At 72.1% G+C, this 49,955-nt stretch carries 50 protein-coding genes; 21 read left to right on the plus strand and 29 right to left on the minus strand.

Annotated elements, in window-relative coordinates; translation table 11 throughout:
- From ACYVPE_RS23640 to ACYVPE_RS23650, 3 genes are all read right to left on the minus strand, one after another.
- The coding region (locus ACYVPE_RS23640) for an NADH-quinone oxidoreductase subunit C (protein WP_461035696.1) at positions 1 to 673 on the minus strand (673 nt) is incomplete at its 3' end.
- On the minus strand, positions 670 to 1,290 hold the full coding sequence (locus ACYVPE_RS23645; RefSeq protein ID WP_461035697.1) for an NADH-quinone oxidoreductase subunit B: 621 nt from the start codon (positions 1,288 to 1,290) through the stop codon (positions 670 to 672). The genes ACYVPE_RS23645 and ACYVPE_RS23640, both read right to left, overlap by 4 nt.
- A complete protein-coding gene (locus ACYVPE_RS23650) occupies positions 1,281 to 1,652 on the minus strand; it encodes an NADH-quinone oxidoreductase subunit A (protein WP_461035698.1) in 372 nt (123 codons plus the stop codon). The genes ACYVPE_RS23645 and ACYVPE_RS23650 overlap by 10 nt, the downstream gene beginning before the upstream one ends.
- Positions 1,653 to 1,857: 205 nt before the next feature.
- Here ACYVPE_RS23650 and ACYVPE_RS23655 point away from each other — a divergent pair, with 205 nt between their 5' ends.
- The 7 genes from ACYVPE_RS23655 (at position 1,858) to ACYVPE_RS23685 (ending at position 10,364) form a co-directional block, all read left to right on the plus strand.
- Positions 1,858 to 3,135: a sensor histidine kinase gene (locus ACYVPE_RS23655; RefSeq protein ID WP_461035699.1), complete on the plus strand. Its 1,278-nt coding sequence runs from the start codon at positions 1,858 to 1,860 to the stop codon at positions 3,133 to 3,135.
- A gap of 16 nt (positions 3,136 to 3,151) precedes the next feature.
- Complete coding sequence (locus ACYVPE_RS23660) at positions 3,152 to 4,459, plus strand: sensor histidine kinase (protein WP_461035700.1); 1,308 nt, start codon at positions 3,152 to 3,154, stop codon at positions 4,457 to 4,459.
- 82 nt (positions 4,460 to 4,541) lie between these two features.
- Positions 4,542 to 5,201: a response regulator transcription factor gene (locus ACYVPE_RS23665; RefSeq protein WP_461035701.1), complete on the plus strand. Its 660-nt coding sequence runs from the start codon at positions 4,542 to 4,544 to the stop codon at positions 5,199 to 5,201.
- A gap of 202 nt (positions 5,202 to 5,403) precedes the next feature.
- Positions 5,404 to 7,299: a 2-oxoacid:acceptor oxidoreductase subunit alpha gene (locus tag ACYVPE_RS23670; RefSeq protein WP_461035702.1), complete on the plus strand. Its 1,896-nt coding sequence runs from the start codon at positions 5,404 to 5,406 to the stop codon at positions 7,297 to 7,299.
- Entirely contained in the window at positions 7,289 to 8,395 is a 1,107-nt protein-coding gene (locus ACYVPE_RS23675) for a 2-oxoacid:ferredoxin oxidoreductase subunit beta (RefSeq protein ID WP_461035703.1), read from the plus strand. The genes ACYVPE_RS23670 and ACYVPE_RS23675 overlap by 11 nt, the downstream gene beginning before the upstream one ends.
- Positions 8,396 to 8,503: 108 nt before the next feature.
- Entirely contained in the window at positions 8,504 to 9,460 is a 957-nt protein-coding gene (gene rarD, locus ACYVPE_RS23680; RefSeq protein WP_461035704.1) for an EamA family transporter RarD, read from the plus strand.
- Entirely contained in the window at positions 9,453 to 10,364 is a 912-nt protein-coding gene (locus tag ACYVPE_RS23685; RefSeq protein WP_461035705.1) for a phosphotransferase family protein, read from the plus strand. Before rarD ends, ACYVPE_RS23685 begins: the two co-directional genes overlap by 8 nt.
- 15 nt (positions 10,365 to 10,379) lie before the next feature.
- Here ACYVPE_RS23685 and ACYVPE_RS23690 read toward each other — a convergent pair whose 3' ends face one another.
- Positions 10,380 to 11,303, minus strand: coding sequence for a LolA family protein (locus ACYVPE_RS23690; protein WP_461035706.1), 924 nt, complete (start codon positions 11,301 to 11,303; stop codon positions 10,380 to 10,382).
- Positions 11,304 to 11,528: 225 nt separating this feature from the next.
- Positions 11,529 to 12,539: a polyprenyl synthetase family protein gene (locus ACYVPE_RS23695; RefSeq protein ID WP_461035707.1), complete on the minus strand. Its 1,011-nt coding sequence runs from the start codon at positions 12,537 to 12,539 to the stop codon at positions 11,529 to 11,531.
- A gap of 260 nt (positions 12,540 to 12,799) precedes the next feature.
- On the opposite strand from ACYVPE_RS23695, the gene ACYVPE_RS23700 reads away from it, so the two are divergent.
- Together ACYVPE_RS23700 and ACYVPE_RS23705 are read left to right on the plus strand one after the other, a co-directional pair.
- The gene (locus ACYVPE_RS23700) at positions 12,800 to 13,381 is read left to right on the plus strand and encodes a hypothetical protein (protein WP_461035708.1); all 582 of its coding nucleotides are present in this window, start codon (positions 12,800 to 12,802) and stop codon (positions 13,379 to 13,381) included.
- Between the two features lie 203 nt (positions 13,382 to 13,584).
- Complete coding sequence (locus ACYVPE_RS23705; protein WP_461035709.1) at positions 13,585 to 14,202, plus strand: hypothetical protein; 618 nt, start codon at positions 13,585 to 13,587, stop codon at positions 14,200 to 14,202.
- A 92-nt stretch (positions 14,203 to 14,294) separates the two neighbouring features.
- Here the strand turns inward: ACYVPE_RS23705 and nuoN are convergent, their stop codons facing one another.
- The 14 genes from nuoN to ACYVPE_RS23775 form a co-directional block, all read right to left on the minus strand.
- Entirely contained in the window at positions 14,295 to 15,902 is a 1,608-nt protein-coding gene (nuoN, locus tag ACYVPE_RS23710) for an NADH-quinone oxidoreductase subunit NuoN (RefSeq protein ID WP_461035710.1), read from the minus strand.
- 24 nt (positions 15,903 to 15,926) lie between these two features.
- Positions 15,927 to 17,582, minus strand: coding sequence for an NADH-quinone oxidoreductase subunit M (locus ACYVPE_RS23715; RefSeq protein ID WP_461035711.1), 1,656 nt, complete (start codon positions 17,580 to 17,582; stop codon positions 15,927 to 15,929).
- Position 17,583: 1 nt separating this feature from the next.
- The gene (gene nuoL / locus ACYVPE_RS23720) at positions 17,584 to 19,479 is read right to left on the minus strand and encodes an NADH-quinone oxidoreductase subunit L (protein ID WP_461035712.1); all 1,896 of its coding nucleotides are present in this window, start codon (positions 19,477 to 19,479) and stop codon (positions 17,584 to 17,586) included.
- Positions 19,480 to 19,492: 13 nt separating this feature from the next.
- Positions 19,493 to 19,792, minus strand: coding sequence for an NADH-quinone oxidoreductase subunit NuoK (nuoK, locus tag ACYVPE_RS23725; protein ID WP_132817182.1), 300 nt, complete (start codon positions 19,790 to 19,792; stop codon positions 19,493 to 19,495).
- The gene (locus ACYVPE_RS23730) at positions 19,789 to 20,763 is read right to left on the minus strand and encodes an NADH-quinone oxidoreductase subunit J (protein ID WP_461035713.1); all 975 of its coding nucleotides are present in this window, start codon (positions 20,761 to 20,763) and stop codon (positions 19,789 to 19,791) included. The genes nuoK and ACYVPE_RS23730 overlap by 4 nt, the downstream gene beginning before the upstream one ends.
- Positions 20,760 to 21,365, minus strand: coding sequence for an NADH-quinone oxidoreductase subunit NuoI (nuoI, locus tag ACYVPE_RS23735; RefSeq protein ID WP_461035714.1), 606 nt, complete (start codon positions 21,363 to 21,365; stop codon positions 20,760 to 20,762). Before nuoI ends, ACYVPE_RS23730 begins: the two co-directional genes overlap by 4 nt.
- On the minus strand, positions 21,358 to 22,722 hold the full coding sequence (nuoH, locus tag ACYVPE_RS23740; RefSeq protein ID WP_461035740.1) for an NADH-quinone oxidoreductase subunit NuoH: 1,365 nt from the start codon (positions 22,720 to 22,722) through the stop codon (positions 21,358 to 21,360). Before nuoH ends, nuoI begins: the two co-directional genes overlap by 8 nt.
- A 29-nt stretch (positions 22,723 to 22,751) precedes the next feature.
- Positions 22,752 to 25,289 carry an NADH-quinone oxidoreductase subunit G gene (locus ACYVPE_RS23745; protein ID WP_461035715.1) on the minus strand — a complete coding sequence of 846 codons (2,538 nt, stop codon included), beginning with the start codon at positions 25,287 to 25,289 and terminating at the stop codon, positions 22,752 to 22,754.
- Positions 25,286 to 26,650 (minus strand): NADH-quinone oxidoreductase subunit NuoF, encoded by a 1,365-nt coding sequence (gene nuoF, locus ACYVPE_RS23750; RefSeq protein ID WP_461035716.1) that lies wholly within the window; start codon positions 26,648 to 26,650, stop codon positions 25,286 to 25,288. The genes ACYVPE_RS23745 and nuoF overlap by 4 nt, the downstream gene beginning before the upstream one ends.
- Positions 26,650 to 27,402 carry an NADH-quinone oxidoreductase subunit NuoE gene (gene nuoE / locus ACYVPE_RS23755; RefSeq protein ID WP_461035717.1) on the minus strand — a complete coding sequence of 251 codons (753 nt, stop codon included), beginning with the start codon at positions 27,400 to 27,402 and terminating at the stop codon, positions 26,650 to 26,652. The genes nuoF and nuoE overlap by 1 nt, the downstream gene beginning before the upstream one ends.
- Positions 27,399 to 28,748 carry an NADH-quinone oxidoreductase subunit D gene (locus tag ACYVPE_RS23760; protein WP_461035718.1) on the minus strand — a complete coding sequence of 450 codons (1,350 nt, stop codon included), beginning with the start codon at positions 28,746 to 28,748 and terminating at the stop codon, positions 27,399 to 27,401. The genes nuoE and ACYVPE_RS23760 overlap by 4 nt, the downstream gene beginning before the upstream one ends.
- Complete coding sequence (locus ACYVPE_RS23765; protein ID WP_461035719.1) at positions 28,748 to 29,476, minus strand: NADH-quinone oxidoreductase subunit C; 729 nt, start codon at positions 29,474 to 29,476, stop codon at positions 28,748 to 28,750. The genes ACYVPE_RS23760 and ACYVPE_RS23765 overlap by 1 nt, the downstream gene beginning before the upstream one ends.
- A 415-nt stretch (positions 29,477 to 29,891) precedes the next feature.
- The gene (locus ACYVPE_RS23770) at positions 29,892 to 30,446 is read right to left on the minus strand and encodes a NuoB/complex I 20 kDa subunit family protein (RefSeq protein WP_132817368.1); all 555 of its coding nucleotides are present in this window, start codon (positions 30,444 to 30,446) and stop codon (positions 29,892 to 29,894) included.
- A 16-nt stretch (positions 30,447 to 30,462) separates the two neighbouring features.
- On the minus strand, positions 30,463 to 30,822 hold the full coding sequence (locus ACYVPE_RS23775) for an NADH-quinone oxidoreductase subunit A (protein ID WP_132817367.1): 360 nt from the start codon (positions 30,820 to 30,822) through the stop codon (positions 30,463 to 30,465).
- Positions 30,823 to 31,146: 324 nt separating this feature from the next.
- On the opposite strand from ACYVPE_RS23775, the gene ACYVPE_RS23780 reads away from it, so the two are divergent.
- The 5 genes from ACYVPE_RS23780 (at position 31,147) to ACYVPE_RS23800 (ending at position 35,068) form a co-directional block, all read left to right on the plus strand.
- Complete coding sequence (locus ACYVPE_RS23780; RefSeq protein ID WP_461035720.1) at positions 31,147 to 31,938, plus strand: sulfite exporter TauE/SafE family protein; 792 nt, start codon at positions 31,147 to 31,149, stop codon at positions 31,936 to 31,938.
- Between the two features lie 276 nt (positions 31,939 to 32,214).
- On the plus strand, positions 32,215 to 33,054 hold the full coding sequence (locus tag ACYVPE_RS23785; RefSeq protein WP_461035721.1) for a C40 family peptidase: 840 nt from the start codon (positions 32,215 to 32,217) through the stop codon (positions 33,052 to 33,054).
- 218 nt (positions 33,055 to 33,272) lie between these two features.
- Positions 33,273 to 33,827: a SigE family RNA polymerase sigma factor gene (locus ACYVPE_RS23790; protein WP_461035722.1), complete on the plus strand. Its 555-nt coding sequence runs from the start codon at positions 33,273 to 33,275 to the stop codon at positions 33,825 to 33,827.
- Positions 33,820 to 34,404, plus strand: coding sequence for a hypothetical protein (locus ACYVPE_RS23795; RefSeq protein WP_461035723.1), 585 nt, complete (start codon positions 33,820 to 33,822; stop codon positions 34,402 to 34,404). Before ACYVPE_RS23790 ends, ACYVPE_RS23795 begins: the two co-directional genes overlap by 8 nt.
- A gap of 121 nt (positions 34,405 to 34,525) precedes the next feature.
- Positions 34,526 to 35,068, plus strand: a complete 543-nt coding sequence (locus ACYVPE_RS23800) for a hypothetical protein (protein ID WP_461035724.1) — start codon at positions 34,526 to 34,528, stop codon at positions 35,066 to 35,068.
- Positions 35,069 to 35,146: 78 nt separating this feature from the next.
- On the opposite strand, the gene ACYVPE_RS23805 is transcribed toward ACYVPE_RS23800, so the two are convergent.
- Entirely contained in the window at positions 35,147 to 36,352 is a 1,206-nt protein-coding gene (locus ACYVPE_RS23805; RefSeq protein WP_461035725.1) for an MFS transporter, read from the minus strand.
- The gene (locus ACYVPE_RS23810) at positions 36,349 to 36,825 is read right to left on the minus strand and encodes a MarR family winged helix-turn-helix transcriptional regulator (protein ID WP_461035726.1); all 477 of its coding nucleotides are present in this window, start codon (positions 36,823 to 36,825) and stop codon (positions 36,349 to 36,351) included. Before ACYVPE_RS23810 ends, ACYVPE_RS23805 begins: the two co-directional genes overlap by 4 nt.
- 158 nt (positions 36,826 to 36,983) lie before the next feature.
- On the opposite strand from ACYVPE_RS23810, the gene ACYVPE_RS23815 reads away from it, so the two are divergent.
- Entirely contained in the window at positions 36,984 to 37,445 is a 462-nt protein-coding gene (locus ACYVPE_RS23815) for a carboxymuconolactone decarboxylase family protein (RefSeq protein WP_461035727.1), read from the plus strand.
- Between the two features lie 32 nt (positions 37,446 to 37,477).
- Here ACYVPE_RS23815 and ACYVPE_RS23820 read toward each other — a convergent pair whose 3' ends face one another.
- A complete protein-coding gene (locus tag ACYVPE_RS23820) occupies positions 37,478 to 38,860 on the minus strand; it encodes a geranylgeranyl reductase family protein (RefSeq protein ID WP_461035741.1) in 1,383 nt (460 codons plus the stop codon).
- Positions 38,853 to 39,563: a demethylmenaquinone methyltransferase gene (locus ACYVPE_RS23825; RefSeq protein ID WP_461035728.1), complete on the minus strand. Its 711-nt coding sequence runs from the start codon at positions 39,561 to 39,563 to the stop codon at positions 38,853 to 38,855. The genes ACYVPE_RS23820 and ACYVPE_RS23825 overlap by 8 nt, the downstream gene beginning before the upstream one ends.
- Before the next feature lie 95 nt (positions 39,564 to 39,658).
- On the opposite strand from ACYVPE_RS23825, the gene ACYVPE_RS23830 reads away from it, so the two are divergent.
- A complete protein-coding gene (locus tag ACYVPE_RS23830; RefSeq protein ID WP_461035729.1) occupies positions 39,659 to 40,030 on the plus strand; it encodes a hypothetical protein in 372 nt (123 codons plus the stop codon).
- Positions 40,031 to 40,057: 27 nt separating this feature from the next.
- Here ACYVPE_RS23830 and ACYVPE_RS23835 read toward each other — a convergent pair whose 3' ends face one another.
- Both ACYVPE_RS23835 and ACYVPE_RS23840 read right to left on the minus strand, forming a co-directional pair.
- Positions 40,058 to 40,231: a hypothetical protein gene (locus tag ACYVPE_RS23835; RefSeq protein WP_461035730.1), complete on the minus strand. Its 174-nt coding sequence runs from the start codon at positions 40,229 to 40,231 to the stop codon at positions 40,058 to 40,060.
- A gap of 80 nt (positions 40,232 to 40,311) precedes the next feature.
- Complete coding sequence (locus ACYVPE_RS23840; RefSeq protein ID WP_461035731.1) at positions 40,312 to 40,947, minus strand: TetR/AcrR family transcriptional regulator; 636 nt, start codon at positions 40,945 to 40,947, stop codon at positions 40,312 to 40,314.
- Between the two features lie 51 nt (positions 40,948 to 40,998).
- Between ACYVPE_RS23840 and ACYVPE_RS23845 the strand changes: the two genes are divergently transcribed.
- Together ACYVPE_RS23845 and ACYVPE_RS23850 are read left to right on the plus strand one after the other, a co-directional pair.
- A complete protein-coding gene (locus ACYVPE_RS23845; RefSeq protein ID WP_461035732.1) occupies positions 40,999 to 41,853 on the plus strand; it encodes an SDR family NAD(P)-dependent oxidoreductase in 855 nt (284 codons plus the stop codon).
- A gap of 37 nt (positions 41,854 to 41,890) precedes the next feature.
- Positions 41,891 to 42,319 (plus strand): RDD family protein, encoded by a 429-nt coding sequence (locus ACYVPE_RS23850; protein WP_461035733.1) that lies wholly within the window; start codon positions 41,891 to 41,893, stop codon positions 42,317 to 42,319.
- Between the two features lie 90 nt (positions 42,320 to 42,409).
- Here ACYVPE_RS23850 and ACYVPE_RS23855 read toward each other — a convergent pair whose 3' ends face one another.
- Entirely contained in the window at positions 42,410 to 42,616 is a 207-nt protein-coding gene (locus ACYVPE_RS23855) for a cold-shock protein (RefSeq protein WP_132817355.1), read from the minus strand.
- Between the two features lie 235 nt (positions 42,617 to 42,851).
- Here ACYVPE_RS23855 and ACYVPE_RS23860 point away from each other — a divergent pair, with 235 nt between their 5' ends.
- The 3 genes from ACYVPE_RS23860 to mqnC all read left to right on the plus strand — a co-directional run bounded on the left by ACYVPE_RS23860 (position 42,852) and on the right by mqnC (position 46,503).
- A complete protein-coding gene (locus ACYVPE_RS23860; protein ID WP_461035734.1) occupies positions 42,852 to 43,703 on the plus strand; it encodes a menaquinone biosynthetic enzyme MqnA/MqnD family protein in 852 nt (283 codons plus the stop codon).
- A gap of 22 nt (positions 43,704 to 43,725) precedes the next feature.
- The gene (locus ACYVPE_RS23865) at positions 43,726 to 45,246 is read left to right on the plus strand and encodes a serine/threonine-protein kinase (protein ID WP_461035735.1); all 1,521 of its coding nucleotides are present in this window, start codon (positions 43,726 to 43,728) and stop codon (positions 45,244 to 45,246) included.
- Between the two features lie 63 nt (positions 45,247 to 45,309).
- On the plus strand, positions 45,310 to 46,503 hold the full coding sequence (gene mqnC, locus ACYVPE_RS23870; RefSeq protein WP_461035736.1) for a cyclic dehypoxanthinyl futalosine synthase: 1,194 nt from the start codon (positions 45,310 to 45,312) through the stop codon (positions 46,501 to 46,503).
- A gap of 3 nt (positions 46,504 to 46,506) precedes the next feature.
- Here mqnC and ACYVPE_RS23875 read toward each other — a convergent pair whose 3' ends face one another.
- From ACYVPE_RS23875 to ACYVPE_RS23885, 3 genes are read right to left on the minus strand one after another with little or no spacing between them, the layout of a single operon-like run.
- Positions 46,507 to 47,853, minus strand: a complete 1,347-nt coding sequence (locus tag ACYVPE_RS23875) for an ABC transporter substrate-binding protein (RefSeq protein WP_461035737.1) — start codon at positions 47,851 to 47,853, stop codon at positions 46,507 to 46,509.
- Positions 47,854 to 47,888: 35 nt separating this feature from the next.
- The gene (locus tag ACYVPE_RS23880; RefSeq protein ID WP_461035738.1) at positions 47,889 to 48,767 is read right to left on the minus strand and encodes a carbohydrate ABC transporter permease; all 879 of its coding nucleotides are present in this window, start codon (positions 48,765 to 48,767) and stop codon (positions 47,889 to 47,891) included.
- Positions 48,764 to 49,714, minus strand: coding sequence for a carbohydrate ABC transporter permease (locus tag ACYVPE_RS23885; RefSeq protein ID WP_461035739.1), 951 nt, complete (start codon positions 49,712 to 49,714; stop codon positions 48,764 to 48,766). Before ACYVPE_RS23885 ends, ACYVPE_RS23880 begins: the two co-directional genes overlap by 4 nt.
- Positions 49,715 to 49,955 lie beyond the last annotated feature (241 nt).

Consider the following 49,955-nt stretch of genomic DNA (forward strand, 5'->3'; position numbering starts at 1 on the left):
CGTGGCTGCGCCGGTGCCGGCGGGGCCCGGCCGGGCCCTCGGCCGCCTCGCCCGAGGAGCCGGCGGCGCGCGGGCGGCGCGCGGTCGGAGGCGGGACGGGTGGGAGGGTGCCGGCGAGGGGGCCCCATTCGTTGGGGTCGGGAACGCCAGGCGGCAGCGTCTGACGGCGGCGGGGGCCGCCATGGCCGGACTCGCCTGGTTCCTTGGCGCCCGGCCACGCCTTGACGACCCGGGCCGCCAGGACGAAGTCCTTCCGCAGCGGGTGGCCCTCGAAGCTCTCCGGCAGCAGCAGCGGTTCGAGGCCCGGGTGGCCGGGGAAGTCGACGCCGAACATCTCGTGCGTCTCCCGCTCGTGCCACGCCGCGCCCGCGTACACGCCGGTGGCCGTGGCCAGCGCCGGGCCCTCGTGCGGCACGGTGGTGCGGAGCAGCAGCCGCCGCGGCGGGGCGCCGAGGGCGACCACGTGGGCGCAGATCCGGAAGCCGGTGCCGGGCTCGTCCACCGCGCTGAGCCAGTCGAAGAAGGTGCAGCCGAGTTCGTCGCGGGCGGCGGTCAGGGCGTCCGTCCAGGCGGTGGGCGGCACGTCGACCGTCAGCACCTCGTAGGCGAACGAGGCCGTCGCGCCGTCCCCGAAGAGCGCCGTCGGCTCGGCCGGCAGCCAGTCCACCGTCACCGGCGTCCCTCCTCGGGGGCGCTGGGCGCGACGAGGCCGCTGGTGAGCGCCGCCGCCGAGGGGCGCGAGGCGGGCGGCGGCCCGTAGCGCTTCGGCAGCGACTCGGCCGCGATCTTCTCCTGGAGCTTGAGGATGCCCTGGAGCAGCGCCTCGGGGCGCGGCGGGCAGCCGGGGACGTAGACGTCCACCGGGATCAGCTGGTCCACGCCCTTGGTCACCGAGTACGAGTCCCAGTAGGGGCCGCCGCAGTTGGAGCAGGCGCCGAAGGAGATCACGTACTTCGGCTCGGGCATCTGCTCGTAGAGCCGCTTGACCGCCGGCGCCATCTTGTCGGTGACGGTGCCGGAGACGACCATCAGGTCGGCCTGCCGGGGGCCGGGCGCGAACGGGATCACGCCGAGCCGGATGAAGTCGTGCCGCGACATGGACGCCGCGATGAACTCGATCGCGCAGCAGGCCAGGCCGAAGTTGAAGACCCACAGGCTGTAGCGGCGGCCCCAGTTGAGGATCACCTTCATGGGCTTGGGGGCGAGCCGGGACAGCGGGCCCAGCGAGCGCGGAGTCACCTCCCGCGGGGTCGCTCCCCCCGCGGTCACGTCCAGCGGAGTCACGTCCATTCCAGGACGCCCTTCTTCCAGGCGTAGAGCAGGCCGACGGACAGGAAGCCGAGGAAGACGAACATCTCCACGAGCGTGACCCCGCCGTAGCCGTCGGCCGCGAAGATCGTCGCCCACGGGAAGAGGAACACCGAGTCGACGGCGAAGATCACGTACAGGAACGCGTAGACGTAGTAGCGGATCTGGGTGTGCGCCCAGCCCTCGCCGACCGGGTCCACGCCGCACTCGTAGGGGAGCAGCTTCTCCGGGGTGGGCACCGTGGGCCGCAGCAGCCGCCCGGCACCGAAGGCCACGGTGACGAACAGCACGCCGGCCACCGCGACCAGACCGACGACCGTGTAGCCGTGGAAGTAGTCGGGCACGTTCGGGCCTCCGACGACCGGACCGGGGACAGGATGGGGACTGCCGGTGAGTCTAGGGGGTGCCGGGCCGCTTGTGACCACTGCGCCCGGTTCCGTATCGACCGCTGTACCGACCGCGGGGGCGGGCCGTGGTGGGGGTAGCCCCACCAGCGGTGTCGGCCTCACCCCATGGCGACCGTCTTCCCGACCCGGCAGTCTTGGGAACATGACCAGCTCGACCAGCACCGCCAGGGGCGGCGGAGGCGCCGCGGGGGGCGCCGAGAAGCCGCCGCCGCCGCGCCCGGCGCTCGAAGCGCGCACCTGGCGCGAGTGCGGCTATCTGCTGACGAGTTTCCCGCTGGCGCTGGTCACGTTCGTCGGCGTCGTCGTCTGGATCTACGTCGGCGCGCTGCTGTCGCTCACCGTCGTCGGCCTGCCGGTGCTGGCCGCCGGCCTCGCCGGCTGCCGCCGGGTCGCGGCATGGGAACGGGCGCGCGCCAGGGCGCTGCTCGGGTTGCGGGTGGACGAGCCGAGCCCGCTGCCGCGGAGCGAGGAGGCCGGCGCCGTGGGCCGGCTGTGGTCGAGGCTGCGGGATCCGGTGGGCTGGCGGGCGGCGCTGTTCTTCGTGATCAGGCTGCCGGTCGCCACGCTGACCTGCTGGCTCACCGTGATCGCGGGGATCGTCGCCTGGCCGACGCTGCCGTGGCTGGCCCGCTGGTTCAGCAACCTGGACCGGCTGCTGGTGCGCGGGCTGCTGTCGCCCTCGGACAGCCTGGAGCGCCGGATCGCGGAGCTCGAGTCGGGTCGGGCGGCGCTCAGCGACACGGCCAACGCGGACCTGCGGCGGATCGAGCGCGACCTGCACGACGGCGCGCAGGCCAGGCTGGTCGCGCTGGCGATGGGGCTCGGCATGGCGAAGGAGACGATCCTCCGGGATCCGGAGGCCGCGTCCCGACTGGTGGACGAGGCGCACGGCGAGGTCAAGCTGGCGCTCCAGGAGCTCCGCGACCTGGCCCGCGGCATCCATCCGGCGATCCTCACCGACCGCGGCCTGGGTCCCGCGCTCTCCGCGGTGGCGGCGCGCTGCACGGTGCCGGTGGCGGTGAACGTGGAGCTCGACGAGCGGCCGGCCGAGGCGATCGAGGGGATCGCCTACTTCACGGCCTCCGAGCTGCTGCAGAACGTCAGCAAGCACAGCGGCGGGCGCGAGGCGTCGGTCGACGTGTGGCGGGGTGAGGGCCGGCTGATGCTCCAGGTCACCGACGACGGCCACGGCGGCGCCGACCCGACGGCAGGCTCCGGGCTCGCCGGCCTCGCCGACCGGCTCGGCGCCGTCGACGGCCTGCTCGCCGTGCACTCCCCCGCCGGCGGCCCCACCACCGTCACCGCCGAACTGCCCTGGCGCGACCGCACGACGCCAGGACCCGGCGGGCCACGCGCCGGCACCACCCCCACCCCCACCCCCGCGCCCACCACGACCACGCCCACCACCGACAGCCAGTGACCGTCGAGGACCCACGATGAAGACTCTGTTGCGCATGCCGCTCCAGTCCCGCACCTGGCGGGAGGGCCTGCACGCCCTGCTCAACTTCCCGGTGGCCCTGATCGGCTTCCTGATCACGGTCGTCGGCCTCGCCGTCAGCGGCGCCCTGCTCTTCCTGGTGGTGGGCCTCCCGCTGTTGGCGCTCGTGCTGCTGCTGATCCGCCTCTTCGGCCGGTTCGAGCTGATCAGGGCCCGGTACTTCCTTGGCCTCCGGGTGCCCGAGCCCGAGCCGCTGCGGCTCCGCCCCGGCCAGCGCGGCATCGGGGCGTGGATCGGCGCGGTGCTGCGGAGCAACGTGTCGTGGCGGAGCACGGCCTACGCGCTGCTGCACATGTGCTGGGCGCCCTTCACGTTCGGCACGGTGCTCGTCCTGTGGTCCGCCGGCCTGTTCGGGCTCACGTTCCCGCTGTGGGGCTGGACGATCACCCGGTACGGCGGCGAGCCGGGCATCGGCGTCAACGTGGACGGCGAGGGCGGCGGCTGGATCTGGGACAGCCCGTGGGAGTACGCCATGGTGGCCGCGGTGGGCGCGCTGGTGATGGTGGCGGCCGCGCCGCTGATCCGGGGCCTGGCCGTGGTGGACCGGCTGCTGGTGTCGACGCTGCTCGGCCGCTCGGAGGCGGCCGCCCGGATGCTCCAGCTGGAAACGGACCGCTCGGCGGTGGTGGACACCTCGGCCGCCGACCTGCGGCGGATCGAGCGCGACCTGCACGACGGCGCGCAGGCCAGGCTCGTCGCGCTGGCGATGGAGCTCGGCATGGCCAAGGAGAGCATCGCGAGCGACCCGGAGGCCGCGTCCCGGCTGGTGGACGAGGCGCACGGCGAGGTCAAGCTGGCGCTCCAGGAGCTGCGCGACCTGGCCCGCGGCATCCACCCGGCCATCCTCACCGACCGCGGCCTCGGCCCGGCGCTCTCCGCCGTCGCCTCCCGGTGCACGGTGCCGGTGGCGGTGGACGTCGAGCTGCCGAGCCGGCCGGCGCAGGCCATCGAGGGGATCGCCTACTTCACGGCCTCCGAGCTGCTGCAGAACGTCAGCAAGCACAGCGGCGCCACCCGGGCCGGGGTGGACGTGTGGCGGGTCGGCGCGCGGCTGATGCTCCAGGTCACCGACGACGGCCGGGGCGGTGCCGACCCGACGGCCGGCTCCGGGCTCGCCGGCCTCGCCGACCGCCTCGCCGCCGTCGACGGCCTGCTCGCCGTGCACTCCCCCACCGGCGGCCCCACCACCGTCACCGCCGAACTGCCCTGGCGCGACCGCGCTGCGGCTGACGTGCCGGCGAGGTGAGCCCGGCCGGCGGCGCGGGTGAGATGCTGGCCCTCGGCGGGACGCCGCCGAGGGCGAGACGGGTGAGAGCGGGGGAGCGAACGTGCGCGTGGTGATCGCCGAGGACTCGGTGCTGCTGCGGGATGGCCTGACCCGGCTGCTGAACGACCGGGGGCACGAGGTGGTGGCCGGCGTCGGGGACGGCGAGGCGCTGGTCACGGCGGTGCGCGAGCTCGCGGCCGCCGGCTCGCCGCCCGACGTGGTGGTGGCGGACGTGCGGATGCCGCCGACCCACACCGACGAGGGGGTGCGGGCCGCGGTGCGGCTGCGGCAGAGCTTCCCCGAGCTGGGGGTCCTGGTCCTCTCGCAGTATGTGGAGGAGCAGTACGCGACGGAGCTGATCGCCGGTTCGAGCCGGGGCGTCGGCTACCTGCTGAAGGACCGGGTGGCGGACGTCAGCGAGTTCGTGGAGGCGGTGAACCGGGTCGCGACCGGCGGGACCGCGCTCGACCCCGAGGTGGTGGCGCAGTTGCTCGGCCGCAGCCGGAAACAGGATGTGCTGAGTGGGCTCACACCGCGGGAAAGGGAAGTCCTAGGACTAATGGCGGAGGGAAGAACCAACTCCGCGATCGCCGCCCAGCTCGTGGTGAGTCACGGCGCCGTCGAAAAGCACGTGAGCAACATCTTTATGAAGCTCGGCTTGGCGCAGAGTGACACAGATCACCGGAGGGTTCTGGCGGTTCTCACCTATCTGAATTCCTAGCCCTCCTGCCACGCTGGAACCGGGGTTCCGGTGGTGCGCGCCCGAGCGCGCGCCGCCATGTCGCTCAGGGGGGTGGACGTCGCCATGCGAGCGGGCCGGATCGGGTGCCCTCACCTGCTCTTTGATCTGATCCTGATCAGTAAGGTAACCCTCACCCGCGTACCATGGCTGACAAGAGCCGCCTCGAAGGAGGGCTACAGCAGTGACCACTGAGGTCGACCAGGACAGCCGGGACACGAAGGCCGTCAGGCGTGTTGACCGGGTAATCATCCGCTTCGCGGGGGATTCGGGCGACGGAATGCAGCTCACGGGGGACCGATTCACCTCGGAGACCGCGTCGCTGGGTAATGATCTGTCCACCCTGCCGAACTTTCCCGCCGAAATCCGGGCCCCGGCCGGCACCCTCCCCGGCGTCTCCTCCTTCCAGGTGCACTTCGCCGACCACGACATCCTCACCCCGGGTGACGCGCCGAACGTGCTGGTCGCGATGAACCCGGCCGCCCTCAAGGCGAACCTGGCGGACGTGCCGCGCGGTGGCGAGATCATCGTCAACACCGACGAGTTCAACTCGCGGGCGCTGGCCAAGGTCGGTTACGCCGGCAACCCGCTGGAGGACGGCTCGCTCGACGGGTACCACGTCCACCCGGTGCCGCTGACGGCGCTGACCGTCGAGGCGCTGAAGGGCTTCGACCTCACCCGCAAGGAGGCCGGCCGCTCGAAGAACATGTTCGCGCTCGGTCTGCTCTCCTGGATGTACCACCGGCCCACCGAGGGCACCGAGGCGTTCCTGCGCACCAAGTTCGCCAAGCGCCCGGAGATCGCCGAGGCCAACCTGACGGCGTTCCGCGCCGGTTGGAACTTCGGCGAGACCACCGAGGACTTCGCCGTCTCCTACGAGGTGGCCCCGGCCACCAGCGCGTTCCCGGCCGGCACCTACCGGAACATGTCGGGCAACCTGGCCCTGGCCTACGGCCTGGTCGCCGCCTCGCAGCGGGCCGACCTGCCGCTGTTCCTCGGCTCCTACCCGATCACCCCGGCCTCGGACGTGCTGCACGAGCTGTCGAAGCACAAGAACTTCGGCGTGCGCACCTTCCAGGCCGAGGACGAGATCGCCGGCATCGGCGCCGCGTTGGGCGCCGCGTTCGGCGGTTCGCTCGGCGTGACCACCACCTCGGGCCCCGGCGTCGCCCTGAAGTCGGAGACCATCGGCCTCGCCGTCTCGCTCGAACTGCCGCTGCTGATCATCGACATCCAGCGCGGCGGGCCCTCCACCGGCCTGCCGACCAAGACCGAACAGGCCGACCTGCTCCAGGCGATGTACGGGCGCAACGGCGAGGCCCCGGTGCCGATCGTCGCGCCGGCCACGCCGGGCGAGTGCTTCACCGCCGCGCTGGACGCGGCGCGGATCGCGCTGACCTACCGCACCCCGGTCTTCCTGCTCTCCGACGGCTACCTGGCCAACGGCTCGGAGCCCTGGCGGGTCCCCGAGGTCGACGAACTCCCCGACCTGCGGGTGCAGTTCACCACGGCGCCAAACCACGAGCTGGCCGACGGCACCGAGGTCTTCTGGCCCTACAAGCGGGACCCCCAGACCCTCGCCAGGCCGTGGGCGGTGCCCGGCACCCCCGGCCTCGAACACCGCATCGGCGGCATCGAGAAGCAGGACGGCACGGGCAACATCTCCTACGACCCGGCCAACCACGAGCACATGGTGCGGATCCGGCAGGCCAAGACCGACGGCGTCAGCGTGCCGGACGTCGAGGTCGACGACCCGAGCGGCGAGGCCAGGACGCTGGTCCTCGGCTGGGGCTCGACGTACGGCCCGATCACCGCCGCCGTCCGTCGGATCCGCCGCGCCGGCGGCCGGATCGCCCAGACGCACGTGCGCCACCTCAATCCGCTCCCCGCCAATCTCGGGGACGTGCTGCGCTCCTACGACCGGGTGCTCTGCCCGGAGATGAACCTCGGCCAGCTCGCCGTCCTGCTGCGCGCGAGGTATCTGGTGGACGTCCAGTCCATCACGCAGGTCACCGGCCTCCCGTTCAAGGCCGAGCAGCTCGCATCCGCTTTCAAGGAGGCCGCTCCCGATGCCCGCTGACGCCACCGCCCAGGCCGACGCCCCGGCCCAGGGCCGCACCGCGCTCGCGCTGGTGCCGCGCACCGAGGCCCGTCAGACCGCCAAGGACTTCAAGTCGGACCAGGAGGTCCGCTGGTGCCCCGGCTGCGGCGACTACGCGGTGCTGGCCGCCGTGCAGGGCTTCATGCCTGAGCTCGGCCTGGCCAGGGAGAACATCGTCTTCGTCTCCGGCATCGGTTGCTCGTCCCGCTTCCCGTACTACATGAACACCTACGGGATGCACTCCATCCACGGCCGCGCCCCGGCGATCGCCACCGGCCTGGCCGCGGCCCGCCGCGACCTGTCGGTCTGGGTCGTCACCGGCGACGGGGACGCGCTCTCCATCGGCGGCAACCACCTGATCCACGCGCTGCGGCGCAACGTGAACCTGAAGATCCTGCTGTTCAACAACCGGATCTACGGGCTCACCAAGGGCCAGTACTCGCCGACCTCCGAGCCAGGCAAGATCACCAAGTCCACGCCGATGGGCTCGCTCGACACCCCGTTCAACCCGGTGTCGCTGGCGCTCGGCGCCGAGGCGTCGTTCGTCGCGCGCACCATCGACTCGGACCGCAAGCACCTGACGAGCGTGCTGCGCGCCGCCGCCGACCACCGCGGCTCGGCGCTGGTGGAGATCTACCAGAACTGCAACATCTTCAACGACGGCGCGTTCGAGGCGCTGAAGGACAAGCAGCGGGCCCTGGAGGCGGTGATCCGGCTGGAGCACGGCGAGCCGATCCGCTTCGGCCTCCCCGCCGAGGACGGCCTCGGCAGCCAGGGCGTGGTCCGCGACCAGGCCACCGGCGAGCTGCGCGTGGTGGACGTGGCGGAGGTCGGCACCGACGCCGTGCTCACGCACGACGCGCACGCCGCCACCCCGGTCACCGCCTTCGCGCTTTCCCGGCTCGCCGACCCGCACACGCTGCACCGCACCCCGATCGGCGTCCTCCGCTCCGTCGAGCGGCCGGCCTACGAGGACCTGATGGCCGAGCAGTTGGAGCGGGCGGTGGAGTCGCGCGGCAAGGGCGACCTGGGGCAGCTGCTCACGGGCAACGACACCTGGACCGTCGCCGGCTGACGTCCCGCACCTCCCGGCGTCAGGACCGTCACGCGGATACGGGAATGACAACCGCCACGCCGGGCGCTACCTTCGTGGTGGCGTTCGGACGTGGCGGCGGGAGACACGGTGGCAGCGGGCAGTGCGGGAAGCCGGTCGGGGTTGCTCCTCGGCCTCGGCGCGTTCGGTCTCTGGGGGTTGTTGCCGCTCTACTGGCGGCAGTTGGACTCCGCCGGCGCCTCCGAGGTGCTGGCCCACCGGATGCTCTGGTCGCTGCCCACGGCGCTGGTGCTGCTGGTCGCCGTCCGCAACTGGTCCTGGATCCGGCCGCTGCTGCGCGACCCGCGGCGGCTCGCGCTCCTCGCCGTCTCCGCCACGCTGATCTCCGGCAACTGGTACCTGTTCATCTGGGCGGTGGCCGACGGCCGGGTGCTCGAGGCGTCCCTCGGGTACTTCATCAACCCGCTGCTGACCATCGCCATCGGCGTGCTGGTGCTGCGCGAGCGGATGCGGCGCGCCCAGTGGGTGGCCGTCGGCGTCGGCGGGCTCGCGGTGCTGGTGATGAGCGTCGCCTACGGCCAGATCCCCTGGGTCTCCCTGGCCCTCAGCGTCAGCTTCGCCCTCTACGGCCTGGTCAAGAAGAAGACCGGGCTCGACGGCCTCGAGGGCTTCACCGCCGACTCGGCGCTCCAGTTCCTGCCGGCCCTGGTCTTCGTGCTGGCCCTCGCCGGCCGCGGCGACTCGACCTTCACGACAGAGGGCGGCGCGCACACCACGCTGCTGGTCGTCAGCGGTCTGGCCACCGCGCTGCCGCTGATCTTCTTCGGCGGCGCGGCCGTCCGGCTGCCGCTGTCCACGCTGGGCATGATGCAGTACCTGGCCCCCTCCACGATGTTCCTGCTCGGCGTGCTCGCCTTCGACGAGGAGATGCCGCCCGAGCGCTGGGTCGGCTTCGGGCTGGTCTGGGCGGCGCTGACGATCCTCACCTGGGACGCCCTGCGGAACGTCCGCCGCAACCGCCGCACGGTGGCCCGCCATGTGCCGGCCGACGCCGCCGCGGAACCGGCCCCGGTGCGGGATGCCTGAGCCGACCACCCTCGCCTGGGTGGCCCACCACCTGTCCCCCGGCGAGCACATCACGGCCACCGGGCCGCTGCGCGGCGGCTGGACCTCCCGCATCACCTCGCTGACCACCTCGACCGGCCGCGACCTGGTCCTCCGCTCGTTCCTCTCCCCGTTCTTCCGCCACCACGCGCCCGGGCTGCTGACCCGCGAGGCGGCCGTGCTGACGCTGCTGCGCGACACCGCGATCCCCACGGCACGACTGCTCGCCGTCGACCCGACGGGCGAGCACTGCGCCGCGCCCTCCCTGCTGATGACCCGGCTGCCGGGCACCGTCCGGCTGGCCGAGGACACCGGCGAGGCCCTGGCCGCGCTGCTCGTTCGCGTGCACCGGGTGGCCCCCGCCGATCGCCCCCGCCCCTACCAGGCGTGGACGGCCCCCGACCGCGTCGCCCTCCCGCCGGACACCACCCGGCCGAAGCTGTGGCGGCAGACGGTGGACACCATCCGCCGCGAGCCGCCGCCCTTCACCGGCCGCTTCCTGCACCGCGACTTCCACCCCGGCAACGTGCTCTTCACCGGTGAAGCGACCACCGGCGAGGCGATCACCGGCGTCGTGGACTGGGTGGAGACTTCCTGGGGCCCGACCGACCTCGACGTGGCGCACTGCGCCACCGCGCTGGCCCTGCTCCACGGCCCGGAGGCCGGGCTCCGCCTCGCCGACCACTACACCGCCGCCGGTGGCGAGTTGACCGCGGAGCCGGGCGACCACCTCTACTGGCGGCTGCTCGACGCCCTGGCCTTCGCGCCGGACGCCGAGAAGGTGGCCGGACCCTGGCGGGACCTCGGCCGGACCGACCTCACGCCTGGGCTCCTGACCCACCGCCTGGAGGACTACCTGGCCGCCCTCCTCGACCGCTACGCGTAGTACCGACCACCCCGCCTACCGGGAGAACGCCTCCGGCAGCTCGAACTCCCCGTCCTGCCAGGGCAGCTCCGCGCCCCACTCCGGGCCGAAGCCGGATATCAGGCCGCTCAGCCCGGACTCGGGGTCGATCTCCACCACCTCGGCGCCGCTCGGCGGCGTGAAGTCGAAGACGGAGCCGGCCGGCTGGCCGTAGTCGATCTGGGAGAACGCGACGTCCAGCGAGCCGCGCTCGCTCTGCACGGAGACGGCCAGCGGCACGCCCGTCTCGCTGTCCACCGAGATCCGGGCCTGGGAGATCTCGCTCGCCTCTCCCGCCTCGCCCGCCGGCACCACCGTCACCTGGTAGGCGCTGCGGCCGGCCACCCGGGCCGTGCCGCCCACGGTGATCTCCGCGTGCTCCCCGGCCTCGGCAAGCAGCCGCTCGGCCGCCTGCTGCGGCGTGAGGTCGCCGAACGGCGCCTCCTCGGGGGCCGCCTCCACGCCGGCCTCCGCCGGCGCCGTGGCGTGCAGCACCGTGTCGCCGGCGCTGTCGTACGCCCAGAGGTCGTCCCCGTTGTGGATGAGCGCGAACTCGTCCGAGCCGTCGACCAGGGCCACCCGCTGCCGCTCGGGGCCGTCCATCGCGACCCGCAGCGTGCCGTCGCCCGTGGCGAGCCCGGCGAGCGCGCCGGCCGACCCGCCAAGCGCCCCGTCCAACACGCCGTCCAGCGCGGGCCCGAGATCCGGCAGGCCCAGATCGGCCTCGACCCGGACCGTGCCCGAGAGCTGCTCCGTGTCCGACTGGACGACCCTGACGACCAGTTCCTCGGCGGTGATGTCCGGCAGCTCGGGGCCGCCGTCGCTCGCGATCGCGGGCCAGACGCCGGCCCCGATCGCGGCCACCCCCGCCACCACCACGGTCGGCACGGCGGCTCGACGAACGCTCCTGTGCAATGCCATCAGATGCCCCTCCAGTCGGCACTTCCCACCCGGCACCATCAATTGCAACAGGCTGGGGCCATTCAGGCATCCACCGACGGGAGTCATTCGCCTACTACCAGAGGATGACCGAACGAAGGTGTACGCGGCCCGATCCCGTAGGGGTTCTACCCGGGTCCCGGCCGGGGGGAACAGCGGAGAAGGGACGGAGGGAGGGGACGGAGGGGACGGACGGAGGGGAGGGGCTTACGTCGTGCGGTCGGCCACCGCGTCGCAGAGTTCGGCGAGCGCCGCCCTGGCCGGCCCTTCCGGCAGCGGGTCGAGCGTCCTGCGCGCCTGCTCGGCGAAGGACAGCGCGTCCTCTCTGGCCCGCTCCAGGGCCGGATGGGCCCGCAGCCCGGCCAGCGCGTCGGCGTGCCTGGCGTCGTCCGTCAGGTCGCCGTCGAGCAGTTCGCACAGCTCGCGGTCGGCCGGGGAGCCGCCCTCCCTGGCCATCTCCCGCAGCCTGAGCACCGGCAGGGTGGGGACACCCTCCCGCAGGTCGGTGCCCGGTGTCTTGCCCGACTCGGTGCCGTCGCTCGCGATGTCGAGCACGTCGTCCGCGAGTTGGAACGCCACGCCGATCCGCTCGCCGTACTGGGCCAGGATGTTCACCGCCGACTCGGGGGCGCCCGCCATCATGCCGCCCATCCGGCCCGACACGGCGATCAGCGAGCCGGTCTTGCCCGCGATCACCTCCAGGTGGTGGGAGATCGGGTCCTCGCCCGGCAGCGGCCCCGCCGTCTCCTGGATCTGCCCGGTCACCAGGCGCTCGAACGCCTCGGCCTGGATCCGCACGGCCTCGGGGCCCAGGTCGGCCACTATGGAGGAGGCCCGGGAGAAGAGGAAGTCGCCGGTGAGCACCGCCACCGAGTTGCTCCAGCGCGCGTTGGCGCTCGCCACCCCGCGCCGCACCTCGGCCTCGTCCATGATGTCGTCGTGGTAGAGGGTGGCCAGGTGGGTCAGCTCGACCACCACGGCCGCCGGCACCACGCCGGGCGCGTCCGGGTCACCGAACCGGGCCGCGAGCAGCAGCAGGAGCGGCCGGAAACGCTTGCCGCCGGCCCGCATCAGGTGCTGTGCCGTCTCCGTTATGAAGGGGACGTCGCTCTTGGTGGCCTCGATCAGCCCCGCCTCGACGGCCGTCAACCCCGCCTGGAGTTCGGCTTCCAGGGCCGGGTCCCGCACGCTCCCCCCGAGGGGTCCAACGACGGTCACGAGTGACTCCCCTGTCTTCCGGTCCGATACCCCCCGCAGCGTAGCCGGTCGGAAGTCGATCACCGCCGGGACGTACCGCCATGTACCGCGCGGCTCCCCCGCGCCCCGATCTCCCCAAGGGCACCGGAGGCACACGGTTTTCACGTACGTATCAGTACGGCACCGATTGCCATGAGCGCGTAACACTGACAACTACCCGCCCCGACGAGCAGATAATCTTCCGGCACCGAGTACAACGCTTGTACGCACGAGGGGAAATCATGCGTAAGTCAATACGGCTCGCCCTGCCGGCTGCCGCCGCGGTCATGGCTCTGGCGCTCACCGCCTGTGGCGAGGACGAGGAGTCGAACGACAACGGCGCCGGCGACGCGGGCGCCAGCGAGACCACCGGCGGCGGCGAGGGCGGCGATGACGCCGCGGCCGACGACGCCGCGGCGGGTGGCGAGGCTCCGGCCTCCGCCGACCTCGACGGCATGTGGTACGTCGACCTGGAGAACGCCGGCTCCGTCAACAACATCGACTTCATGGGCGGCACCGTCACCTTCTGGGAGCGGGGCCTCAGCGGCTCGACGTGTGACGGCACCTACGCGGACGGCGCCATCACCCTGGACACCTGTGGCGAGTCGCTGGACGGCGAGCCCGCGTGGTCCGACATGTCCGCCACCGTCGCCGCCGCGGGCGACGGCGCCATCTCGGTCACCTGGTCCGGTGGGCAGAACGAGACCTACTACCTGCAGGACCTGGGCGACATCGACATGGGCGAGCTGGAGGACATGGACCTCAGCGAGCTCGAGGACAGCCTGGCCGAGCTCGAGGACCTGGAGGCGGAGCTCGGCGGCTGATCGGCGCCGAACCACCGTCACGGAGGCAGTGAGGCCCGGGTCCCACGGGGGGACCCGGGTCTTCCGCTTGGGTGCGATCCCACGCCAATCGCCACAGAGGTATCAGTACCGCGTGGATTGCCTCAGGCATGTAACACAACGACCTACCCACCTCTGCTGGCATATAACCTGCTTGCACTGAGCGAACAGCACTAGGGGTATCCATGCGTAAGGCAATCAGGCTCGCACTTCCCGTCGTCGCCGCGGCCACCGCGCTCGCGCTCACGGGTTGCAACGACGAAGACGGCGGCGAGGGCAGCTTCGGCAGCCTTGGTGGCAACTCGGGCGGCTCCGACACGGAGGAGTCGGGCGGCACCACGGGGGGCGACGAGGAGACCGGCGACACCGGTGGCGAGGAGACCGGGGACACCGGCGGCGACGGGACCGGCGACATCGGCGGCTCGGGCGGCGACATCAGCACCGGCCCGACCATCGAGGAGCTGGACGGCGACTGGTACGAGAGCGCCACCGTCGACACCCAGAACTTCGAGATCGACGCCGCCACCGGCGAGGTCCTGTTCTACTCCAGCTTCGACCCCAACGCCACCGACCAGTGCACCGGCTCCTACGCCGACGGCACCTTCACCCTCAACGACTGCCAGAGCTACGGCGGCGGTTGGAGCGACATGTCGGCCTCCGTCCAGGAGTTCGACGGCAGCAACCTCACCCTGACCTGGTCGTCCGGCGAGACCGTCACCATGGTGAACGCGGCCACCGGCGGGTTCAGCGCGGAGGAGCAGGCGGAGCTCGGCCGCATCATCGAGGAGTACAACGCCGGCTGACCCACCCGGGCGCCCGGCACGACGAGGGCCCTGGAACCCCCCACGGGGGGTTCCAGGGCCCTCGCCCTGTCATGCCAAGGTCAGCGCGACGCTCACCGCACGAACGTGCCGGCCTGGCCCGCCAGATCGAGGAAGTACTGCGGGGCGACGCCGAGCACCAGCGTCACCACCGCGGCCACCGCGACCACCGACATCGTCAGCGGGCTCGGGATCACGACCGAGGGGCCGTCCGCCTTCGGCTCGCTGAAGAACATCAGCACGATCACCCGCACGTAGAAGAACGCCGCCACCGCCGAGGCGAGCACGCCCACGATCACCAGGCCCATCGCGCCGGAGTCGGCCGCCGCCCTGAACACCGCGAACTTGCCCGCGAACCCGGAGGTCAGCGGGATGCCGGCGAAGGCCAGCAGGAACAGCGCGAAGACACCGGCCAGCAGCGGCGAACGCCGCCCGAGCCCCGCCCACTGGGACAGGTGGGTGGCCTCGCCCCCGGCGTCCCGCACCAGCGTCACCACGGCGAACGCGCCCAGCGTGACGAAGGAGTAGGCGGCCAGGTAGAAGAGCACCGAGGAGACGCCGTCCTCCGACACCGCCACCACGCCCGCCAGGATGAACCCGGCGTGCGCGATCGACGAGTACGCAAGCAGCCGCTTCACGTCGGTCTGGGTGATCGCGATCACCGCGCCCGCCACCATCGAGGCGATCGCCACGCCCCACAACACCGGCTGCCAGTCCCAGCGCGTGCCGGGCAGCACCACGTACAGCAGCCGCAGCATCGCGCCGAACGCCGCCACCTTGGTGGCCGCCGCCATGAAGCCGGTGACCGGGGTCGGCGCGCCCTGGTAGACGTCCGGGGTCCACATGTGGAACGGCACCGCGCCCACCTTGAACAGCAGCCCCATCAGCACCATCGCGCCGCCGATCAGCAGCAGCGCGTCGTTGCCCATCGTGGAGGCGAGACCCGCGTCCAGGCTGGCCGGGTTGCCGGCGACGACGTCGCGGATCCCGGAGTACGACACCGTGCCCGCGTAGCCGTAGAGCAGCGCGATGCCGAACAGCAGGAACGCCGAGGCGAAGGCGCCGAGCAGGAAGTACTTGACGGCCGCCTCCTGCGAGAGCAGCCGCCGGCGGCGGGCCAGCGCGCAGAGCAGGTAGAGCGGCAGCGACAGCAGTTCCAGCGCGATGAAGAGCACCAACAGGTCGTTGGCGGCCGGGAAGAGCAGCATGCCGCCCACCGCGAACAGCAGCAGCGGGAAGATCTCCGTGGTGGTGTGCCCGGCCCGCACCGCCTCCTGCTCGGCGGCGCCGCCAGGCACCGCCGCCGGCTGCGCGGCGAACGAGTCGACTCGGGCCCCGTGCGCGGCCGGTTCGAGACGCCGCTCGGCGAACAGGAACACCGACACCAGGCCGACCAGCACGATCACGCCCTGCAGGAAGAGCGAGGGCCCGTCGACCGCGAGCGAACCCATGCCGGCCACCTGCGACTTCGAGGTGCCGCGGTCGCCGGCCGCCAGGCCGACCACCGCCGCGAACGACCCGGCGAGCGCCAGCGTGGCCAGCACCACCTCCGCCGGGTAGCGCACCCGGCGGGGCGCGAACGCCTCGATCAGGATGCCGACGACGGCCGCCCCGTACACGATCAGGCTCGGCGAGAGCGCGATCCACTCGATGTCGGGAGCGGTCAGATCCCCGGGATTCATGCAACCCCTCCTGAGGTAATCGCCTTACTCATGTTCGGCCCCCGCTCCGTGCCCGCCCTCGGCCTCGAGTCCGGAGTCCGCCTCGGCCGGCACCTGCGGCGCCGGGTCCTGCCGGTCGACGTCGGACAGGGTGTGCTCGACGGCCGGGTTGACGATGTCGGTGAGCGGCCGCGGGTAGACGCCGAGGAAGACCACCAGGGCGATCAGCGGCGCCACCACGGCGAGTTCCCGCACCCGCAGGTCGGGCAGCTTCTCCAGGCCGACCTTCACAGGGCCGGTCATCGTGCGCTGGTAGAGGATCAGCACGTACAGCGCCGCCAGCACTATTCCCGCGCTGGCCACGATGCCGGCCACCTGGTAGCGGCTGAAGGTGCCGACCAGCACCAGGAACTCGCTGACGAAGGGCCCGGTGCCGGGCAGCGAGAGCGTCGCGAGGCCGCCGATCAGGAAGGTGCCGGCCAGCACCGGCGCCGTCTTCTGCACGCCGCCGTAGTCGGCGATGATCCGCGAGCCGCGCCGCGAGATCAGGAAGCCGGCCACCAGCATCAACGCCGCCGTGGCGATGCCGTGGTTGATCATGTAGAGCGTGGCGCCGCCCTGGCCCTGGCTGGTCATCGCGAAGATGCCGAGCACGATGAAGCCGAAGTGGCTGATCGACGCGTAGGCGATCAGCCGCTTCATGTCCCGCTGGCCGATGGCGAGCAGCGCGCCGTAGAGGATGCTGACCAGGGCCAGCGTCAGCACCACCGGGGTCGCCCAGTGGCTGGCGTCCGGGAAGAGGCCGAGGCAGAAGCGGAGCATCGCGAAAGTGCCGACCTTGTCGACCACCGCGGTGATCAGCACGGCGACCGGCGCCGTCGACTCGCCCATCGCGTTGGGCAGCCAGGTGTGCAGCGGCCACAGCGGCGCCTTGATGGCGAAGGCGACGAAGAAGCCGAGGAACAGCCAGCGTTCGGTGGAGGTGGAGAAGTCCAGGTCGCCCGAGGCGCGGGCCTCCAGGATGGCCCGCAGCGAGAAGGTGCCCTCGGGCAGCTGGTCGGCGGTGGCCACGAACAGGCCGATCACCGCGGCCAGCATGACCAGGCCGCCGGCCAGGTTGTAGAGCAGGAACTTGACCGCCGCGTAGGTGCGCTGCCGCGCCTGCCCCTCCTCGTCGCCGCTCCCCGCCCGGTCCCCGAAGCCGCCGATGAGGAAGTACATCGGGATGAGCATGGCCTCGAAGAACACGTAGAAGAGGAAGACGTCGGTGGCGGCGAAGGACATGATGACCATCGCCTCGACGAGCAGGATCAGCGCGAAGAAGCCCTGGGTGGGGCGCCAGCGCCGGTTCGCCGGCGGCTCTCCCGGAGCCGGGTCGGCGTCGTTCCAGCCGGCGCCGATCAGGAACGGGATCAGCACCGCGGTCAGCGCGATCAGCGCCACCCCGACGCCGTCCACGCCGAGTTCGTACCGCATCCCGAAGTCCCTGATCCACCAGTGGGACTCGGTCAGCTGGAAGCGGTCGGCGCCGGGGCCGGTGTCGAAGCGCAGCAGCACGGCGAGCGCGAAGCCGAGGGTGACCAGCGAGAAGCCGAGGGCCAGCCACTTGGCGGCGGTCCGCCGGGCGGCCGGCACCGCCGCGGTGGCCACGGCGCCGATGGCCGGCGCCAGCGCCGTGGCCGTCAGCAGGGGAAATGACATGTCAGACCGCCCTCATCAGCAGGGTCGCGGCGACCAGCAGGACCACGCCGCCGAACATCGAGACCGCGTAGGAGCGGGCGAAGCCGTTCTGCACCCGCCGCAGCCGCCCGGAGAGACCGCCGAACGCGGCGGCCGTGCCGTTGACCACGCCGTCGACGCCCTTGTGGTCGACGTAGACCAAGCCGCGGGTGAGGTAGTTGCCCGGCTGGACGAGCACCGCGTGGTTGAAGTCGTCCTGGAGCAGGTCCCGCCTGGCCGCCCTGGTCAGCAGGTTGCCGGTCGGGGCCACCACGGGCACCGGGCGGCGGCCGTACTGGAACCAGGCGCCGGCCACGCCGATCACCATCACGCCGGTGGCGGCGATCGACACCATGCCGTGGCTGACCGGGGAGTCGCCGTGCGCGATGCCGGTGACGGGCTCCAGCCAGTGCTCGAACGACGAGCCGAGGTTGAAGAGGAAGCCGGCGGCCACCGAGCCCACGGCCAGCACCATCATCGGGATCGTCATGGACAGCGGCGACTCGTGCGGGTGCGGCTCGTGGCCGTTGGCGTCCGGCTGCCAGCGCTTCTCGCCGAAGAAGGTCAGCAGCATGATGCGCGTCATGTAGTACGCGGTGAGCGCCGCGCCGAGCAGCATCACGCCGCCCAGCAGCCAGCCCTGGCCGCCGCCCTTGGAGAACCCGGCGTAGATGATCTCGTCCTTGGAGAAGAACCCGGAGAGATAGGGGAAGCCGATGATCGCCAGGTAGGCGAGGCCGAACGTGGCGAAGGTGATCGGCATGTGCTTCCGCAGGCCGCCGTAACGCCGCATGTCGACCTCGTCGTTCATGCCGTGCATCACCGAGCCGGCGCCGAGGAAGAGCCCGGCCTTGAAGAAGCCGTGGGTGACCAGGTGCATGATCGCGAAGGCGTAGCCCAGCGGGCCGAGACCGGCGGCCAGCATCATGTAGCCGATCTGCGACATCGTCGAGCCGGCCAGCGCCTTCTTGATGTCGTCCTTGGCGCAACCGACGATCGCACCGAAGAGCAGCGTGACCGCGCCCACCGTGATGACCACGGTCTGCGCGTCGGGCGCCGCGTTGAAGACGTCGGCGGAGCGGGTCACCAGGTAGACGCCGGCGGTCACCATGGTGGCCGCGTGGATCAGGGCCGAGACCGGGGTCGGGCCCTCCATCGCGTCGCCGAGCCAGGACTGGAGCGGCACCTGGGCGGACTTGCCGCAGGCGGCGAGCAGCAGCATCAGGCCGATGCCGGTGAGCGTCGCCTCGCTGGTCCCGGTGGCGTTGGGGAGGACGGTGTCGAAGGCGAAGCTGCCGAAGGTGGTGAACATCAGGAAGATCGCGATCGACAGGCCGACGTCACCGACCCGGTTGACCACGAACGCCTTCTTGGCGGCGGTGGCCGCGCTCGGCTTGTGCTGCCAGAAGCCGATCAGCAGGTAGGAGGCGAGGCCCACGCCCTCCCAACCGACGTACAGCAGCAGGTAGTTGTCGGCCAGCACCAGCAGCAGCATGGCCGCCAGGAACAGGTTGAGGTAGCCGAAGAAGCGGCGGCGCCGCTCGTCGTGCTCCATGTAGCCGACGGAGTACAGGTGGATCAGTGTGCCGACGCCCGTGATCAGCAGGACGAAGGTCATCGACAGCTGGTCGAGCTGGAACGCCACGTCGGCCTGGAAGTCGGCCACCGGCACCCAGCTGAACAGGTGCTGGCTCAGGGTGCGGTCCTCGGCCTCGCGGCCGAGCAGGTCGAAGAAGAGCACCACGGCGAGGACGAACGACACCGCGGCGAGCAGGGTGCCCAGCCAGTGGCCCACCCGGTCCAGCCGCCGCCCGCCCACCAGGAGCAGGGCGGCGCCCAGCAGCGGGGCCGCGATGAGCAGTGCGATCAATGACTCCACTGGTTCGTTCCCCTTACAGCTTCATCAGGCTGGCGTCGTCGACCGAGGCCGAGTGGCGGGAGCGGAACACCATGACGATGATCGCCAGCCCCACCACGACCTCGGCGGCGGCCACCACCATCACGAAGAACGCCATGATCTGACCGTCGAGGTTGCCGTGCATCCGGGAGAAGGTGACCAGCGCCAGGTTGGCGGCGTTCAGCATCAGCTCGACGCACATGAACAGCACGATCACGTTCCGCCGCAGCAGCACGCCGCACGCGCCGACGGTGAAGAGCAGGGCGGAGAGGAAGAGGTAGTTCTCGGGATTCACCTGGCCGCCTCCGTCCGCGCGCCGTCGTGCGCGCTTGAGCTGCCGCTCGTATGACGGGGCTCGGCACCGTCGTGGCCGCTGTCGCCGCGATCGCCGTCGTCATGGGTGTCGCCGTCGTGGCCGGTGTCGCCGCGCAGCGCAAGTGGTTTCGGCGGGGTCGGCTGGCCGTGGTAGGTGGCGGTGCGCTGCTCGATGGCGGCGACCCGGTCCACCGACTCCCGGTGCACCTCGCGGACCTGGCCGCGGGCGCGGAGCGTGGCGTTGACGGTCAGCTCGGACGGGGTGCCGTCGGGCAGCAGGCCGGGGAGGTCGACGCCGTTGTGCCGGGCGTAGACGCCGGGCGCGGGCAGCGGCGGCACGTGCCGGCCGGCGCGCACCCGCTCCTCCGCCTGCTCGCGCTGCGACTTGGTGCGCTCGATCCGCTCGCGGTGGGTCAGCAGGGTGGCGCCGACGGCGGCGATGGTGAGCAGGATGCCGGTCACCTCGAAGGCCACCACGTAGCGGGTGAACAGCAGCGAGGCCAGGCCCTGGACGTTGCCGCCCGCGTTGGCCTGGGCGAGGCCGGTGAACGAGCCGGTGACGGCCTGCCCGATGCCGGCCATCAGCAGGACGCCGAGCCCGAGCCCACAGCCGGCGGCCAGCCAACGCTGGCCGGTGAGCGTCTCCTTGAGGGAGTCCGTGGCGCTGACGCCGACCAGCATCAGCACGAAGAGGAAGAGCATCATCACGGCGCCGGTGTAGACGACGATCTGTACCACGCCGAGGAAGTAGGCGCCGTTGGCCAGGTAGAAGAGGGCCAGGATCACCATGGTGCCGGCCAGCGAGAGCGCCGAGTGCACGGCCCGGCGCAGCAGCACGGTGCCGAGCGCGCCGGCCACCGCCAGCGGGCCGAGGATCCAGAACTGCACGGCCTCGCCGGTGGAGGTGGAGGTCTCGACGGCGAGCGAGGTGAGGGGGGCGAGTGTGCTCATGCCGACACTCCCGGCTCGGGCAGCTTGCCGGCCGCGGTGATCGGGTCGTCGTCCTCTTCGGCCCGCTCGGGCGACTGGCGGACGGTGCCCGGGGCGGCCCCGGTGACCTCGCCCCGGTAGTACGACTGCTCGTCGGTGCCGGGGTACATGGCGTGCGGGGCCTCGACCATGCCGTCCTGGAGGCCGGCGAGCAGCTCCTCCTTGGTGAAGATCAGGGAGGCGCGGGTGCGGTCGGCCAGCTCGTACTCGTTGGTCATGGTGAGCGCCCTGGTGGGGCACGCCTCGACGCAGAGCCCGCACAGGATGCAGCGCAGGTAGTTGATCTGGTAGACGCGGCCGTAGCGCTCGCCAGGGGAGTAGCGCTCCTCCTCGGTGTTGTCCGCGCCCTCCACGTAGATCGCGTCGGCGGGACAGGCCCAGGCGCACAGCTCGCAGCCGATGCACTTCTCCAGCCCGTCGGGGTGCCGGTTGAGCTGGTGTCGGCCGTGGAAACGAGGCGCGGTCGGCTTCTTCTCCTCCGGATACTGCTCGGTGAGCCGCTTCTTGAACATGGCCCTGAAGGTCAGGCCGAAGCCGCCCAGCGGATTGTGGATCTCAGGCATCGCCGTCCTCCCCTCCGTTTCCGATGTGGCTGTCGTTTCCTGCTGTGCCGTCGTGGCCGCCCGCTCCGCCGTGGCCGTTCACGCCCGTCGGCACCTTCTCGGCGCGCGACGGCCGGCGCGGCACCGGCGGCAGGGTCTGCCCGGGCAGCGGCGGCACCGGGAAGCCGCCGGCCATCGGGTCGAAGGGGGCCTCGGCCCTGGCCGCTTCCTCCTCCTCGTGCCGCTGGTCGGCGCGGTCGCGGAAGATGTCGACGACGAAGGAGAGCAGCAGCAGGACGAGCACCCCGCTGCCGACCCAGAGCACGATCTCGCGGAAGTCGTAGTCCTCGTTCTGCATCGCCCGCACGGTGGCCACCAGCATCAGCCAGACCAGCGCGATCGGGATCAGCACCTTCCAGCCGAGCACCATGAACTGGTCGTAGCGGACGCGCGGCAGCGTGGCCCTGATCCACATGAAGAAGAAGATGACCGCGCAGACCTTGATCGTGAACCAGAGCATCGGCCACCAACCGGAGTTGGCGCCCTCCCAGAGGCTGAGCGGCACCGGGGCGCGCCAGCCGCCGAGGAAGATGGTGACCATCAGGGTGGAGACGGCGACCGTGTGGATGTACTCGGACATCATGAAGAAGGCGAACTTGATGGACGAGTACTCGGTGAGGTAGCCGCCGACCAGGTCGCCCTCGGACTCCGGCATGTCGAACGGCGGCCGGTGTGCCTCGCCGACCATCGACACCATGTAGATCAGGAAGGACACCGGCAGCAGGACCATGAACCAGCGGTCGTCCTGCGCGTCCACGATGGCCGAGGTGGACATCGACCCGGAGTAGAGGAAGACGGCGGCGAAGCTGAGGCCCATGGCGACCTCGTAGGAGATGATCTGCGCCGTCGCCCGCACGCCGCCGAGCAGCGGGTAGGTCGAGTTGGACGACCAGCCGGCGAGCACCGTGCCGTAGACGGCGATGGCGCCGGTGGCCAGCACGTAGAGCAGCGCGACCGGGAGGTCGGTGAGCTGGAGGACGGTCTCGGTGCCGAAGATGCTGACCGGGTCGTCCTTGGGACCGAACGGGATCACGGCGATCGCCATGAACGCCGGGATGGCGGCCAGCAGCGGGGCCAGCAGGTAGACGAACCTGTCGGCGCCCTTGACGACGATGTCCTCCTTGAGCATCAGCTTGATGCCGTCGGCCAGCGACTGGAGCATGCCCCAGGGGCCGTGCCGGTTGGGGCCGATGCGCAGCTGCATCCAGCCGAGGACCTTGCGCTCCATGACGATGCTGATCAGCACCAGCACCAGCAGGAACGCGAAGCAGAACACCGCCTTGATCAGGATCAGCCAGAACGGGTCGTTCCCGAACATGGACAGATCGGTCTCTTCCGCGAGGACGGTCACGCGGTCACCTCCTCGGCGTCGGCGTCGACGGGGGCGGGGGCGGCGCCGATGGTGACGACCGCGCCCGGGGTGGCGCCCAGGTCGGCGGCGACGCCACCGCCCACCGAGTTGAGGGGCAGCCACACCACCCGGTCGGGCATCTCGTCGGTGACGACCAGCGGCAGCTCGACGGAACCGGCGGGGCCCGTCACGGTCAGCGGCGCGCCGTCCGCGACGCCGGCCTCGCCCGCGGTGGCCGGGTTGAGCCGGGCCACGGCCGCGTGCCGGGTGGCGGCCAGCGCCGGGTCGCCGTCCTGCAGCCGGCCCTGGTCGAGCAGCAGCCGGTGGCCGGCGAGCACCGCCTCGCCGGCGCCCGGACCCGGCAGCTCGGCCGGCTGCGCGGTCGGGCCGAGCGGCAGGTCGCCGGTCCAGACGGCCAGCGCGTCCAACTCGGCGCGGGCCGCCCGCACGTCCGGCAGGCCGATCCGTCCCGTGGCGGAGCCACTGTCGATCGCCGCCATCGCGTCGGCGAGCATGGTGAGCGCCCGGGCGTCGGTCTGCACCAGCCGGCGGGTCATCTGGTCGGGCTTGACGGCGGCGGCGAACGGCCGCACCCGGCCCTCCCAGTTGAGGAACGAGCCCTCCTTCTCCACCACCGCGGCCACCGGCAGCACCACGTGGGCCCGCTCGGTGACCTCGGAGGGCCGCAGCTCCAGGCTGACCAGGAAGCCGTCGCGGGCCACCGCGTCGAGCGCCGCCGCGGCCCCGGCCGGGTCGGGCAGGTCGGCCAGCTCGACGCCGCCGAGCAGCAGCGCGCCGAGCTCGCCGGCGGCCGCGGCCGCCAGGATCCCGGCGGTGTCCCGGCCGGCCGCCTCGGGCAACGCGTCGAGCCCCCAGGCGGCGGCCACCTCGCGGCGGGCGCGGGACGAGGACTCGGGCCGGCCGCCGGGCAGCAGCCCGGGCAGCGCGCCCACCTCGATGGCGCCCCGCTCGCCGGAGCGGCGCGGGATCCACACCAGCCGGGCGCCGGTGGCGCCGGCCGCGGCCACGGCGGCGGTGTAGCCGCCGGAGACGGCGGCCAGCCGCTCGCCCACGATGATCAACGCGCCTGGCTCGCGCAGCGCCTGGGCGGCCGCGCCGCCCTCCGCGCCGAGGTTGTCCGCCCCGCCGGCGAGCGCCTCGAGCCACTCGGGCTCGGTGCCGGGCGCGGCCGGCAGCAGCGTGCCGTTGGTCTTGGCCAGGCCCCTGGTGAGGTGGGTGGCGACGGCGAACACCCGCTGCCCGCGCTTGCGGGCCGCCTTCCGCAGCCGCAGGAAGACGCCCGGCGCCTCCTCCTCGGACTCGAAGCCGACCAACAGCACGGCGGGCGCCGCCTCGAGACCCCGGTTGCCGGGGCCCTCGCCGTCCAGGTCGATGCCGCGCCCGGCCACCTGCGAGGCGAGGAACGCGGCCTCCTCCTGGCTGTGCGCGCGGGCCCGGAAGTCGATGTCGTTGGTGCCCAGCGCGACCCGCGCGAACTTGGCGTAGGCGTAGGCGTCCTCGACGGTCAGCCGGCCGCCGGTGAGTACCGCGGCGCCCCGCGACCGCGCGGCCGCCAGGCCCTCGGCGGCGGCCCGCAGCGCCTCGGGCCAGCTGGCCGGCGCGAGTTCACCGGTCTCCGCGTCCCGCACCAGCGGTCCGGTCAGCCGGTCGGGGCGCTGCGCGTAGCGGAACGCGAAGCGGCCCTTGTCGCAGATCCACTCCTCGTTGACCTCGGGGTCGTTCTCGGCCATCCGGCGCATCACCTTGCCGCGCCGGTGGTCGGTGCGGACCGCGCAGCCCCCGGAGCAGTGCTCGCAGACGCCGGGCGAGGAGACCAGGTCGAAGGGGCGGGAGCGGAACCGGTAGGCGGCGGAGGTGAGCGCGCCGACCGGGCAGATCTGGATGGTGTTGCCGGAGAAGTACGACTCGAACGGGTCGCCCTGCCCGGTGCCCACCTGCTGGAGGGCGCCGCGCTCCAGCAGCTCGATCATCGGGTCGCCCGCGACCTGCTGCGAGAACCGGGTGCAGCGGGCGCACAGCACGCAGCGCTCCCGGTCGAGCAGCACCTGCGCGGAGATCGGCACCGGCTTCTCGAAGGTGCGCTTGACCCCGTCGAACCTGGTCTCCGGGTCGCCCGTGGACATCGCCTGGTTCTGCAGCGGGCACTCGCCGCCCTTGTCGCAGACCGGGCAGTCCAGCGGGTGGTTGATGAGCAGCAGCTCCATCACGCCGCGCTGCGCCTTCTCGGCGACCGGCGAGGTGAGGTGGGTGCGCACCACCATGCCCTCGGTACAGGTGATGGTGCAGGACGCCATCGGCTTGCGCTGGCCCTCGACCTCCACGATGCACTGCCGGCAGGCGCCGGCCGGGTCGAGCAGCGGGTGGTCGCAGAACCGCGGGATCTCGATGCCCAGTTGCTCGGCGGCCCTGATCACCAGCGTGCCCTTGGGCACCGAGAGCTCGACGCCGTCGATGGTGAGGGTCACCAACTCCTCGGTGGCCTTGGCCGTCACCTCGTCGGCGGTGGCCGTCATGCGTTCACCTCCAGGTGAGCCGAAGTGTCGTCGTCCGCCCAGGCGGTGGATTTCGCCGGGTCGAAGGGGCAGCCGCGTCCGGTGATGTGCTGCTCGTACTCCGCGCGGAAGTACTTGAGCGAGGAGAAGATCGGGCTCGCCGCGCCGTCGCCCAGGGCGCAGAACGACTTGCCGTTGATGTTGTCCGCGATGTCGTTGAGCTTGTCGAGGTCGCTGAGCAGCCCCTTGCCCGCCTCGATGTCGCGCATCAGCTGGACCAGCCAGTAGGTGCCCTCGCGGCACGGGGTGCACTTGCCGCAGGACTCGTGCGCGTAGAACTCGGTCCAGCGGGTGACGGCCCGCACCACGCAGGTGGTCTCGTCGAAGCACTGGAGCGCCTTGGTGCCGAGCATCGATCCGGCGGCGCCCACCCCCTCGTAGTCGAGCGGCACGTCGAGGTGCTCGTCGGTGAGGAGCGGGGTGGAGGAGCCGCCAGGGGTCCAGAACTTCAGCCGGTGTCCCGGGCGCATCCCGCCGCTCAGGTCGAGGAGTTCGCGGAGCGTGATGCCGAGCGGGGCCTCGTACTGGCCGGGGCGGGCGACGTGCCCGGAGAGCGAGTAGAGCGTGAAGCCCGGGGACTTCTCGCTGCCCATCGAGCGGAACCACTCCTTGCCCCGGTCGATGATGGCGGGAACCGAGGCGATGGACTCGACGTTGTTCACCACGGTGGGGCAGGCGTAGAGGCCGGCGATCGCGGGGAAGGGGGGCCGGAGCCTCGGCTGGCCGCGGCGCCCCTCCAGGGAGTCGAGCAGCGCGGTCTCCTCGCCGCAGATGTACGCGCCGGCGCCGGCGTGCACGGTCACCTCGAGGTCGCCGCCCGCGCCGAGCGCGCCCTTGCCGAGGTAGCCGGCGGCGTACGCCTCGGCCACGGCGGACTGCAGCCGCCGCAGCACGGGGACGACCTCGCCGCGCAGATAGATGAAGGCGTGGTGGGAGCGGATGGCGTGACAGGCGATGACGATGCCCTCGATCAACGAGTGCGGGTTGGCGAGGAGCAGCGGGATGTCCTTGCAGGTGCCCGGCTCCGACTCGTCCGCGTTGACCACGAGGTAGTGCGGCTTGCCGTCGCCCTGCGGGATGAACTGCCACTTCATCCCGGTGGGGAAGCCGGCGCCGCCGCGGCCGCGCAGGCCGGATTCCTTGACGTAGGCGATCACGTCGTCGGGCGACATGGCCAGGGCCTTGCCGAGGGCCCGGTAGCCGCCGCCCGCCCGATAGCCGTCGAGCGTCCAGGACTCCGGGGTGTCCCAGTTGGCGGAGAGCACCGGCGCGAGGATCTTCTCGGGGCCGGCCTCGTTGACCTCTTCGGCGGTCACGGTCATCACTCACCCTCCTCGGCCGCGGAGCCTGCGGGCGGGGCGGCCGATCGCTGTGGCACCACGGTGCCGGTGCCGGCCTCGCCCTTGGCGAGCCGGAGGCCGGCGAGGGAGGCGGGGCCCGCGCTGCCGCCCGCGGCGACGGCACCTGGGCGCTCGTCGGCGAAGCCGGCCAGCACGCGGGCGGTCCGCTTGAAGTCGCAGAGCGGGGCGCCCCGGGTCGGGGTCACCTCGCTCCCGGCGCGCAGCTCGTCGACGAGGCGCTTCGCGGACTCGATGGTCTGGTTGTCGAAGAACTCCCAGTTGACCATCACCACCGGCGCGAAGTCGCAGGCCGCGTTGCACTCGATGTGTTCGAGGGTGACCTTGCCGTCCTCGGTGGTCTCGCCGTTGCCGACGCCCAGGTGCTCCTGGAGGGCGGTGAAGATGGCGTCCCCGCCGAGCACCGCGCACAGCGTGTTGGTGCAGACGCCCACCTGGTAGTCGCCCGACGGCTTGCGCCGGTACATCGAGTAGAAGGTGGCGACCGCGGTCACCTCGGCGGTGGTGAGGCCGAGTTGGTCGGCGCAGAACTGCATGCCGGTGCGGGTGACGTAGCCCTCCTCCGACTGCACCAGGTGCAGCAGCGGCAGGAGCGCGGAGCGGCTGTCGGGGTAGCGGGCGATCACCTGCGCCGCGTCCGCCGCGAGCCGCTCCCGCACGTCCGCCGGGTAGGCGGGCGCGGGAAGCTGGGGCATCCCCAGGTTCACGTCCGTCATCGGTCGACGCCTCCCATCACGGGGTCGATGGACGCGACGGCGACGATGACGTCGGCGAGCATGCCGCCCTCGCACATCGCCGCCATGCTCTGGAGATTGGTGAACGAGGGGTCGCGGAAGTGGACCCGGAACGGCCGGGTGCCACCGTCGCTGACCATGTGCACGCCGAGCTCGCCCTTGGGCGACTCGACCGCGGTGTAGACCTGTCCCGCCGGGACCCGGAAGCCCTCGGTGACCAGTTTGAAGTGGTGGATCAGGGCCTCCATGGAGGTGCCCATGATGTTCTTGATGTGGTCGAGCGAGTTGCCGAGGCCGTCCGGGCCGAGCGCGAGCTGCGCGGGCCAGGCGATCTTCTTGTCGGCGACCATCACCGGTCCCGGCTCCAGCCGCTCGATGCACTGCTCGATGATCCGCAGGCTCTGCCGCATCTCCTCGAGGCGCAGCAGGAAGCGGCCGAAGGAGTCGCAGGTGTCGGTGGTCGGCACCTCGAAGTCGTAGTTCTCGTAGCCGCAGTACGGGTCGGTCTTGCGCAGGTCGTGCGGCAGGCCGGCGGAGCGCAGGATCGGCCCGGTGGCGCCGAGCGCCAGGCAGCCGGCGAGGTCGAGGTAGCCGACGTCCTTGAGCCGGCCGCGGAAGACCGGGTTGTGGGTGCAGAGCTTGTCGTACTCCGGCAGGTTCTTCCGCATCTTCCTGACGAACTCGCGCAGCGCGTCGATGGCGCCTGGCGGCAGGTCCTGGGCGAGGCCGCCGGGCCTGATGAACGCGTGGTTCATCCGCAGCCCGGTGATCAGCTCGAAGATGTCGAGGCAGTGCTCGCGGTCCCGGAAGCCGTAGATCATCACCGTGGTGGCGCCGAGCTCCATGCCGCCGGTGGCGATGGCCACGAAGTGCGAGGAGAGCCGGTTGATCTCCATCAGCAGCACCCGGATGATGCTGGCCCGGTCCGGGATGTCGTCGGTGATGCCGAGCAGCTTCTCGACGCCGAGGCAGTAGGCGGTCTCGTTGAAGAACGGCGTCAGGTAGTCCATCCGCGTCACGAACGTGGTGCCCTGGGTCCACGTCCGGTACTCGAGGTTCTTCTCGATGCCGGTGTGCAGGTAGCCGATGCCGGCCCTGGCCTCGGTGACGGTCTCGCCGTCGATCTCCAGGATCAGCCGCAACACTCCGTGGGTGGACGGGTGTTGGGGACCCATGTTGACGATGATCTTCTCGTCGTCGGCCCGGTCGGCCGCGGCCTGGGTGATCTCGTCCCAGTCGCCGCCGGTGACGGTGTAGACGGTGCCCTCGGTCGTCTCCCTGGCCTCGGCGGACCGGGTGGCGTGGAGGGGCGTCTCGGTGGCAGACATCAGCTGTACGACCTCCGCTGGTCGGGTGCCGGGATCTGGGCGCCCTTGTACTCGACGGGGATGCCGCCGAGCGGGTAGTCCTTGCGCTGCGGGAAGCCCTGCCAGTCGTCGGGCATCATGATCCGGGTGAGCGCGGGGTGGCCGTCGAAGATCAGGCCGAAGAAGTCGTAGGTCTCCCGCTCGTGCCAGTCGTTGGTGGGATAGACCTCGACGATCGAGGGAACGTGCGGGTCGGCGTCCGGCGCGCTGACCTCCAGCCTGATCAGCCGACCGTGGGTCAACGACCGCAGGTGGTAGACGGCGTGCAGCTCGCGCCCGGTGTCCTCCGGGTTGTGCACGCCGCTCACGCCGGTGCACAGCTCGAACCGCAGCGCCGGGTCGTCGCGGAGCGTCCGCGCCACGACCTTCAGGTGCTCGCGGGCGATGTGGAAGGTGAGCTCGCTCCGGTCGACCACGGTCCGCTCGATGGCGGTCTCCGGGTCGAGGCCCTGCTCCTCGAGGGCGCCCTCCAGCTCGTCGGCGACCTCGTCGAAGTAGCCGCCGTACGGCCGCGAACTCCCGGCCGGCATCCGGACGGTCCGCACCAGGCCGCCGTAGCCGCTGGTGTCCCCGCCGTTCCGCGCCCCGAACATGCCGCGCCGCCTGGCGATGGTCTCCCCCGCGCTCCCGCGGGGGGCCGGCACCCCGTTTGTGTTCGTGTTCCCATTCACGTGCGCGTCGTCGCTCACCGCATCTCCCCAACGTTTGCGCGCTTCGCGCTCGTCCCGGCGGCGACCGACGGCGCAGCCGCCGCCGAGCCGCCGAGTCCTCCGGAGGTCTCCCGTTCGCCGGCGAACGCCGGGGCCACCGGCCCCGCGGCCCCGGCCACCAAGCCGCGCCAGCCCCGCGCCACGGGCGCGGGCCGGGCCACGGGCCCAGTTCCCGCCGCAGCAGCAGCGACGGCCGGCAGGCCGTGGCGGCACGGCGCCGCAGGCGCGGCGGCTTCAGCCCCCGGCCAACCTGCCACGGCCGCAAAGCGACGCCGGCCACGCGCCGAAGGCGCGAAGCGCCTACCGGCGGCGAGCCGGGCCGCAGGCCCCTCGGTGGTGGCGCGCAGGTTCGCGTCCGCGAGGTCGTGACGCGGCTGCGCGCGCCGAGCGCTTGTCACCGCAGCAGCCCCTTCATCTCGATCGTCGGCAGGGCCTTGAGCGCCGCTTCCTCCGCTTCCCTGGCCGCCTGCTCGCGGTTGATGCCGAGCTTCTCCTCGCGGATCTTCGCGTGCAGCTTGAGGATCGCGTCCATGAGCATCTCGGGCCGCGGCGGGCAGCCGGGGAGGTAGATGTCGACCGGCACGACGTGGTCGACGCCCTGCACGATCGAGTAGTTGTTGAACATCCCGCCCGACGAGGCGCAGACGCCCATCGAGATGACCCACTTGGGGTTCGGCATCTGGTCGTAGACCTGCCGCAGCACCGGTGCCATCTTCTGGCTGACGCGGCCGGCCACGATCATCAGGTCGGCCTGCCGGGGCGAGCCGCGGAAGACCTCCATGCCGAAGCGGGCCAGGTCGTAGCGGCCGGCGCCCGTCGTCATCATCTCGATGGCGCAGCAGGCCAGGCCGAACGTGGCCGGGAAGACCGAGGACTTCCGGGCCAGGCCGGCCAGGTTCTCCACCGTGTCGAGCAGAAAACCACCGGGGATCTTGTCTTCGAGACCCATCAGATTCGCCCTTCCCTCAGTCCCACTCCAGGCCGCCGCGCCGCCAGTCGTAGGCGTAGGCGACGCCGATCAGCCCGACGAAAACCAGCATCTGCACGAGGCCGAACATCCCCAGCGAGTCGAACTGGACGGCCCAGGGATAGAGAAAGACGATCTCGATGTCGAAGATGATGAAGAGCATCGCCGTCAGGTAGTACTTGACGGGGAAGCGCCCGCCACCCACCGGCTGTGGCGTGGGCTCCACACCGCACTCATAGGCCGAAAGCTTCGCGCGGTTGTACCGCTTGGGACCGATCACCGCGGCCGCGACCACGGAGAAGACGACAAAAGCGGTCGCTAGGGCCCCTAGCACGAGGATGGGAACGTACGCGTTCACCGCACCTCGCTCCTTCCAGTCGACGGCGACTGCTGATCGCATGTGAGTCAGTTCACAAAGCTGCAGGCATCCTATGCCCCGCCCCCTGTGACCTTCGACACGGGGTCACCCATCAACTTTGTGATCTCTCCCACCCGTCACACGAGACCCCCGTCGAACACGGGCCGCCAGGCCGGGACGTTCTCACCCGAGGTGGTCGATCAGCCACGATGTGCGGATACAGCGCACAATCTCCCGCCCTTCCGGGGCGTCCGGCAATATCACTGGGTGGCGACTACACGCAAATTCGCGCCCGGAACGCCTCCGTGGTAACGCCTTCACCACGTGACTGACATATCTCTCACCACCGCGCTCCTCCTCTGTCTCGCCGCCGCGGCGGCCGGCTGGGTGGACGCGGTGGTCGGCGGCGGTGGCCTGGTCCTGCTGCCCGCGATGCTCATCGGCCTCCCCGCCGACCAGCCCCCGGCCTACGCGCTCGGCACCAACAAGGCGGTCGCCGTCACCGGCACCTCGATCGCCGCCGTCACCTACGTCCGCAAGGCACCGGTGGACCGGAGGTTCGCGCTGCGGCTCGGACTCCTCGCCCTCGCCTCGTCCGCCGGCGGCGCCGCGTTCGCCTCCGCGGTCGACAAGGCCGTGCTGCAACCGCTGATCATGGTGGTGCTGCTGGGGGTCGCCGGATTCGTGGTGCTGCGGCCGCGGTTCGGCATGACGTCGGCCTCGCTGCCGGCCGAGGAGGTGTCCAGGCGGCGCCGGCTGGCGGCGCTGGCGCTCACCGGCGTCGGCATCGGCTTCTACGACGGCCTGATCGGCCCCGGCACCGGAACGTTTCTGGTGATCTCCCTGGTGGCCCTCCTCCACCTGAACCTGCTGACCGCCTCGGCCACCGCCAAGGTCGTGAACGTGGGCACCAACCTGGGCGCGCTGCTGGTGTTCGGCCTGAACGGCACGGTGCTCTGGCAACTGGTGCCGTTGATGGCCGCGTTCAACATGACGGGCGGCTGGGTGGGCGCCCGGATGGCCATGAAGAAGGGGAGCGGCTTCGTGCGCGTGGTGCTGCTCGTGGTGGTCACCGCGCTGGTGGCACGGCTGGCGTACGACCAGTGGTTCGCCTGATGAACGCAGCGTGATGACGGCGTGATGTATCCCACGTCGCGAAACGGTAACGAGCGTGCATCATTGATCGAGCCACCCTTGCCGTGCTAGCCGGGAGTCGACCGGCAGACAATCCGGACAACGCGCTGGACAGGGCCGCACTCCACGACGAAAGATCAACTTTCGCACGAAACGGCGATTCGGACAAATAACCCGCCAACTCGCCGCGTACTCGTCAAGTGTGGCGGACGCCACGATAATTGAGTCAACCGGGCGAGCCTGGTAGCCAAGATGTTCATGTCCCCGATTCGTTACCGAGGCCGGCACCGCAAGCCAAGCCGGTCCCGCACCAGCAACCTGATACGCGGCGGCGTCCTGACCGGCGTCGTGGGCACCGTCGCGGTCACCGGCGCGGCGACCAACTCCGCGCTCGCCGCCGACAAGCCCACCGAGCGGACCGGTGAACTGCCCCTCCTGGACGGCGTCCTGGCCAGCAGCTCCGCGGTCGCCGCGGAGGCCACCCAGTCGTACGTCAGCGACGCGCAGCTCCAGCAGGTGCGCGCGGCCGCCCAGGACCAGGCCATCACCCAGGCCCAGCGCGCCGCCGCCGAGCTGCGCGCCGCCCAGGAGGCCGAGGCCGAGCGGCAGGCCCGCGAGGCCGCCGAGGCCGAGGCCGCCGCCCAGGCCGCGGCCGAGGAGGAGGCGGCCACCGAGGCCGCCGCCGAGGCCGTCACCGGCTCCGCCCCCGCCGCGGAGCCGACGTCCGCCCCCGCCCCGTCGAGCGGCGGCGTCGCGGCCGTCCTGGACTTCGTCCGCGCCCAGGTCGGCGACGCCTACTCGCTCGGCTCCACGGGCCCCAACGCCTGGGACTGCTCCAGCCTGATGCAGGCCGCCTTCTCCCAGGCCGGCGTCTCGCTCCCCCGCGTCTCCCAGGACCAGTCGACCGCCGGCACCCAGGTGTCGCTCGACGCCATCCAGGCCGGCGACATCCTCTACTGGGGCGGCGCGGGCAGCGCCTACCACGTCGCGGTCTACATGGGCGACGGCACGTTCGTCGGCGCCCAGAACTCCTCCACCGGCGTGGTCCAGCGCGACCTCGACTGGGACCCGCCGTCGGGCGCGGTGCGGGTGCTCTGACGCACGACCTCCGCTCACCGGTTCGGCCGGCCCGCGCCATCGGCGCCGGCCGGCCGAACCGGTTCCGGCGCGCGCACACGCGGCTGGTCGCCCCCGCATCGGTGGCCACCCTCTCCTGACGTGCTCGTCGGCCCACAGGCCGAGTGCCGCCCCCGGAGTCGCCGACTTCTTGTGTTGCGGGGAACGCGAGTGGCACCGTGCGGCGTGACGGGAGAGGTATGCGACCACCAGAAGAACCGCGCGGCTGCCGGGGTGCGGACGAGCACGCGTTCGACGCCTTCTACTCCGCGAGCGTCGGCCGGCTCATCGGTCAGCTGTACGCGATGACGGGCGACCTCGCCGAGGCGCAGGACGTGGTCCAGGAGGCCTTCGTCCGGGCCTGGGAACGCCGCGACGAGCTGGATCTGAACGCCGCCCCCGAGGCGTGGGTACGCACGGTGGCCTGGCGGCTGGCGGTCAGCCGCTGGCGGCGGGTGCGCACCGCGCTCGCCTTCGCCCGACGGCAGGGCCCGCCGGCGGCGGTACCGCCGCCGGAACCGCACCATGTGCTGCTGGTTCAGGCGCTGCGACAGATCCCCGAAGCTCAACGACGGGCCGTGGTGCTCCACCACCTGTGTGACCTGACGGTCGAACAGGTGGCTGCCGAGGTCGGCTCCCCGGTCGGTACGGTCAAGGCGCAGCTGAGCCGTGGGCGGGCAACGCTGGCACGACTGCTGGCCGATACTGAGCTGGATCCACGGACTGACCGCGTGTCGGAGGTGCGTCATGGCTGACGAGACGAAGCTGGACGGTTACCTCGCCGACCTCGCCGAGGCGGGTCAGCGGCACGCGGAACCGCTTGCCGCGGAGCGGATCCGGGCACGCGGTGCGCGTCGCCAGCGCCGCAGGCGGGCCGCTTTGGCGTCCGGCGGCGCGCTGCTGGCCGCGACTCTGGCCCTGGGAGGGGTGTCGCTGACCCGGGCCGCCCAGGGACCCGAGCCGCCCGCCGTCGTCCCGACGCCGACCGCTTCGCTGTTCGTGCCGCCGACGCCCGCGCCGGGCGAGGAGTACGCCAGCGAGCTGGGCTATGTGTACGGCGCGGTGCTGCGGGGGGACACGGTGCGGGTCACCGTCGAGCAGCTCCGTGCCGAGCGGGGAACCGCGACGCCCCTCGGTGTGGTGCACACGCTGACCCTGCCGCGGGGGATGCTCGTCGAAGCCCGACAGCTGACCGCCGGGAGCCCCGCGGACGTACGGCTCGACCAGCTGGTGAGCCGGTTGGCCGCCGGGCCGCGGTGGGTGTTCGTCATCGACTACGACAGCGAAGGTCGAGTGCGGTCGCTGCGGGAGGCGTACTGGCTCTCCGAGTGAGTCCCGACGGGAACTCGCGGCGGTCGGCGACGAATCGGGATCGGGATGCAACCCGGGGGGTGGGCTGGCGCGTAGAGCCCACGTATCCGGAACACACCCGAATTCCTGGGGGACTTCGACCATGCATCTCTCACGCCAGCGGGCCGCCGTGCGCTGCCTCATCGCCCTTGCCCTCGGCCTCGCGGCCCTCACCGGGTGCGGCGGCGCGGACGACGGGCAGGCGGCCGACACCGAGCCCGTGACCTCGGCGACGTCTTCCGCCTCAGCTCACGAGACGGTACCGACCACCGCGCCGGACGGCGATGCGGCCGCCTGGGCGGGTTCCAGACAGTTCGTGCAGATCGACGACGCCTGGACCAGCGGCGGACGGACGTACCTGTCGGTCCGCCCCGCCCAGAAGGAGGCCCACGTCACCGACCACTCCGAGGCGTGGGTGGTCGTCCCGGGCGAGGGACCCTACACCGAGGTGCCGCTGGCCGATGACGCCCAGGTGCTGCTGTCGGCCCCGCTCGGCGACGGTTCCCATGCCTCGTCGTACACCCAGGCCGAGTTCGTCAGCCGGCTGATGGCCCAGTCGTCCTCGGAGCGCTCGCTCGTCGGGTACGACCTGAGTTTCGACGGAGAAGGGCAGGTGACCAGGGTGGAGTCGCTGTACACGTCCTGAACGCGCGGGGCTGGGATCTCGCCCCGGGCATCGTCAGTACCCGGAGAGCATCCTGTGCTGGCCCAGGAGCGCTGGGGGTCAGGAGGTGCTGATCGGCGACTCTGTCGCCGCGTCCGGACGCTGGTCCGGCGTGGCAGGTGGCGGCTGAGGAGCACGGTACGCCCGCAGCGGGGTGTTGGTAGCGGCGACGGCGGCTATCGCCAGGGCGGCCGAGAGGCCGCCGGTCACCAGCGCGAAGGGGGCCGACGTGGCGGAGGCGAGCACGCCGCCGCGGAAGTTGCCGAGTTCGGGGCCCGCCACGCCGATGACGTGTTCCACCGAGGAGACGCGGCCACGGAAGGCGTCGGGGGTCTCCAGTTGGACGAGCGCGCTGCGGGTGACCACGGAGACGGTGTCGGCCGCGCCGGCCACAGCCAGGCAGGTGAGGGCCAGCCAGAGCGGGCCCGCCAGGCCGAAGGCGGCCAGGGCCAGGCCCCAGACGGCGGCGGCGGCCGAGAGGAAGAGGCCGAGGGTGCCCGGGTTGCCGTCGAAGCGGACCTCGTTGACCAGCGGGAAGAGCGCGACCGGCATGGCGAGCAGCGTCGCCGCCAGGTCGGTGGCCAGCGAGCCCCAGAGCGTCGGCCGGCGCAGCACGACCGACCAGCCGCCGCGCTCCGGGCGGCGCCGGCCCGCCGCCGAGGCGACCGGCATCGGCGGCAGCCGGACGACCGCGAGCAGCGAGACGGCGACGGCCGCGGCCTGCACGGCGTAGGCGGCGGGGAAGTCCCAGCGGGCGATGATCAGCCCGGACAGCGCCGGGCCGGCCAGCATCGCCGCGTTGAAGGCCACACTGGTGAGCGCGAGCCCGGCCGCGACCTGGTCGGCCGGCAGCAGCCGGACCGGGAAGGTGCGCCGGGCCGGCGCGCCGAGCGCGCCGCACGCCGTCTGTGCCGCGACCAGCGCGAGCAGCAGCACCACGTTCCGGTTGTCCGCCAGCGCCTGCGCGAACAGCCCGGCGGCGGCGAGGAATTGTCCCGCGGTGGTGGCCCGTACCACCGCGCGGCGGTCGAGGGCGTCGGCCAACCACCCGCCGAGCAACCCGAAGAGCAGCATCGCCACGCCGGTGACGAGGCCGATGGCGCCGGTGCCGACCGGGCTGCGGGTCAGGTCCCAGACCTGCGCGAGCACGGCGACGTTGGCGATCTGCCCGCCGAGCCCGGAGAGCGCGGAGCCGAGCCACAGGTCGCGGAAGGGACGGCTGGTGCGCAGCGGGCGGGTGTCGAGGAACCGGACCCGCGCCCTCATCGCGGAGGCTCGGCCGAGGGCTCGACGAGGTGGTCGAGGATCCGCCGCCGCATCGACCGCCGTTCGAGCGCCCGCCGCAGTTCCTCGACGACGGCGGTCAGCGCGTGCGGGACCTCCGCGTCGAGTTCGGCGACCGTCGCGTGGGTGGCGCGCCACTCGGCCGCCAGGAACGGGACCAGCGACCGGCCGCGCTCGGTCAGCGCGATCCGCCGGGTGCGGGCGTCGGGCCCCGGCTCAGAGCTGACCAGGCCCTCCTTGCGCATGGCGGCGACGGTCTGGCTGATGGCGGAGTGCGAGCGGTCCAGGGATTCGGCCAACTCGCGGATGGTGAGCGGACCGGTGTGGGCGAGCCGGATCAGCGGATACGCGAACCGCGGCCGCACCCCCTCGATGCCGCGGGAGAGATAGACCTGCTCGATCTCGGCGTCCATGGCGGCCAGCAGCTCGTGCAGCGGCTGCCAGGGATCGGGCACGCGTGTCGGGTCCTCACCAGATATCACAGCGCTAATATAACAGCGCTGTCAGAATATGGGACGGGTGCGCCCGGGGATCCGCCGTCACACCGCGGCCGCGGCATCCGTCAGGGGGGTGAAGGACGAGAGCGAACCCCCACGAAGAAGGAGAGCGCACGATGCCCGCTCGGATGAAGAACCCCGCGATGGTCCTGCCGGACGCGATGAAGGGGATCCAGCACCTCTACAAGGCCATGTCCGCGGGCGGCGTCCCGCAGCACACCATGGAGCTGGTCCACCTCCGGGCCAGCCAGATCAACGGCTGCGGCGCCTGCGTCCACGGCGGGATCGACAGCGCGAAGAAGGCCGGCGAGACCGACGAGCGGCTGCACCAGCTCGCCGCCTGGCGCGAGGCGACGTGCTACACGGACGCCGAGCGCGCCGCGATCGCCCTCGCCGAGGCCGCCACCCGGATCGCCGACCGGTCAGGAAAGGCGGTGCCGGACGAGGTCTGGGACGCGGCCGCCGACCACTACACCGAGGAGCAGTTGGCCGCGATCGTCCTGATGGTGGCCACGACCAACTTCTTCAACCGGCTGAACACCACCATCGAGGCGCCGGCCGGCGCCACCTGGAGCTGAGGCCGAGGTGGCGCCGGGTCCCGCGAGGTCCGTCAGGCGTTCGGCGTCACCTTGGCCAGGCCGTTGATGACCCGGTCCATGGCGTCGCCGCCGACCGGGTCGGTCAGGTTGGCGAGCAGCTTGATGACGAAGCGCATCAGCAGCGGGTGGTTGAGGCCGCGCTCGGTGGCCAGCTTCATCACCTTCGGGTTGCCGATCAGCTTCACGAAGGCCCGGCCCATCGTGTAGTAGCCGCCGTAGGTGTCCTTGAGCACCTTCGGGTAGCCGCGCAGCGCCAACTCCCGCTGCGCCGGGGTCTGTCGGGCCAGCGCCTGGCTGATCACCTCGGCGGCGATCCGGCCGGACTCCATGGCGTAGGCGATGCCCTCGCCGTTGAACGGGTTGACCAGGCCGCCGGCGTCGCCGACCAGCAGCAGGCCGCGCGAGTAGTGCGGCTGCCGGTTGAAGGCCATCGGCAGCGCCGCGCCCCGGATCGGGCCGGTCATGAACTCGTCGGTGTACTGCCACTCGGCCGGCATCGAGGCGCACCACGCGCGCAGCACCTCGCGCCAGTCCAACTCCTTGTAGGCGGACGAGCTGTTGAGGATGCCGAGCCCCACGTTGGAGGTGCCGTCGCCCATCCCGAACACCCAGCCGTAGCCGGGCAGCAGCTGCGGCTCCGGGCCGCGCCGGTCCCACAGCTCGAGCCAGGACTCCAGGTAGTCGTCCTCGTGCCGCGGGCTGGTGAAGTAGGTGCGCACCGCGACGCCCATCGGGCGCTTCTCGTTCCGGTGCAGGCCCATGGCGAGCGAGAGCCGGGTGGAGTTGCCGTCCGCGGCGACCACGACCGGGGCCCGGAAGACGGCCTTACGCTTCTCCTCGCCGACCTTGGCCTCGACGCCGACGATCCGCCCGGTCCGCTCGTCCCGGATCGGCGCCGAAACGTTGCAGCGTTGATGGAGCCGGGCCCCGGCCTTCTCGGCCGCGTTCGCCAGCTGCTCGTCGAAGTCGTCCCGCCTGCGCACCAGGCCGAAGTCGGGGAACGAGGCCAGCTCGGGCCAGTCCAGCTGGAGCCGGGTGCCGCCCGCGATGACCCGCAGGCCCTTGTTGCGCAGCCAGCCGGCCTCCTCGGAGATGTCGATGCCCATCGCGACCAACTGCTTGACGGCGCGCGGGGTGAGCCCGTCGCCGCACACCTTCTCGCGGGGGAACGCGGTCTTCTCGAGCAGCAGGACGTCGAGGCCGGCCTGGGCGAGGTGGTAGGCGGTCGTCGAACCGGCGGGTCCCGCCCCTACGACGATGACGTCGGCGGTCTCGTGGCTCTCGGCGGCCTCGGCTGTCTCGGCTGTGTCGGCTGTGTCGGACACGGCTCTGGCTCTCCCATCGGTCGGGCTGCGGAGGGGTCGGGGGAAGGCGAGTTGAAGGAGTCTACGCAGGTGGTCCTTCGGCGGGACGGGTGGCCCGGTGCAGGGCGACGATGCCTCCCGAGAGGTCGCGCCAGGCCACCCGCTCCCAGCCCGCCGACTGGAGCCGGGCGGCGAACGCGGGCTGGTCCGGCCAGGCACGGATGGACTCGGCGAGGTAGACGTACGCGTCGGGACTGCTCGACACCCGGGTGGCCACCGGCGGCAGCGCCCGCATCAGGTACTCGCTGTAGACGGTGCGGAACGGCGCCCACGTCGGGTGGCTGAACTCGCAGACCACGAGCCGCCCGCCGGGCCTGACCACCCGCAGCATCTCGCGCAGCGCGGCGTCGGTGTCCTGCACGTTGCGCAGGCCGAAGGAGATGGTGACGGCGTCGAAGCAGCCGTCGCGGAACGGCAGTCGGGTGGCGTCGCCCGCGGTGAACGGCAGCCAGGGCACCCGGCGCTTGCCCTGGGCGAGCATGCCGAGGCTGAAGTCGCACGGCACGGTGAACGCGCCGGCCGCGGCGAACGGCTCGGACGAGGTGCCGGTGCCGGCCGCCAGGTCCAGCACCCGCTCCCCAGGGCGGGCGCCGACGGCGGCGGCGACGGCCTTGCGCCAGCGCCGGTTCTGCCCGAGGGCCAGCACGTCGTTGGTGAGGTCATAACGCTCGGCCACCGCGTCGAACATCGCGGCGACGTCCTTGGGCTGCTTCTCCAGCGAGGCTCGTGTCACGGGACCATTCTCCCGGATGCCCGGCTACGCCGTTCAGGTGACTTGCCCCGCTCGCGGGATGAGCCGCCGCCGGCAGGTCAACTACGGTGCCTGGCATGACTGAGCTTCCCCGTGCCCCCCGCGTCTCCCGTGTGCTGCGTCTCGCCGCCGGCCTGACCGTCTCGGCGACCGGCGCGGTCCTCGCCACCGGAAGCGCCGCGTCCGCCGAGGTGGTGCCCGAGGACCCGCTGCAGACGGTGACCAAGGTGGCGGACACGACGACGGGGGCGCTCGCCTCGGCGGTCAACCCGATCCTCGACATCCAGCTCGACCCGCTGGCCAACACCGGATCCGACCCGCTGGCCAACGCGCTCGGCACCCAGATCGCCGACTTCCAGCCTATCTCCACGGCCGACCTGACGGGCCCGATCGCCGGCGGCGCCTCCACCCGCGAGCTGCTCGGCGGCCTGCCGCTCGGCCTCGGCTAGGGGCTGCCCGGCCCAAGGGCCTGGGCCTCACTCCTCGCGCTCGGCCTCGCGCTGCGCGATCTCCTCCTCGTAGAGCCGCACCCCGCGCACCACGGCCGCCTCGTAGATCTCCGCCACCAGCGCCCGCGCGCGCTTCTCGTCGAGCGCGCCGCCGGCCAGGTCCACCAGCTTGTCGGTCCAGACGTCGATGAAGTCACCCATGCCCCCATTGGACCCCGGGCCCGCCGGACCGGCAGCCTGACGACGGCCGGCGGCGGGATCGCGTCGGCGCCGGGGACGGGTCAGGCCCGGGGCCCGAAGGCGGCGAGGAAGGTGTCGACGGCGGCGACCGCCATCTCGTCGATCTCGGCCGCGGAGACGGGGCGGGTGCCGAGTCGGGAGCGGCTGTCGATCGGGCCCATCAGCAGCCCGGAGAACTGCTCGGCGGCGCGGGACGGGTCGGCGACCCGGAGCCGGCCGGCGAGGGCGAGCCTGGCGATCCGGTCGGCCAGCGCCTCCGTGACGCGGCTCGCGCCCTCGCCCCAGACGACGTCGAGCAGGTCGGGGAAGTTGGTGAGCTCCGCGTTCAACAGCCGCCACAGCGCCCGGGACCGCTCGTCGGCGGAGCAGCGCAGCAGCTGGCGGGCGACCTCCTCGAACGTGGCACGCAACTCGTCGCCCGGGGCGCGCAGCAGGTCGACGGCGGCGAGGTTCCTGGCGGTGGCGCTGGTGGCGGCCGCCGCCATCGCCTCGCGGAACAGCGTCTCCTTGTTGTCCAGGTGGTTGTAGACGGTGGGCTTGGCCACCCCGGCCTCGGCCGCGATCTCCTGCACGCAGGCGTTGGCGTAACCCTGGCGGGCGAACACGGTGAACGCCGCGTCGAGGATCGCCTGCCGCTTGTCGATGCGGCCGCGCGAGGCCGCTCTCACTCCGCTCACCCCGGCATCCTACCGCCCGTCCCGCCACATTGAACTGATAAGTTCAACTTCATGAACCGATCATCCCAGGAAACCAGGCGGACCGTCATCGTCCAGGGCGGCACCGACGGCATCGGCAGGGAGCTGGCCCGCGCGCTGGTGGCGCGCGGCGACCGGGTCGTCGTCCTCGGCCGGGACCCGGCGCGCGGCGCCGAGTTCGAGCACTTCGTCCCGGCGGACCTCAGCCTGGTCGCCGAGAACCGGCGGGTGGTCGCCGAGCTCACCGCCCGCTTCCCCACGGTGGACGCGCTGGTGCTCTGCGCCCGGCACTTCCGCTCGTTCCGCCGCGAGACCGCGGACGGCTTCGAGGACACCTTCGCGCTCTTCTACCTGAGCCGCTTCCTGCTCTCCCACGGCCTGCTCGCCACGCTGGAGCGCTCGCCCGCCGCCGCCCCGGCGATCCTCAACGTGGCCGGGCCCGGCGCGCCCATGAACCTGGTCAACTGGGACGACCTCCAGTTCGCCGGCGGCTACGACGGCCAGGCCGCCCTCTTCCAGGGCGGCAAGCTCAACGACCTGCTGGGCGTCGACCTCGCGGCCGGCGGCCACCGGACCCGCCAGGTGCTGTACCACCCGGGCACCACCGCGACCGGCTTCTCCGGCGAGTACGACGCGGCCACCCGGGCACACATCGAGACCATGCGGCGGGCGGCCAAGCCCGCCGCCCCCGTCGCCCGCCAGTTGCTCACGCTGCTCGACGCGCCGCCCGCCGAGCCGTTGAGCGCGTTCGTGGAGCAGCGGCGGATCGGCGTCGACGGCAGCCTTTTCGACCCGGCGGCGGCCGCCCGGCTGCGCGCCCGCACCGACGAACTGCTGTCGCCGTTCCGTGACCCGACCGGAGAGGAACCGTCGGTGTCCGCCTCGTAGATTCACGGGCACCACACGACGAGACGGAGGACCCGACATGGCGCTGACACCGAAGAAGGCCGACGAGGGCTGGCTGGTGGCGGCCACGTTCACGGACCTGCTGCTGGCGCTGGGTGTCGGCCTCGTCGTCCTGTGGCGGACCGCGCCCGACCCGGACGGGTTAGTGGACCTGGCGCTGCCCCTCGGCTGCGCGCTGGCCGCGTCCTTCGTCAACCACGTGCTCGGCACGATGGTGTTCGGCGGCAGCCTCGGCAAACTGCTGTGGGGGCTGCGGGTGATCAGGGCGACCGACGGGCGGCGGCCCGGATTCTTTCGGGCGGTCGGCCGCTGGCTGGTCGGCTTCGCGCTGCTGGCACTGATGGTGGTGCTGCAGAACGGCGAGGGCGTGGGCCAGGCGTACGACGTGCGCACCGTGCGCCGGCGCGAGCTCCAGCGCTACGAGCGGCACGCCGCGGCCTCCGCCTGAGCGGCAGCCCGCCTGAGCCGCGGGCCGGAAACGGGAAACCCCCCGACCAGGCTGGGCGGGGGGCACCGTGGTGAAACCGAGGGTATGACCTCAGCCGGTCACCGAGACGTTCTCGGCCTGGGGACCCTTCGGACCCTGGGTCACGTCGAAGCTCACGACCTGGCTCTCCTCAAGAGAGCGGAAGCCGTTCGCGTTGATCGCGGAGTAGTGAACGAAGACATCGGGGCCGCCGCCATCCTGGGCGATGAAACCAAAGCCCTTCTCGGCGTTGAACCACTTGACGGTTCCGGTAGCCATATAAGCCCTCCCTGGGCCTAAAAAGGGTCGCCCTGCTCCAGAACCCACATGAAGCCTGAAAACGACGAAAGCCCGCGGTCACATGCTCCGCAGGCTCGTACTGCAAGGGAAACCAAACTGCAACTCGCGTCGAGCCTAGCACGCTGTGTGCACGGCTGGAAGGGCATGAATCACCCAAGAGGTGGACCTGTCCCTGACCGCTGGCTCGCACGTTCTCAGGCGTACCCTCCCAAGCGTGACTACACACCAGCGGCGCCGCCCCCGTGTCGGGCACATCCAGTTCCTCAACTGTCTTCCCCTCTACTGGGGCCTCGCCAGAACGGGGAGCGTGCTCCACTTCGAGCTCACCAAGGACACCCCGGAGAAGCTGGGCGAGCACCTGGTCGCCGACGAGCTCGACCTGGGCCCGGTCTCGCTGGTCGAGTACCTGCGGCACGCGGACGAGCTGGTCGCCCTGCCGGACATCGCGGTGGGCTGCGACGGCCCGGTGATGTCCTGCGTGATCGTCTCCCAGCGCCCGCTCGACCAGCTCGACGGGGCGCGCGTCGCGCTCGGCTCCACCTCCCGCACCTCCGTGCGCCTGGCGCGGCTCCTTCTCGCCGAGCGCTACGGCGTGCACCCCGAGTACTACACCTGCCCGCCCGACCTCGGCCTGATGATGCAGGAGGCGGACGCCGCCGTGCTGATCGGCGACGCCGCGCTGCGCGCCTCGCTGCACGACGCCCCCCGGCTCGGCCTGGAGGTCCACGACCTGGGGCGGATGTGGCACGAGTGGACGGGGCTGCCGTTCGTGTTCGCCATCTGGGGCGTGCGGCGCGACTACCTCCGCCGCGAGCCCGAGACGGTGCGCGAACTGCACCGCGCCTTCCTCGAGTCCCGCGACCTGTCGCTGACCGAGGTCACCAAGGTCGCCGAACAGGCCTCCCGCTGGGAGGACTTCGACGCCGAGACGCTGGAACGCTACTTCACCACCCTGGACTTCAGCCTGGGCGAACGCCAGCTGGCCGGGGTCGCCGAGTTCGCCCGCCGGATCGGCGAGTCCGACGCGGCCGAGCGCGTCGTCCTGCTGGACCCGGCGGACGGCTGAGCGGACCGGACCGGGGGGCGCCATGAGACCACTGGCCGACGACGACCCGTCGACGATAGGCGAGTACCGGCTGTTGCGCCGGCTCGGCCAGGGCGGCATGGGCCGGGTCTACCTGGGACGCAACGCCGGCCACCGGGCGGTGGCCGTCAAGCTGGTGCACCGGCAGTTCGCGGCCGACGAGGAGTTCCGGGCCAGGTTCGCCCGCGAGGTCGCCGCGGCCCGGCTGGCCGACGGCCCGTGGACCGTCCCCGTGCTGGACGCCGCCCCTGAGGCCGAGGTGCCCTGGGTCGCCACCGGCTACGTGGTCGGCCCCGACCTCGCCACCGCCGTCGCCCAGCACGGCCCGCAACCCGAGCCCACGGTCCGGGCGTTGGCCGCCGGCCTCGCCGAGGCGCTGCTCGCCGTGCACCGGCACGAGCTGGTGCACCGGGACGTCAAGCCGTCCAACGTGCTGCTCGCGGTCAACGGGCCCCGGCTGATCGACTTCGGCATCACCCGGGCCCTCGACGCCACCACCCACCTCACCGGCACCGGCATGGTGGTGGGCTCGCCCGGCTACATGGCGCCCGAACAGGTGACGGGCGGCCCCGTCACGCCGGCGACCGACGTCTTCGCCCTGGGCGCCGTGCTCGCCTTCGCGGCCAGCGGCCTGCCCGCGTTCCACGGCCACGCCCCGGCGCAGCTGATGTACCAGGTGGTGCACGAGGAGCCGGACCTGACCGAGGTGCCGGCGTGGCTGCGCGAGCCGGTCGCCGCCGCCCTGAGCAAGGCGGCCGCCGACCGGCCGACGCTGCCGGAACTGGCGGCGGCCTGCGGGGCCGGCGAAGGTGCCGCGGCCCTGGTGGCGGCCGGCTGGCTGTCGTCCGCGGTGCTCGCCGACATCAGCCGGCGCGCCGAGGAGCTGCTGGTCCTCGACGAGAACACCGGCCACGCCGCGGCGCGGACCGGCACCAGCACCGGCACCAGCACCGGCACCGGCACCGCCGCTCCCGGCATCCCCCAGCAGCCGACCGCCACCTCGGCCGTCACCACCGAGCCCGAGGCGCCACGGCCGCCGCGCGGCCGCACCCGGCACATCGCCGCGGGCGCCGTGGCCGCCGCGCTGCTCGGCGCCGCGGGCTTCGGCGGCTGGCTGCTGCTCACCGACGACGGCGATCCCGGCCCCGGCCCCGACCCGGCCACCGACGCGCTGCCGGCGAGCCTGGTCGGCGACTGGGAGGGGACGATCGCGACGGGCGGCCTGCCGATGGGCACCATCGCGCTCACCCTCGCCGAGGGTCGGGTCGGCGACGAGGTCGGCACCGCGACCAACACCGACCTCATCGGCATCGGCTCCTGCGTCGACCGCCTCACCCTGCGCGCCGTCGACGAGCGGCTGCTGGTGTTCGAGGCGCTGCTCGACGAGGAACTCTCCAACGGCTTCGGGCAGTGCGTCTCCGCCCCCTACCGGCTGGAGCTCGAGGTACTCGACGACGACTCGGTCCAGTACGTCAACACCGACGACCGCAGCCCCTTCGAGGGCACGCTCGACCGCCAGTCATGAGCGCCGCGGAGCGCTGGCGTACGCTGGAGCGGTCGTTTCGCCGCCGTCGAAGGGATATGCCCGATGGGCCAGCAGGCTGACCGCGCGACCGTGCTCGACCGTGCCGCGGGCGGTGGCCGGCTGACGCCGGAAGAGGCGCTCGACCTCTACCGCTTCGCGCCGCTGCACGCGCTGGGCTCCGCCGCCGACGCGGCGCGCCGCCGCCGTTACGCGGGCGTCGAGCACATCGCCACGTACATCATCGAGCGCAACATCAACTACACCAACGCCTGCGTGACGGCCTGCAAGTTCTGCGCCTTCTACGCGCCGCCCAAGAGCGACAAGGTGTGGACCCGCGACCTCGACGACATCCTGCGGCGCTGCGCCGAGACCGTCGAACTCGGCGGCACCCAGATCATGTTCCAGGGCGGCCACCACCCCGACTACGGCGTGGAGTACTACGAGCGGCACTTCCGCGCCATCAAGGACGCGTTCCCGCAGCTGGTGATCCACTCGCTCGGCGCCTCCGAGGTGGACCACATGGCGCGGATCTCCGGCGTCTCAGCCGAGGAGGCGATCAGCCGGATCCACGCGGCCGGGCTCGACTCGTTCGCCGGCGCCGGCGCCGAACTGCTGCCCGCCAGGCCGCGGCAGGCGATCGCGCCGCTGAAGGAGTCGGGCGAACGCTGGCTGGAGATCATGGAGACGGCACACCGGCTCGGCGTCGAGTCCACCTCGACGATGCTGATGGGCACCGGCGAGACCAACGCGGAGCGCATCGAGCACCTGCGGATGATCCGGGACTCGCAGGACCGCACCGGCGGCTTCCGGGCGTTCATCCCCTACCTCTACCAGCCGCAGAACAACCACCTGCGCGGCCGCACCCAGGCGACGATCTTCGAGTACCTGCGGATGCTCGCCATCGCCCGGCTCTTCCTGGACAACGTGGCGCACATCCAGGGCTCCTGGCTGACCACCGGCAAGGAGGCCGGGCAGCTGTCGCTGCACTACGGCGCCGACGACCTGGGCTCCGTGATGCTGGAGGAGAACGTGGTCTCCTCGGCCGGTGCCAAGCACCGCTCCAACCGGATGGAGCTGCTGCACCTGATCCGCGCCGCCGGCCGGGTGCCGGCGCAGCGCGCCACCACCTACGAGCACCTGGTGGTCCACGACGACCCGGCCAACGACCCGGTGGACGACCGGGTGGTCTCCCACCTGTCGTCCACCGCGATCGAGGGCGGCACGGCCCACCCCGAGCTGACCGTGCTCAGCTCCTGAGCCTCACTCCTCCTCCCGGAACAGCCGGTTGACCTCCTCGTTGGCCGCCACCAGCCGGTCCAGCGGGGCGCCGGAGAGCACCGCCTCCAGGGCCGGCGTCATGATGGCGTCGACGTCGGCGGCGTGGTCGGTGATGGGGAACAGGAACGTGGTGCCCTCCGACACCTGCCGGGTGAACGGCTCCACGTCGACGCCGTCCGCCGCGTAGGCGTCGCGGGCGCTCTCCCACGCCTCGGTGATCGCCGGGAAGACGACGCGGTGCTCGGCGACCACCCGCTGGCAGGCGGGCGAGGCCAGGTACGACACCCACTGCCACGCCGCCTCGGGGTCGTCGGTGCCACGGTGGATCGAGTCGGCCAGGCCGTTGAACATGCTGGCCCGCTGGCCGGTGGGGCCGATCGGGGTCGGCGCCATGCCGACGTCCAGGCCCTCGTAGCCGAGGAAGGTGCCGATCATCCAGCTGCCGTGGCTGACCATGGCGGCGTTGCCGGCGGCCAGTTGGTCGCTGGACTGGACGCCGGTCTGCGCCGCGAGCGACGGCATGTAGCCCTTGTCGATCAGCCCACGCCACCAGTCGACGGTCTCCAGGAAGGCGGGGTCGTCGAAGTTGAAGCGCTCGCCCCACGGGTTGGTGTCGGTGGCCTGCCAGCCGTTGGCGGCCGCGAAGAAGGACCACTGGGTCTGGCCGTAGTTGAAGCCGCCGTTCAGCTCCAGCCACAGGCCGTGGACGGCGACGTCGTCCGGGTCGAACCCCGGCTCGTCGCCGCGCACCCCGTTCGCGTCCACGGTGAGCCTGGCGACCAGGTCCTCGAAGGTGCCGCCGTCCTCCGGGTTCCAGGTGAGCTCGGCGAGCGACGCCTCGTCGACGCCGGCCTCGGCGAGCGCCGCCCGGTCGTAGAAGAGCCCCACGGTGTCCCAGTCCTTGGGCAGGCCGTAGCGGTGGCCGTCGCGGCCGACCCAGAGTTCGGCGAGGCCCGGCTCGTAGCCGTCGAGGGAGACGCCGTCCCGCTCGACGAACTCGTCGAGCGGCAGCAGCAGCCCGCGGCTGACCCACTCCGGGTACGTGGAGAGGTGGTCGGTGAAGACGTCGGGCGCGGACTCGGCGACGAAGCCGAGGGCGAGCGACGTCCAGTAGTCGTCCCAGCCGCGCTGCTCGATCACGATGTCGTACTCGGGGTTGGCGGCCTCGAACTCGTCGGCGCACCGCTGGTAGCCGGGCTGTTGGTTGGCGTCCCAGAGCCAGTAGGTGACGGTTCGCCGCCCGTCGCCACCACCTGGCGTGCCGCAGGCGGCGAGGGCGAGCGCCGTCGCCGCGGCGGCGGCGCACCGCACGCGTCGTCGAAGTCTCATGGCGTGCCTCCTTACGTGAGCCCTCACGTGAGCCCTCACTTGAGCCCGGTGTACTGGATGGCGTCGACGATCCGCCGGCCGAAGGCCAGCAGGATCAGCAGCGTGGGAACGGCGGCGACCAGGGCCGCGGCCATCAGCCCCGCCCAGTCGGGCCCGGTCTGCGGCGTCGAGGCGACGAACGCGCCGAGCGCCACCGTGAGCACCCGCACGCCCTCCTCCTGGCCGACGAGTTGCGGCCAGAAGTACTCGTTCCAGGCGTTGACGAAGGTGAGCACGGCGAGGGTGGCCAGCGGGGCGCCGCTCATCGGCAGGATGATCCGGAAGAAGATCCTGGCGTGCCCCGCGCCGTCGATCAGCGCCGCCTCCTCCACCTCGCGGCTGATGCCGAGGAAGAACTGCCGCAGGAAGAACACGGCGAACGGCGTCATCAGGAGGTAGGGCGCGACGATGCCGGCGTGCGTGTTGAGCAGCCCGAGCTCCTTGATCAGCACGAAGTTGGGCAGCAGCGTGAACACCGGCGGCACCAGCAGCGCGGAGAGGAACACCAGGAACACCCGGTCCCGGCCGGGCCAGCGCAGCCGGGCGAACGCGTAGGCGGCCATCGCGGCGCAGAAGACCTGGCCGACGGTGATGGTGGCGGAGACCAGCAGCGAGTTGCGCAGGTAGAGCCAGAAGCGGAGCGAGGCGCCCGAGCCGCCCTCGGCCTGCGCCTCGGCCGCGGTCGCGGTGCCGAGCACGCGCTCCAGCGGCCCCCAGGTGAAGTCCACCGGGAGCGGCGAGGCGGGCTCGCTGAACAGGCTCCGGTTGTCGGACAGCGCGGTGCGGAGCATCCACGCGAAGGGCGCGACGGTGACCAGCACGACGACCGTCACCACCGCCCAGGCGACGACGCGTCCCGGCCTCATGCGTCTCATGCGTCCGCCCCCTCGTTCGCGCGCAGCAGGCGCAGTTGGAGCAGCGCGAAGACGGCGAGGATCAGGCACAGCACCGCCGAGATGGCGGCGGCGTACCCGAAGTCGAAGCGGGTGAACGCCTGGTCGTAGATGTAGTACTGGACGACGCGGGTGGAGTCGACAGGACCGCCCTGGGTGGTGACGGCGACGGTGTCGAAGATCTGCCAGGACCCGATCATCGTCACCACCAGGACCAGCGCGAGCACGGGGCGCAGCAGGGGCAGCGTGATGCTGAGGAACACCCGCCGCTCGCCGGCGCCGTCGACCGCGGCCGCCTCGTAGACGTCGGGGCGGATCATCTGGAGGCCGGCGAGGATCAGCAGCGCGGTGTAGCCGAGGTGGCGCCAGACGTTGACGAGGGCGATGGTCGGGATCGCCCAGGCCGGATCCCCGAAGAACCCGACGCGGTCCGCGCCGAACCAGCTGACCACCTCGTTGAGGACGCCGAGGTGGTAGTCGGCCATCCAGTACCAGAGCAGCGCGACGACCACGTTGGAGACCAGGTAGGGCAGCAGCAGCACGCCGCGGACCAGGATGGACCCGGTGAGGCGGTGGATCACGACGGCGAGCAGCAGCGCGGCGACGATCTGCACGCCGATGTTGATCAGGACGTACTGCAGGGTGACGCGCAGCGAGTTCCAGAACACGTCGTCGGAGAGCAGCCGGCGGTAGTTGTCGAGCCCGGTGAACTCGGGCGCGGTGAGCAGGTCGTAGTCGGTGAGGCTGAGATAGAGGCCGCGGAGGGCGGGCCAGGCGTAGAAGGTGACGAAGCCGACCAGCGCCGGCGCGACGAACACGGCCGCGGCCAGGCCCTCCCGCCGTCTCCCCCGTCTCCGGCGGCCCGCCGCCGCCCCGCCGACCCGCTCCCGCCGTCCGCCCGCCGCGACTTCCTCGGTGCTGATGGCCATCGCCCACTCCCTCGTGAACGCGATCCCGAACAGAACGGCCTCCCCTCCGGGGAGAAGCCACCCCTCCCTTATCCCCGCCATCACGCCTCCCGCCTAGGTTCTGTCGTCGCGCAGCGACACCAGGGCGGGGCCGACCGCCGCGCGCGGCGCGCGGCGTGGCGGGGGCCCGGCCGGGGAAGGACCGCGCTGCGCGCGGCCGCGGTGGGGGCGGCGAAGCCGCCGGGGCGTACCGCGCTGCGCG

This window comes from Streptomyces mayteni (assembly GCF_054783955.1).

Coding starts and splice junctions, on each gene's coding strand:
- nuoF (WP_461035716.1), bottom strand. CDS start 26,650: ATGACCGTGACCGCCGAAGAGGTCAACGAGGCCGGCCCCGAGAAGATC.
- nuoN (WP_461035710.1), bottom strand. CDS start 15,902: ATGAATCCCGGGGATCTGACCGCTCCCGACATCGAGTGGATCGCGCTC.
- ACYVPE_RS23675 (WP_461035703.1), top strand. CDS start 7,289: ATGCCCGCTGACGCCACCGCCCAGGCCGACGCCCCGGCCCAGGGCCGC.
- ACYVPE_RS23805 (WP_461035725.1), bottom strand. CDS start 36,352: ATGAGGGCGCGGGTCCGGTTCCTCGACACCCGCCCGCTGCGCACCAGC.
- ACYVPE_RS23885 (WP_461035739.1), bottom strand. CDS start 49,714: ATGGCCATCAGCACCGAGGAAGTCGCGGCGGGCGGACGGCGGGAGCGG.
- ACYVPE_RS23855 (WP_132817355.1), bottom strand. CDS start 42,616: ATGGCTACCGGAACCGTCAAGTGGTTCAACGCCGAGAAGGGCTTTGGT.
- ACYVPE_RS23655 (WP_461035699.1), top strand. CDS start 1,858: ATGACCAGCTCGACCAGCACCGCCAGGGGCGGCGGAGGCGCCGCGGGG.
- nuoI (WP_461035714.1), bottom strand. CDS start 21,365: ATGCCTGAGATCCACAATCCGCTGGGCGGCTTCGGCCTGACCTTCAGG.
- ACYVPE_RS23795 (WP_461035723.1), top strand. CDS start 33,820: ATGGCTGACGAGACGAAGCTGGACGGTTACCTCGCCGACCTCGCCGAG.
- ACYVPE_RS23660 (WP_461035700.1), top strand. CDS start 3,152: ATGAAGACTCTGTTGCGCATGCCGCTCCAGTCCCGCACCTGGCGGGAG.
- ACYVPE_RS23685 (WP_461035705.1), top strand. CDS start 9,453: ATGCCTGAGCCGACCACCCTCGCCTGGGTGGCCCACCACCTGTCCCCC.
- mqnC (WP_461035736.1), top strand. CDS start 45,310: ATGGGCCAGCAGGCTGACCGCGCGACCGTGCTCGACCGTGCCGCGGGC.
- ACYVPE_RS23745 (WP_461035715.1), bottom strand. CDS start 25,289: ATGACGGCCACCGCCGACGAGGTGACGGCCAAGGCCACCGAGGAGTTG.
- ACYVPE_RS23705 (WP_461035709.1), top strand. CDS start 13,585: ATGCGTAAGGCAATCAGGCTCGCACTTCCCGTCGTCGCCGCGGCCACC.
- ACYVPE_RS23785 (WP_461035721.1), top strand. CDS start 32,215: ATGTCCCCGATTCGTTACCGAGGCCGGCACCGCAAGCCAAGCCGGTCC.
- ACYVPE_RS23815 (WP_461035727.1), top strand. CDS start 36,984: ATGCCCGCTCGGATGAAGAACCCCGCGATGGTCCTGCCGGACGCGATG.
- ACYVPE_RS23790 (WP_461035722.1), top strand. CDS start 33,273: ATGCGACCACCAGAAGAACCGCGCGGCTGCCGGGGTGCGGACGAGCAC.
- ACYVPE_RS23830 (WP_461035729.1), top strand. CDS start 39,659: ATGACTGAGCTTCCCCGTGCCCCCCGCGTCTCCCGTGTGCTGCGTCTC.
- nuoH (WP_461035740.1), bottom strand. CDS start 22,722: ATGTTCGGGAACGACCCGTTCTGGCTGATCCTGATCAAGGCGGTGTTC.
- ACYVPE_RS23800 (WP_461035724.1), top strand. CDS start 34,526: ATGCATCTCTCACGCCAGCGGGCCGCCGTGCGCTGCCTCATCGCCCTT.
- ACYVPE_RS23700 (WP_461035708.1), top strand. CDS start 12,800: ATGCGTAAGTCAATACGGCTCGCCCTGCCGGCTGCCGCCGCGGTCATG.
- ACYVPE_RS23645 (WP_461035697.1), bottom strand. CDS start 1,290: ATGGACGTGACTCCGCTGGACGTGACCGCGGGGGGAGCGACCCCGCGG.
- ACYVPE_RS23845 (WP_461035732.1), top strand. CDS start 40,999: ATGAACCGATCATCCCAGGAAACCAGGCGGACCGTCATCGTCCAGGGC.
- ACYVPE_RS23835 (WP_461035730.1), bottom strand. CDS start 40,231: ATGGGTGACTTCATCGACGTCTGGACCGACAAGCTGGTGGACCTGGCC.
- ACYVPE_RS23880 (WP_461035738.1), bottom strand. CDS start 48,767: ATGAGACGCATGAGGCCGGGACGCGTCGTCGCCTGGGCGGTGGTGACG.
- nuoE (WP_461035717.1), bottom strand. CDS start 27,402: ATGACGGACGTGAACCTGGGGATGCCCCAGCTTCCCGCGCCCGCCTAC.
- ACYVPE_RS23770 (WP_132817368.1), bottom strand. CDS start 30,446: ATGGGTCTCGAAGACAAGATCCCCGGTGGTTTTCTGCTCGACACGGTG.
- ACYVPE_RS23730 (WP_461035713.1), bottom strand. CDS start 20,763: ATGAGCACACTCGCCCCCCTCACCTCGCTCGCCGTCGAGACCTCCACC.
- ACYVPE_RS23715 (WP_461035711.1), bottom strand. CDS start 17,582: ATGTCATTTCCCCTGCTGACGGCCACGGCGCTGGCGCCGGCCATCGGC.
- ACYVPE_RS23690 (WP_461035706.1), bottom strand. CDS start 11,303: ATGGCATTGCACAGGAGCGTTCGTCGAGCCGCCGTGCCGACCGTGGTG.
- ACYVPE_RS23760 (WP_461035718.1), bottom strand. CDS start 28,748: ATGTCTGCCACCGAGACGCCCCTCCACGCCACCCGGTCCGCCGAGGCC.
- ACYVPE_RS23875 (WP_461035737.1), bottom strand. CDS start 47,853: ATGAGACTTCGACGACGCGTGCGGTGCGCCGCCGCCGCGGCGACGGCG.
- ACYVPE_RS23850 (WP_461035733.1), top strand. CDS start 41,891: ATGGCGCTGACACCGAAGAAGGCCGACGAGGGCTGGCTGGTGGCGGCC.
- ACYVPE_RS23865 (WP_461035735.1), top strand. CDS start 43,726: ATGAGACCACTGGCCGACGACGACCCGTCGACGATAGGCGAGTACCGG.